General features: G+C 67.4%; 53 protein-coding genes and 1 pseudogene (1 of these 54 running past the window's edge). 14 read left to right on the top strand and 40 right to left on the bottom strand.

What is annotated here, in order from left to right; genetic code table 11:
• Both ACSHSS_RS15440 and ACSHSS_RS15435 read right to left on the bottom strand, forming a co-directional pair.
• Window positions 1-1097, bottom strand: the 5' portion of a protein-coding gene (locus tag ACSHSS_RS15440) for an aspartate aminotransferase family protein (protein ID WP_006416885.1). It extends 292 nt beyond the left edge of the window; 1097 of the gene's 1389 nt are visible here — the first part of the coding sequence; it begins with the start codon at window positions 1095-1097; its stop codon lies beyond the left edge, outside the window.
• Between the two features lie 43 nt (window positions 1098-1140).
• Complete coding sequence (locus ACSHSS_RS15435; protein WP_006416950.1) at window positions 1141-2532, bottom strand: APC family permease; 1392 nt, start codon at window positions 2530-2532, stop codon at window positions 1141-1143.
• A gap of 253 nt (window positions 2533-2785) precedes the next feature.
• On the opposite strand from ACSHSS_RS15435, the gene ACSHSS_RS15430 reads away from it, so the two are divergent.
• Window positions 2786-3880, top strand: coding sequence for an AraC family transcriptional regulator (locus tag ACSHSS_RS15430; RefSeq protein WP_006416906.1), 1095 nt, complete (start codon window positions 2786-2788; stop codon window positions 3878-3880).
• Window positions 3881-3970: 90 nt separating this feature from the next.
• Here the strand turns inward: ACSHSS_RS15430 and ACSHSS_RS15425 are convergent, their stop codons facing one another.
• Genes ACSHSS_RS15425 through ACSHSS_RS15415 form a run of 3 tightly spaced genes read right to left on the bottom strand, consistent with a single transcriptional unit; the run spans window position 3971 to window position 6572 of the window.
• Window positions 3971-4885: a LysR substrate-binding domain-containing protein gene (locus ACSHSS_RS15425; RefSeq protein WP_048994738.1), complete on the bottom strand. Its 915-nt coding sequence runs from the start codon at window positions 4883-4885 to the stop codon at window positions 3971-3973.
• Window positions 4882-5076 (bottom strand): hypothetical protein, encoded by a 195-nt coding sequence (locus ACSHSS_RS15420; RefSeq protein WP_233620035.1) that lies wholly within the window; start codon window positions 5074-5076, stop codon window positions 4882-4884. Before ACSHSS_RS15420 ends, ACSHSS_RS15425 begins: the two co-directional genes overlap by 4 nt.
• Window positions 5077-5129: 53 nt before the next feature.
• Complete coding sequence (locus ACSHSS_RS15415; protein ID WP_048994747.1) at window positions 5130-6572, bottom strand: purine-cytosine permease family protein; 1443 nt, start codon at window positions 6570-6572, stop codon at window positions 5130-5132.
• A 370-nt stretch (window positions 6573-6942) separates the two neighbouring features.
• Here ACSHSS_RS15415 and ACSHSS_RS15410 point away from each other — a divergent pair, with 370 nt between their 5' ends.
• From ACSHSS_RS15410 to ACSHSS_RS15395, 4 genes are all read left to right on the top strand, one after another.
• Entirely contained in the window at window positions 6943-8091 is a 1149-nt protein-coding gene (locus ACSHSS_RS15410; protein ID WP_006416918.1) for an aromatic ring-hydroxylating oxygenase subunit alpha, read from the top strand.
• A 22-nt stretch (window positions 8092-8113) separates the two neighbouring features.
• A complete protein-coding gene (locus ACSHSS_RS15405; RefSeq protein WP_048994740.1) occupies window positions 8114-9574 on the top strand; it encodes an NAD-dependent succinate-semialdehyde dehydrogenase in 1461 nt (486 codons plus the stop codon).
• Window positions 9575-9662: 88 nt separating this feature from the next.
• Complete coding sequence (locus ACSHSS_RS15400) at window positions 9663-10628, top strand: PDR/VanB family oxidoreductase (RefSeq protein WP_006416888.1); 966 nt, start codon at window positions 9663-9665, stop codon at window positions 10626-10628.
• A gap of 161 nt (window positions 10629-10789) precedes the next feature.
• A complete protein-coding gene (locus tag ACSHSS_RS15395; RefSeq protein ID WP_006416951.1) occupies window positions 10790-11860 on the top strand; it encodes a PAS domain-containing protein in 1071 nt (356 codons plus the stop codon).
• A 41-nt stretch (window positions 11861-11901) separates the two neighbouring features.
• Here the strand turns inward: ACSHSS_RS15395 and ACSHSS_RS15390 are convergent, their stop codons facing one another.
• Together ACSHSS_RS15390 and ACSHSS_RS15385 are read right to left on the bottom strand one after the other, a co-directional pair.
• Entirely contained in the window at window positions 11902-12981 is a 1080-nt protein-coding gene (locus ACSHSS_RS15390) for a tartrate dehydrogenase (RefSeq protein ID WP_012218351.1), read from the bottom strand.
• Between the two features lie 412 nt (window positions 12982-13393).
• Entirely contained in the window at window positions 13394-13984 is a 591-nt protein-coding gene (locus ACSHSS_RS15385) for a hypothetical protein (RefSeq protein ID WP_445545193.1), read from the bottom strand.
• On the opposite strand from ACSHSS_RS15385, the gene ACSHSS_RS15380 reads away from it, so the two are divergent.
• Complete coding sequence (locus ACSHSS_RS15380) at window positions 13983-14960, top strand: bifunctional helix-turn-helix transcriptional regulator/GNAT family N-acetyltransferase (RefSeq protein WP_006416943.1); 978 nt, start codon at window positions 13983-13985, stop codon at window positions 14958-14960. The genes ACSHSS_RS15385 and ACSHSS_RS15380 overlap by 2 nt on opposite strands.
• Before the next feature lie 49 nt (window positions 14961-15009).
• Here the strand turns inward: ACSHSS_RS15380 and ACSHSS_RS15375 are convergent, their stop codons facing one another.
• Window positions 15010-16179, bottom strand: a complete 1170-nt coding sequence (locus ACSHSS_RS15375) for a porin (protein WP_043282186.1) — start codon at window positions 16177-16179, stop codon at window positions 15010-15012.
• 158 nt (window positions 16180-16337) lie between these two features.
• Between ACSHSS_RS15375 and ACSHSS_RS15370 the strand changes: the two genes are divergently transcribed.
• From ACSHSS_RS15370 to ACSHSS_RS15355, 4 genes are all read left to right on the top strand, one after another.
• Window positions 16338-17240 carry a LysR family transcriptional regulator gene (locus ACSHSS_RS15370; RefSeq protein WP_006399179.1) on the top strand — a complete coding sequence of 301 codons (903 nt, stop codon included), beginning with the start codon at window positions 16338-16340 and terminating at the stop codon, window positions 17238-17240.
• Window positions 17241-17379: 139 nt separating this feature from the next.
• Window positions 17380-18855, top strand: a complete 1476-nt coding sequence (locus ACSHSS_RS15365) for an N-acyl-D-amino-acid deacylase family protein (RefSeq protein WP_048995382.1) — start codon at window positions 17380-17382, stop codon at window positions 18853-18855.
• A gap of 2 nt (window positions 18856-18857) precedes the next feature.
• Window positions 18858-20189 carry an MFS transporter gene (locus ACSHSS_RS15360; RefSeq protein ID WP_048995381.1) on the top strand — a complete coding sequence of 444 codons (1332 nt, stop codon included), beginning with the start codon at window positions 18858-18860 and terminating at the stop codon, window positions 20187-20189.
• Window positions 20190-20191: 2 nt separating this feature from the next.
• Window positions 20192-21541 (top strand): amidase family protein, encoded by a 1350-nt coding sequence (locus ACSHSS_RS15355; RefSeq protein ID WP_049017891.1) that lies wholly within the window; start codon window positions 20192-20194, stop codon window positions 21539-21541.
• Window positions 21542-21573: 32 nt separating this feature from the next.
• Here the strand turns inward: ACSHSS_RS15355 and ACSHSS_RS15350 are convergent, their stop codons facing one another.
• Together ACSHSS_RS15350 and ACSHSS_RS15345 are read right to left on the bottom strand one after the other, a co-directional pair.
• Window positions 21574-22413 (bottom strand): IclR family transcriptional regulator, encoded by an 840-nt coding sequence (locus tag ACSHSS_RS15350; RefSeq protein ID WP_006416929.1) that lies wholly within the window; start codon window positions 22411-22413, stop codon window positions 21574-21576.
• Window positions 22414-22427: 14 nt separating this feature from the next.
• Window positions 22428-23774, bottom strand: coding sequence for an MFS transporter (locus ACSHSS_RS15345; protein WP_239666525.1), 1347 nt, complete (start codon window positions 23772-23774; stop codon window positions 22428-22430).
• Window positions 23775-24011: 237 nt separating this feature from the next.
• Between ACSHSS_RS15345 and ACSHSS_RS15340 the strand changes: the two genes are divergently transcribed.
• The gene (locus ACSHSS_RS15340; protein WP_006416900.1) at window positions 24012-25100 is read left to right on the top strand and encodes a porin; all 1089 of its coding nucleotides are present in this window, start codon (window positions 24012-24014) and stop codon (window positions 25098-25100) included.
• Window positions 25101-25202: 102 nt separating this feature from the next.
• Here ACSHSS_RS15340 and ACSHSS_RS15335 read toward each other — a convergent pair whose 3' ends face one another.
• The 8 genes from ACSHSS_RS15335 to ACSHSS_RS15300 all read right to left on the bottom strand — a co-directional run bounded on the left by ACSHSS_RS15335 (window position 25203) and on the right by ACSHSS_RS15300 (window position 34342).
• A complete protein-coding gene (locus tag ACSHSS_RS15335) occupies window positions 25203-26420 on the bottom strand; it encodes a porin (RefSeq protein WP_043282188.1) in 1218 nt (405 codons plus the stop codon).
• A gap of 73 nt (window positions 26421-26493) precedes the next feature.
• On the bottom strand, window positions 26494-28314 hold the full coding sequence (locus ACSHSS_RS15330) for a tannase/feruloyl esterase family alpha/beta hydrolase (protein WP_048994638.1): 1821 nt from the start codon (window positions 28312-28314) through the stop codon (window positions 26494-26496).
• A 234-nt stretch (window positions 28315-28548) separates the two neighbouring features.
• Window positions 28549-29256, bottom strand: coding sequence for a substrate-binding domain-containing protein (locus ACSHSS_RS15325; protein WP_006416936.1), 708 nt, complete (start codon window positions 29254-29256; stop codon window positions 28549-28551).
• Between the two features lie 13 nt (window positions 29257-29269).
• The gene (locus ACSHSS_RS15320) at window positions 29270-29953 is read right to left on the bottom strand and encodes a 4-carboxy-4-hydroxy-2-oxoadipate aldolase/oxaloacetate decarboxylase (RefSeq protein ID WP_039223687.1); all 684 of its coding nucleotides are present in this window, start codon (window positions 29951-29953) and stop codon (window positions 29270-29272) included.
• 2 nt (window positions 29954-29955) lie between these two features.
• On the bottom strand, window positions 29956-30981 hold the full coding sequence (locus ACSHSS_RS15315) for an amidohydrolase family protein (RefSeq protein WP_006399197.1): 1026 nt from the start codon (window positions 30979-30981) through the stop codon (window positions 29956-29958).
• A gap of 86 nt (window positions 30982-31067) precedes the next feature.
• Complete coding sequence (locus ACSHSS_RS15310; protein ID WP_048996521.1) at window positions 31068-32417, bottom strand: MFS transporter; 1350 nt, start codon at window positions 32415-32417, stop codon at window positions 31068-31070.
• 124 nt (window positions 32418-32541) lie between these two features.
• Entirely contained in the window at window positions 32542-33846 is a 1305-nt protein-coding gene (locus ACSHSS_RS15305) for a gallate dioxygenase (protein ID WP_048996523.1), read from the bottom strand.
• A 208-nt stretch (window positions 33847-34054) separates the two neighbouring features.
• Complete coding sequence (locus ACSHSS_RS15300; protein ID WP_162137820.1) at window positions 34055-34342, bottom strand: hypothetical protein; 288 nt, start codon at window positions 34340-34342, stop codon at window positions 34055-34057.
• 54 nt (window positions 34343-34396) lie between these two features.
• Between ACSHSS_RS15300 and ACSHSS_RS15295 the strand changes: the two genes are divergently transcribed.
• A complete protein-coding gene (locus tag ACSHSS_RS15295) occupies window positions 34397-35656 on the top strand; it encodes a LysR family transcriptional regulator (RefSeq protein ID WP_006416898.1) in 1260 nt (419 codons plus the stop codon).
• A 10-nt stretch (window positions 35657-35666) separates the two neighbouring features.
• Here ACSHSS_RS15295 and ACSHSS_RS15290 read toward each other — a convergent pair whose 3' ends face one another.
• The 13 genes and pseudogenes from ACSHSS_RS15290 to ACSHSS_RS15230 all read right to left on the bottom strand — a co-directional run bounded on the left by ACSHSS_RS15290 (window position 35667) and on the right by ACSHSS_RS15230 (window position 49205).
• On the bottom strand, window positions 35667-36914 hold the full coding sequence (locus tag ACSHSS_RS15290) for an MFS transporter (RefSeq protein ID WP_006416932.1): 1248 nt from the start codon (window positions 36912-36914) through the stop codon (window positions 35667-35669).
• Window positions 36915-37116: 202 nt separating this feature from the next.
• Window positions 37117-37446 carry an H-NS histone family protein gene (locus tag ACSHSS_RS15285; RefSeq protein WP_006399203.1) on the bottom strand — a complete coding sequence of 110 codons (330 nt, stop codon included), beginning with the start codon at window positions 37444-37446 and terminating at the stop codon, window positions 37117-37119.
• Between the two features lie 271 nt (window positions 37447-37717).
• Entirely contained in the window at window positions 37718-38710 is a 993-nt protein-coding gene (locus ACSHSS_RS15280) for a dTDP-4-dehydrorhamnose reductase family protein (RefSeq protein ID WP_006416920.1), read from the bottom strand.
• 129 nt (window positions 38711-38839) lie between these two features.
• A complete protein-coding gene (locus ACSHSS_RS15275; protein WP_006416915.1) occupies window positions 38840-39253 on the bottom strand; it encodes a DoxX family protein in 414 nt (137 codons plus the stop codon).
• Window positions 39254-39689: 436 nt separating this feature from the next.
• A complete protein-coding gene (locus tag ACSHSS_RS15270) occupies window positions 39690-40568 on the bottom strand; it encodes an ABC transporter permease (RefSeq protein ID WP_006416921.1) in 879 nt (292 codons plus the stop codon).
• On the bottom strand, window positions 40568-41488 hold the full coding sequence (locus tag ACSHSS_RS15265) for an ABC transporter ATP-binding protein (RefSeq protein ID WP_006416902.1): 921 nt from the start codon (window positions 41486-41488) through the stop codon (window positions 40568-40570). Before ACSHSS_RS15265 ends, ACSHSS_RS15270 begins: the two co-directional genes overlap by 1 nt.
• Window positions 41489-41640: 152 nt before the next feature.
• Window positions 41641-42696: an ABC transporter substrate-binding protein gene (locus ACSHSS_RS15260; protein WP_048996524.1), complete on the bottom strand. Its 1056-nt coding sequence runs from the start codon at window positions 42694-42696 to the stop codon at window positions 41641-41643.
• A gap of 52 nt (window positions 42697-42748) precedes the next feature.
• Window positions 42749-43678, bottom strand: coding sequence for a TauD/TfdA dioxygenase family protein (locus ACSHSS_RS15255; protein ID WP_048996567.1), 930 nt, complete (start codon window positions 43676-43678; stop codon window positions 42749-42751).
• Window positions 43679-43815: 137 nt separating this feature from the next.
• A complete protein-coding gene (locus ACSHSS_RS15250) occupies window positions 43816-44808 on the bottom strand; it encodes a CobW family GTP-binding protein (protein WP_006416896.1) in 993 nt (330 codons plus the stop codon).
• On the bottom strand, window positions 44805-46472 hold the full coding sequence (locus tag ACSHSS_RS15245; RefSeq protein WP_048996531.1) for an amidohydrolase: 1668 nt from the start codon (window positions 46470-46472) through the stop codon (window positions 44805-44807). The genes ACSHSS_RS15250 and ACSHSS_RS15245 overlap by 4 nt, the downstream gene beginning before the upstream one ends.
• Window positions 46473-46508: 36 nt before the next feature.
• A pseudogene (locus tag ACSHSS_RS15240) lies at window positions 46509-47841 on the bottom strand (sodium:solute symporter family protein).
• A gap of 78 nt (window positions 47842-47919) precedes the next feature.
• A complete protein-coding gene (locus ACSHSS_RS15235; RefSeq protein ID WP_006416922.1) occupies window positions 47920-48114 on the bottom strand; it encodes a DUF3311 domain-containing protein in 195 nt (64 codons plus the stop codon).
• 206 nt (window positions 48115-48320) lie between these two features.
• Complete coding sequence (locus tag ACSHSS_RS15230; protein ID WP_006416914.1) at window positions 48321-49205, bottom strand: LysR family transcriptional regulator; 885 nt, start codon at window positions 49203-49205, stop codon at window positions 48321-48323.
• Window positions 49206-49332: 127 nt separating this feature from the next.
• Between ACSHSS_RS15230 and ACSHSS_RS15225 the strand changes: the two genes are divergently transcribed.
• Both ACSHSS_RS15225 and wrbA read left to right on the top strand, forming a co-directional pair.
• Complete coding sequence (locus ACSHSS_RS15225; RefSeq protein WP_006405401.1) at window positions 49333-50058, top strand: pirin family protein; 726 nt, start codon at window positions 49333-49335, stop codon at window positions 50056-50058.
• A 62-nt stretch (window positions 50059-50120) separates the two neighbouring features.
• On the top strand, window positions 50121-50723 hold the full coding sequence (gene wrbA, locus ACSHSS_RS15220) for an NAD(P)H:quinone oxidoreductase (protein ID WP_006416907.1): 603 nt from the start codon (window positions 50121-50123) through the stop codon (window positions 50721-50723).
• Between the two features lie 131 nt (window positions 50724-50854).
• Here the strand turns inward: wrbA and ACSHSS_RS15215 are convergent, their stop codons facing one another.
• The 9 genes from ACSHSS_RS15215 to ACSHSS_RS15175 all read right to left on the bottom strand — a co-directional run.
• On the bottom strand, window positions 50855-51163 hold the full coding sequence (locus ACSHSS_RS15215; RefSeq protein ID WP_006399218.1) for a hypothetical protein: 309 nt from the start codon (window positions 51161-51163) through the stop codon (window positions 50855-50857).
• Between the two features lie 215 nt (window positions 51164-51378).
• On the bottom strand, window positions 51379-52113 hold the full coding sequence (locus tag ACSHSS_RS15210) for an LrgB family protein (protein WP_006415993.1): 735 nt from the start codon (window positions 52111-52113) through the stop codon (window positions 51379-51381).
• A complete protein-coding gene (locus ACSHSS_RS15205) occupies window positions 52110-52481 on the bottom strand; it encodes a CidA/LrgA family protein (protein ID WP_006399220.1) in 372 nt (123 codons plus the stop codon). Before ACSHSS_RS15205 ends, ACSHSS_RS15210 begins: the two co-directional genes overlap by 4 nt.
• A 342-nt stretch (window positions 52482-52823) precedes the next feature.
• Window positions 52824-53882, bottom strand: a complete 1059-nt coding sequence (locus ACSHSS_RS15200; protein WP_006416011.1) for a maleylacetate reductase — start codon at window positions 53880-53882, stop codon at window positions 52824-52826.
• Window positions 53883-53905: 23 nt separating this feature from the next.
• The gene (locus ACSHSS_RS15195; protein ID WP_244142377.1) at window positions 53906-54142 is read right to left on the bottom strand and encodes a hypothetical protein; all 237 of its coding nucleotides are present in this window, start codon (window positions 54140-54142) and stop codon (window positions 53906-53908) included.
• Between the two features lie 163 nt (window positions 54143-54305).
• Complete coding sequence (locus ACSHSS_RS15190) at window positions 54306-55340, bottom strand: alpha/beta hydrolase (RefSeq protein WP_006416006.1); 1035 nt, start codon at window positions 55338-55340, stop codon at window positions 54306-54308.
• A gap of 58 nt (window positions 55341-55398) precedes the next feature.
• Complete coding sequence (locus tag ACSHSS_RS15185; protein WP_006399225.1) at window positions 55399-55824, bottom strand: organic hydroperoxide resistance protein; 426 nt, start codon at window positions 55822-55824, stop codon at window positions 55399-55401.
• 233 nt (window positions 55825-56057) lie between these two features.
• Window positions 56058-56624 carry a TetR/AcrR family transcriptional regulator gene (locus ACSHSS_RS15180; RefSeq protein WP_006399226.1) on the bottom strand — a complete coding sequence of 189 codons (567 nt, stop codon included), beginning with the start codon at window positions 56622-56624 and terminating at the stop codon, window positions 56058-56060.
• Between the two features lie 18 nt (window positions 56625-56642).
• A partial coding sequence (locus tag ACSHSS_RS15175; protein WP_445545192.1) for a hypothetical protein occupies window positions 56643-56828 on the bottom strand: 186 nt, incomplete at its 5' end.

Genomic DNA, 56828 nt, shown 5'->3' with positions numbered 1-56828 from the left:
AGCTCGAGCAGCGCATCGAGCGTCGCGCGGAAATACGCGGCGTTGTCGCGCACGTTGTCGAACACGCGCTCGCGCTCGATGATCGCGAGATTCGCGAGCGCGGCCGCGCAGGCAACCGGATGGCCGCCGTAGGTCGCGCCGTGCAGGAACATCTGCTGCGGACCTGCGAGTACCGCATCGACCACCGCGTCGCTCGCGATCACGCCGCCGAGCGGCACATAGCCCGATGCGATTCCTTTCGCGAACGTGATGATGTCCGGTTTCAACCCGTAGCGCGTCGAGCCGAAATACTCGCCGACGCGGCCGAACCCGCAGATCACTTCGTCCGCGACGAGCAGCACGCCGTGCCGGTCGCAGATCTCGCGCAGCCCGGCCGTGTAGCCGGCCGGCGGCGTCAGGCTGCCGCCCGCGTTCTGCAGCGGTTCGACGACGATCGCCGCGACCGTGTCCGGCCCTTCCTGCACGATCAGCGACTCGATCTCGTCGAGCAGATGACGCGTGAACTGCGCTTCCGTCTCGTCGACCGGCCGGCCGTAGCGCTTCGTGTTGCCGACGTGCCGCACGCCCGACATCAGCGGCTCGAAATGCTTGCGGAACGCCGTCATGCCGTTCAGCGCGAGCGCGCCGAACGACGTGCCGTGATACGCGACGCGCCGCGCGATGAACTTGCGCCGCTGCGGCTCGCCGCGCGCCTGGTGATACTGGCGCACGAGCTTGATCGCCGATTCGTTCGACTCCGATCCGCTCGACGTGAAGAACACGCGATTGAGCCCCTCCGGCGCCAGGGTCGCGAGCCGCTCTGCGAGCCGGATCGCCGGTTCGTGCGCGTAGCTCCAGTTCGTCGCGAACGGCAGCCGCGTCATCTGCTCGCGCACCGCGTCGCCGATCTCCGCGCCGTGGCTGTAGCCGACCTGCACGCAGTACAACCCGGCCAGCGCATCGAAGTAGCGCTTGCCGTCGCGATCGACGAGCCAGCATCCTTCGCCGCGGTCGAAGACGGTCAGCGCCGCGTCGCCGTATGCGTCGGCATGCGTGAAGTGCATCAGCAGATGACGCTTCGCGAGCGCCTGCAGATCGGTATCGGGATTGACGTTCATTGCCTCGTTCCTCCTTATCAGTGCCGGTGCGACGACCGGCCGTTCAATTCATCGTCAGCGTCGGCGCGGGGCGCGTGAAGCCGCGCGTGAGCCAGACGAGCTGCGCGAGTCCGAGCGCGAGCCACGCGATGCCGACGTAGAACGTCTGGCGCGACAGCCCCGACCACAGCCAGACGTTGAGCGCGAAGCCGATCGCGGGCATCGCGCCGAACCGGATCCAGCCTGCCGCCGTGCGATGTTCGGGCCGCGACAGATAGCTGCGCATCACGCAGAGGTTCACGACCGCGAACGCGACGAGCGCACCGAAGCTGATCATCGTCGACGCGAGATCGAGCGTGATGAACAACGCCGACAGCGACACGGCGCCGACCGCGAGCGTCGCGCGCACCGGCGTGCGCAGCCGTACATGCAGACGGCCGAATACGCATTCGGGCAGCACGCGGTCGCGTCCCATCGCGAACAGCACGCGCGTGACGCTTGCCTGCCCGGCCATCGCGCTCGCGAAGCAGCCGGCCACGTAGACCGCGACGAAAAACGCGGACAGCGGGCCGCCGCCGATATGCCGCATCAGCTCGAGACTCGCCGAATCGAGATCGCGAAACGCGTGCCAGTCCGGAAACGCGGCCTGCCCTGCATACGCGATCAGCATGAACAGCACGCCGCTCGCCAGCGTGCAGAGCAGGATCGCGCGCGGCACCGTGCGCCGCGGTTCGCGCGTTTCCTCGGACAGCGTCGACACCGCGTCGAAGCCGAGAAACGACAGGCACAGAATCGCGGCGCCGGAGAAGATCGCGTGTGCGTCCTCCGTGGCGGGCAGCGCGATCGTCGTCGACAGCGCGTCGCCGCCCGCCACGCGCGCGGCCGCAACGAGAAACACGGCGATGAACACGAGCTGGCTCGCGATCAGGATCAGGTTCACGCGATTGACGAGCCGGATGCCGATCACGTTCAGCGCCGTGATGAATGCGATGCTCGCGACGATCCAGACGGCGGGCGGCACCGCGGGGACGATCTGCTTCATGTAGATGCCGATCGCGAGATAGCTGATCATCGGGATGAACAGGTAGTCCATCAGCAGCGCCCAGCCGACCATGAAGCCGGCCGACGTGCCGAAATTGCGGCTCGCGAACGTGTACGCGGAGCCTGCGCTCGGCATCAGACGCGTCATATGTCCGTAGCTGCGCGCGGTGAACAGCATCGCGATCAGCGTGACCGCGTAGGCGGCGACGAGGTGGCCGTTCGTCTCGCGCGTGACGAGGCCGTACGTCGTGAACACCGTCATCGGCAGCATGTAGGCGAGACCGAAGATCACGAGCGTGAACAGGCCGAGCGGACGCGCGTGCCGCGACGCGAAGGCGTCGCGCGCGTCGGCGTCGGAGGCGGAATCGTCGAACGCGGCGTGCGGCGCGCGTCGAGCGGATGTGCTGTCTGTCATGCTGTCCTCACGTGTATGTCGTCCGTCGTGTCGTGTCGCGCCGCTCGCGGCCGTCGACGGCCCCAGCGCGATGTCGGACAGAGTGTGGTGCGCCAAAAACGCGAGGACGAATGACAAATGCGGACGTAATCGAGGGATATTTCCGGACAGGCAGACATGCGCGGCCGCGCCGGCGCGCGACGCGTGCGACGCCTCTGGCGCCGCGCGCACATTCCGGCTATGTTCTACGCGATCCCGTCGCCGCCTCACTGCCATGGACAGCCGGTCTCACCGACATCAAAGCAGCGCCGAACGCAGCCTGCGTTCGTTTCCCGATCTCGCGCGTCCGGCCGGACGCCAGGAAGACATTCCCGCCACCGTCCACGCGATCGCGGTCGCGCTCGACGAATGCCGCGTCAGACACATCGACAGCGCCGCGCTGCTGGAAGGCACGGGGCTCGGCGCCGACGAAGTCGCGTCGCCGAACCTGTACGTGAACCGCGCGCAGGAGCAACGCTGCTTCCGCAATCTGCTGCGATGCAGCGGCGTGCCGTCGATCGGGCTGTGGATCGGCGCGCGGCTGCACGTCTCGACGCTCGGTCTTGCCGGCTACGCGATGCTGATCAGCGACTCGGTGACGCAGGCGTTTCGCTGCATGAGCCAGTTTCCGCTGTTCATGGGGCTGTACTTCGACGTGCGCGTGCATGCGCATGCGGACGGCATGACGGTGACGATCGACCGCTACAACGGCGAGCCCGATCTCGAGGTGTTCCAGACCGACATGTGTCTGTCGAGCCTGCGGCTGATCGTGTCCGATCTCGTCGGCAAGCCGGTCTGGCCCGACCAGTTGCTGCTCGCGCGCCGCACGCCGCGCAATGCGGCCGACTACGTGCGGCATTTCGGCTGCAAGGCCGTTTTCAATGCGGGCGAGAACAGTCTCGTGTTTACTGCGGTGAACGGCACCGAAACGCCGCGGCTCGCGAACGAGGTCAGCTTCAACGCGCTGCACGGCCAGTGCGAGGCGCTCGAGCGGCAATGGGCCGCATCGATCGGCACGCGCTTCGCCGATCGTGCGAAGGCGCTGATGACGCGCGATCTATCGCGCTTCAAGTCGATGACGTCGCTCGCCGATGCGCTGCACATGACGGAGCGCACGCTGCGCAGACGGCTCGAGAAGGACGGTATCTCGTTTCAGATGCTGCTCGACGACGTGCGGCGCGACGAAGCCGCACGGCTGCTCGACGATCCCGCGCTGACGGTCGCCGCGATCGCCGAGCATCTCGGCTACAGCGAGCCGCGCGCGTTCCGTCATGCCTACCGGCGCTGGACCGGACGCGCGCCGCGCGAGGGCCGCGGCGGCGATGCGTGACGGTCGCCGCGGCTCGCTGTGCGCATTGCGGTGCCATCCGGGAGAAGCGGACCTGCACGAGGCCCGCGATCCAACCACGCGAAAGGGCGATCACCGGCAGCCCTGCGCGCCCAGCCTTTCCTTCAGAAACTCGACGCACGCGCGCACCTTCGCGGACTGCGCGAGCCGCGCCGGATAGACGGCCCAGACATTCGCCGGCTGCGTGACGCCCGGCAGCACACGCTGCAGCCGGCCCGCATCGAGCAACGGCTGTACGTCCCACACCGAGCGCAGCACGATCCCGCGCCCGGCGAGCGCCCACTGCACGGCGACTTCGCCGTGATTGCTCGACAGCGGGCCCGTGACTTGCACGGATACCGTCTCGCCGCGCGCGTCGAGCCGCCACACGCCGAACGGACGGTCGCGCTCCTTGATCGCGAGACAGGCGTGCGATGCGAGATCGTCGACCTGCTTCGGCGTGCCATGCCGCGCCAGGTAGTCGGGCGATGCGCAGAGCACGCGATGGTTCGTCGCAAGCTGCTTGGCGATCAGATGGCCGGCGATCTCGTCGCCGATACGAATGTCGACGTCGAAGCCCTCGGCCGCGACGTCGACGATCCGGTCGAACAGTTCCAGCCGGACGTTGAGCTGCGGATGGCGATCCGACAACTCGGCCAGCGCGGGCGCGACGACATTGCGGCCGAAGCCGAAGCTGCTCGACACGCGCAAGGTGCCGCGCGGCACGCGGCGCGTGCTCGACACATCCTCGACCAGATGCTCGACGTCGTCGAGGATCTTCTCGGCCCACGCGTATACGCGCTCGCCGGCGTCCGTCACCGAGACGCGGCGCGTCGAGCGGTGCAGCAGACGAATGCCGAGGCTCGTCTCGAGCATCCCGACGCGCTTGCTGACATACGACGACGACATCGCAAGCGCGTCGGCCGCCGCACTGAAGCTCGCCTTGCGCGCGACCATGCAGAACACGCGCAGGTCGCCGAGCTCCGGTATCGCGCTCGTCTCGTTCATTGCGCGGCTCCGTTCCGATCGCGTCGCACTTGCCGACGCATGCCTGCGTTTGCGTCCTCGTCGCCCCACTTTGCGACGCGCGCGCCGCCCGCGCCGAACGCGGGGGCGAATCCGCCGCATGGCGCGACACCGCCCTGCGCACGGCTGTCGGTGGCGGCGCACGCGAGGCTCAGCGCCACCAGCGACAGCATCTGCTTTAGCACGTGACTCATCGTTTCATCGCGAAGTCGACGATCCGTGCGGATCAGTTCAGGCCGCGATCGGCGGCCTCGACGAGCTTGCGCTCTGCTTCGGTATCGAGCGAGCGGCATGCCCACAGATAGACGAGTGCGGCAACCGGCAGGCCGACCAGCATCGCGATATCGGTGCCGCCGAGCGCACGTGCGACGGGGCCGCTGTACGTCTCGGTCTTGAAGAACGGAATCATCGCGACGAAGCCGACCGCATAGGCGGTAAGGCCGCGCCAGTTCCAGCGCCCGTAGATGCCGCGCGGGTTGAAGATTTCGCGCACCGAGTAATGCGTATGCCGCACGAAGAAGAAGTCGACGAGGTTGATCGCGGTCCACGGCGTGAACAGGTAACCGAGGATGCCGAGAAAGTCGCCGAACTTGCCCATGAAGTCGTCGGACGCCGCGAACGCGAGCGACGTCGCGACCACCGCGACGATCAGCAGGCTCGCGACGCGCTTGCCCGCGCTCGACTTGAGCGGCCGGAACGAATCGGTGATGCTGAGCAGCGTCAGCGATGCGCCATAGAAATTCAGGCCCGTGATCGCGAGCAGCCCGAGCAGCGACAGCAGCAGCGTGACGGAGCCGAAACCCGGATGGATGGCATCGCCCGCGCGCTGCACGGCGTCGGCGATCTCGATCTTTGCGTTCAGCGCGGCCGCAGCCGTGCCGACCAGCATCATCCATGCACCGCCGATCAGCGCGCCGGTGAAGGTCCACCAGAAGGTTGCGCGCACACCGGTCTTGGGCGGCAGATAGCGCGAGTAGTCCGACACGTAGATCGACCACGACAGTTGATAGGCCGCCGCCGCGAACAGCTGCACGAGGAACGGCGTCGCCTTGAAGCCCGCGAACGACAGCTGTTCGGCCGGGAACGGCACCTTCACGCAGATGCCGACGCTGAACACGCTCAATGCGATCAAAAGCGCGATCGCGAGCCAGCGCTGCGCCTTGTGAATCAGGTCGTAGCCGAAGATCGCGAGCGCCACCGCAATCGCGGTAAACACGATATAGCTGACGTGCAGCTCCGTGCCGAGCAGGTGATGCGCGGTCTGGCAGGCCATCAGCTGATTGAACGAGTTGTAGCCGACATACGTGACGAGCGCGACGATCCATACCAGCAGCGCGCCCATGTAGCCGAACTGCGGCCGCGACTGGATCATCTGAGGCAGCCCGAGCTGCGGGCCCTGGCTCGAATGGAACGCCATGAAGAACGTGCCGAGCAGATTGCCGATCAGCACCGCGATCGCGCTCCACAGCAGATTCCCCCCCATGCTCACGCCGATCGCGCCGCACGCGATCGTCGCGAGATTCGCGTCGCCGGTAAACCAGACGGGCCACAAGTGCCACGCCTTGCCGCGCCGCTCCGCGAGCGGCACATAGTCGATCGAACGCGCCTCGATGCGCGACTTGCCGCGACCTTCCATCGCGAGGCCGTCGGCCACTGCCTGCTGTCTCATGTCTCCTCCATTGCGTCTGTCGGCGGCGGTGACGCGCCGCGCCGCGGCCGAAGCGAAACCGGCAGCGGCGTGGCCGATCACCGAACACCGGTGACGTTACTTACAGTTAACGATTAACTATTAGTTAACGATAATACGCACTTCGCCGGGTCCACCGTACTAGCGCAACTTCCTATTGACGCAAGCTCTCCGCGCCGCGTTCCTGATTTGCAGCAAACGTCATACGAATTTTGCCCTTGGATGCCGGCAAATTCGTGGCGAATTTCGGGATAACCCTGATCCCAAATCGCTCGCGCATTTTCTATATTTCGTTAACTACCAGTTTTAACGTAACCACCAGTTAATAAAACACAACATCCGAGCCGACGCCATGACCTATCTGCCGATCGAATTCCACCAGAAAGCCAAGCTGCCGCAACTGCCGGCCGATTTCTGCTCGAACCCGGAACTCGCCTGGACGATTCCGAAAACCTATTACACGTCGCAGGAGGTCTTCAAGCTCGAGGAAGAGAAGATCTTCGCCGACACGTGGATCTGCGTCGCGCACCGCAGCGAACTGGCCGACGCGAACCAGTATGTCACGCGCGAAGTGATCGGCGAGAACGTGCTGATCGTGTGCGGCAAGGACAAGGTGCTGCGTGCGTTCTACAACGTCTGCCCGCACCGCGGCCATCAGCTGCTCGAAGGCAGCGGCAAGGCGAAGAACGTGATCACGTGCCCGTACCACGCATGGACGTTCAAGCTCGACGGCGCGCTCGCGCACGCGAACAACTGCGATCACGTGATGGCGTTCGACAAGGAGAACGCAAGCCTCGTGCCGGTCAAGGTCGAGGAATACGCGGGCTTCGTGTTCATCAACCTGAACCCGAACGCCGGCACGGTCGAGGAGCAGCTGCCCGGCATGGAGGCGCGCCTGCGCGCTGCGTGCCCGGTGATCGACGACCTGAAGCTCGCCGCGCGCTTCGTCAGCGAGACGCCCGCGAACTGGAAGTCGATCGTCGACAACTATCTCGAGTGCTACCACTGCGGCCCCGCGCACCCCGGCTTCTCCGACTCGGTGAAGATCGACCAGTACACGCACACGCTGCACGGCAACTGGACGCTGCAGTTCGGTCACGCGGAATCGTCGGAGCGTTCGTTCAAGCTCGACCCGTCGATCCAGGACGCGAGCTTCCAGGGCTTCTGGGCGTGGCCGTGCACGATGTTCAACGTGCCGCCGGGCGCCGATTTCATGACCGTGATCTATGAATTCCCGGTCAACGCCGAGGTGACGCTGCAGCACTACGACATCTACTTCCTGAACGAAGAGCTGACCGACTATCAGAAGAACCTGATCGAGTGGTATCGCAACGTGTTCCGCCCGGAAGACCTGCGCCTCGTCGAGAGCGTGCAGAAGGGGCTGAAGTCGCGCGGCTATCGCGGCCAGGGCCGAATCATGGTCGACCAGCGCCGCAGCGGCATCAGCGAACACGGCATCGCGCACTTCCATCATCTGCTCGCACAAAAGTATCAGGACTGACACCCACCAGGACGACATCGACATGACTTCCCTTCAACCACCGGGCCTGCTGCGCGAGCAGGCATACATTGCCGGCGCGTGGCGCGGCGCCGACGACGGCGCGGTGCTCGACGTCACCAATCCGTCGACCGGCGAGCTGATCGCACGCGTGCCGAACATGGGCGCCGCCGAGGCGCGCGCCGCGATCGAGGCCGCGCATACGGCGTTCGCGACGTGGCGCAAGACCACCGCGAAGGAGCGCGCGCGCCTGCTGCGCAACTGGTTCGAGCTCATCATGGCGCGCCAGGAAGACCTCGCGGTGCTGATGACGCGCGAACAGGGCAAGCCGCTCGCCGAAGCACGCGGCGAGATCGCCTATGCGGCGTCGTTCGTCGAATGGTTCGCCGAGCAGGCCAAGCGCATCGACGGCGACGTGATCCCGAGCCCGAACCCCGATCAGCGCCTCGTCGTGACGAAGGAGCCGGTCGGCGTGTGCGCGGCGATCACGCCGTGGAATTTCCCCGCGGCGATGATCACGCGCAAGGCCGCTCCCGCGCTCGCGGCCGGCTGCACGATCGTGATCAAGCCCGCGAACGAAACGCCGTTGTCGGCGTTCGCGGTCGCGGCGCTCGCCGAGGAAGCCGGCATTCCGGCGGGCGTCGTCAACGTCGTGACCGGCAAGTCGCGCGAGATCGGTGCGGAAATGACCTCGAGCCCGCTCGTGAAGAAGCTGACCTTCACCGGTTCGACCGAAGTCGGCCGGCTGCTGATGCGCCAGTGCTCGGACACCGTCAAGAAGATGTCGCTCGAGCTGGGCGGCAACGCGCCGTTCATCGTGTTCGACGATGCCGACCTCGACCGCGCGGTCGAAGGCGCGCTGCTGTCGAAGTACCGCAACGCGGGCCAGACCTGCGTGTGCGCGAACCGCTTCTTCGTGCACGACACCGTGTACGACGAATTCTGCCGCCGCTTCGCGGAGCGCGTCGCGGCGTTCCATGTCGGCGACGGTTTCGATGCCGGCGTCAACATCGGCCCGCTGATCAACGAAGCCGCGCGCGACAAGGTCGACGGCCTCGTGCGCGACGCGGTCGCGCAAGGTGCCCGTGTGCTCGTGGGCGGCGCACCGCACGCGCGCGGCGGCAACTTCTACGCGCCCACCGTGCTTGCGGACGCGAAGCCGGGGATGGCCGTGCTGAGCGAGGAAATCTTCGGGCCTGTCGCGCCGATCGTGCGCTTCACGAGCGACGACGAAGTCGTGCGTCTCGCGAACGACTCGATCTACGGCCTCGCCGCGTACTTCTACAGCCGCGACATCGGTCGCGTATGGCGCGTGGCCGAGCAGCTCGAATACGGGATCGTCGGCATCAACAGCGGGCTGATCTCGAACGAAGTGGCGCCGTTCGGCGGCGTCAAGCAGTCGGGCATCGGCCGCGAAGGCTCCAAGTACGGGATCGAGGATTTCCTGTCGATCAAATACCTGTGCATGGGCGGCGTGAGCGCCTGATCCCCGTGACGGGCGCGCGCGCTTCGGCCGCGCGTCTTTTTCAGCTGTACCGAATCCCCTGCTCTACCCGCCGGCAAAGGAATGCCTGATGAACGCCCGTGAATCGATCTTCGTCGACGTCGTCGCCGTCGATACCCTGACCCCGCTGATCAAGCGCTTCACGCTCGCGCTGCCCGACGGCGCACCGTTGCCGCCGTTCAGCGGCGGCGCCCACGTGCTCGTGTCGATGCAGAACGGCGAGCAGTGGCACCACAACGCGTACTCGCTGCTGAGCTCACCGCACGACACGCGCCAATACCAGATTGCGGTGCGCCGCGAGGAAGCGTCGCGCGGCGGTTCGGCGTTCATGCACGAGCATGTCGCGGCCGGCACGCGGCTCGCGATCGGCTCGCCCGCGAACCTGTTCGAACTCGCACGCAACGCGCGCCGCCATGTGTTCATCGCCGGCGGCATCGGCATCACGCCGTTCCTCGCGCAACTCGCCGAGCATGCGCCGGGCGGCGACGTCGAACTCGAACTGCACTACGCGTACCGAAGCCCCGAACACGGCGCGTTCGTCGACGAGCTGAAGGCCGGCCCGCATGCGGCGAACGTGCATACCTACGTCGACAGCCTCGGCCAGCGCCTCGATCTGATGCGCCTGTTCAAGACGCTGCCCGCCGATGCGCACGTCTACGTGTGCGGACCGCAAGGCCTGAACGACGCCGTCTACGCGAATGCCGCACTGCTCGGCTGGCCGAAGTCGCAGCTCCATTCCGAACAGTTCGCCGCGACCGATACGGCCGGCCGGGCGTTCACCGTCGTGCTCGCGCGCTCGGGCACCGAGCTCGAGGTGCCCGAGGATACGACGATCCTGCAGGCGATCGAGCGCGCCGGCGTAGAGATCGATTCGCTGTGCCGCGAAGGCGTGTGCGGTACCTGCGAGGTTGCGATCCTCGAAGGCGAGGCCGATCACCGCGACCAGTATCTCGACGACGACGAAAAGGCCGCGCAGAAGACGATCCTGCTGTGCGTCTCGCGGGCGCGTACGGCGCGCCTCGTGATCGACCTGTAAATTTTTCCGCGCGCCGTATCCGGTAAACTACGCCGGATACAGGAACCCCGGCGCGCCGTTCCTTTTCGACGCGGCGGCATCGCCCGCGGCCCGCCCCTCGCGCGCCGCGGGCGATGCCGCCTTGTCGTCTGGCCGCGCGCCGCCGTCAGAAAGAGGAATGGATGTCCGAGGATACGTTCGCGTTCCGTCTCAAGGTGCTCCTCGAGCACAAGAAGCTGAGCCTGCAGCAAGTGGCCGACGCGGTCGGCATTTCGCGGCCGGCCGTGCACAAGTGGACGCGCGGCGGCGAGATCGACTATTCCAACCTGCGCAAGCTCGCCGCGTTCCTCGACGTCAACTGGGTCTGGCTGCGCTACGGCGACGATGCGGTGAAGGATCTCGGCATCGGCGCGCAGCCCGAACTACCGATGACCGACCTGCGCCGCCGCTATACGGCCGAAATCGTGTCGAGCGAAGCGCGTATGAAGCACGCGCAAGAAGCGGCCGGCATCGTCACCTGGGAATGGAATCTCGTATCGGACGAGCTGATCTATTCCGACAACTGCGCGAAGCTGTACGGCCGCGAAATCCACAGCAACGAGGAGTTCTGGGACATCCTGCATCCCGACGAGCGCAGCTGGCTCAACAGCCGCGCGCTGCAGGAAGCGATCGACGCGCGCAAGCCGTACGTGTGGGAGTTCCGGATCGTGCTGCCGGACGGCACCGTGCGCTGGATCGAATCGCGCACCGCGACGCTCGTCGACGACGCGGGCCGGCCGACGCGGATGGTCGGCACGACGATCGACATCAGCGCGCGCAAGTCGCTGGAACAGCAGCTGCGTGCGCAGATCGCGCTGCTCGCCGACGCCGAGCGCCTGGCCGGGCGCGGCGCGTGGCAATGGCGGCAGGCGCCCGATGAAGTGATCGTCTCGGACGAATGGTGCCGGCTGTTCGGCGTCGAGCGTGACGATGCGCCGCATCGTCATGCGCAAGTGCAGGCACGCGTGCATCCGGACGATCGCGCCGCGCGCGATGCCGCGCTGCAGGAAGCGATGGCGAAGCACGGCGACTATCGCGCGTTGTATCGCGCACTGCTGCCCGACGGCACCGTGCGGCTGATGCTCGAGCAGGGCCACGCGCGGCCCGACGACGAAGGAGACGGCGTGCGTGTGACGGCCATGTGCCGCGCGGCGGAACCCGCCGACGCGATCGCGTTCGCCGCGCAACCGGCCGCGGCGACCACGCCGCACTGACGTCCGGCTGCCCGCGCATCTCGCGTCGCGTACGGCGAGCGTCAGAGTGCGGCTGCAACCGCCTTGCCGACCGCCGTCGTATCGGCCGTGCCGCCCATGTCGGGCGTGCGCGGCCCGCTCACGAGCACCGTCTCGATCGCGCGCATGATGGCGTCGTGCGCGTCCTTGAAGCGTGCGTCGCCATCGCCGAGGAAATCCAGCATCATCGCGCCGGACCAGATCATCGCGATCGGGTTGGCGATGTTCTTGCCGAAGATGTCCGGTGCCGAGCCGTGCACGGGCTCGAACAGCGACGGAAAGGTGCGCTCCGGATTCAGGTTCGCCGATGCGGCGAGACCGATCGTACCCGTGCATGCAGGACCGAGATCCGACAGGATGTCGCCGAACAGGTTCGAGGCGACGACCACGTCGAAGCGATCCGGCTGCAGCACGAAGCGCGCCGAGAGAATGTCGATGTGCTGCTTGTCCCAGGCGATGTCGGGATAGCCGGCCGCGATCGCCGCGACGCGCTCGTCCCAGTACGGCATGCTGACCGCGATGCCGTTCGACTTGGTCGCCGCCGTGAGCTTTTTGCGCGGACGCGTATTTGCGAGCTCGAACGCGTACTTGAGGATGCGGTCGACGCCGTGACGCGTGAACACCGACTCCTGCAGCACGAATTCACGCTCGGTGCCTTCGAACATCTTGCCGCCGACCGACGTGTATTCGCCTTCGGTGTTCTCGCGCACCACATAGAAGTCGATGTCGCCGGGCTTGCGATTCGCGAGCGGGCACGGCACGCCGGGCAGCAGGCGCACGGGACGCAGGTTCACGTACTGGTCGAATTCGCGGCGGAACTTCAGCAGCGAGCCCCACAGCGAAATATGGTCGGGCACCTTGTCGGGCCAGCCGACTGCGCCGAAGTAGATCGCATCGTAGCCGCGCAGCGTTTCGAACCAGTCGTCCGGCATCATCTTGCCGTGCTGCAGGTAGTAGTCGCAGCTTGCCCACTCGAAATGCGTGAACTCGAGGTTCAGGCCGAACTTCGCGCATGCCGCTTGCAGCACGCGCACGCCTTCGGGCATCACTTCCTGGCCGATGCCGTCGCCGGCGATCGCGGCGATCTTGAATGTCTGGGTCATTTCCGGTTCTCCGTGTGTGTCGTCGGTTGCGTCTTGCGTCTGCTCCGATGCGCCGGTGTGCGGTGCTCGGGCGGCGTGCGCGCGACATGCGCGGGTGCACGCAACGCATGGACGACAGGATGCCGGAAAGCGCGGCGCGGATAATCGGCTCAACCGGGGATTCGTCGTGCACGAATCGTGGACAATCGCGGGACGGCGAGCATCCCGCGCGCAGGAAGCGTTGCCGACCGATGCGATCCGGTCGAAAACGCGCGCCTCGTTGGGCTCGTCGGCGGTGTCGAGCAGTTGCCGCTTTCCGTTACGCGTGTCGGCATCGATTGGTCCGATCTACGGTCGGCGCGGGCAATCGACGACTACGCGTCAATCTTCAGGCCAGTCGATCGCCCTCAGTTGCACAACGAAGGCCCGCCCATCATCTCGCCGGCGTGCGCACTTCCCCATCCACCCTCAACGTGCGCTTCCCTCGCGCGACGTCGTATTCGACCGTTTGCGCGGGCGCCACGGCCCCGTACGAAATACCGTTCACGTACACCGCGCCCTGCTTCAATTCGACCTTGTCCCCGTCGACCGTCGCTGTTCCCCGCTCGCCCTTGAGCACGGCGCCGGCGCATCCCTGCGTCGAAAAGCTGCGAACCGTCGTCTCGGCGTTCATCGACGCGCCCTGTCGATCCGGCAACATCGGCTGCATACCGGGCGGCGCAGCGTTCGCCGCACGACATGACGACGCGTCCTCGCCGCCCGCGCCATACGCAACGCCGCAGACGATGCTGCACCCCACACACAGCATGGCAGCCGATGTTCGCAGTCCGTTCATGCCCACCTCCATTGCGTGCCCATCGATTCTTCGGATCGACGCGCGGCCGATCCTGAGCGCAAGTGTGCCTCGAATTGCGTCGAAGATCACGCGCTTCACCAGCGCGCATCGCGCCGAAAATTTCGCTTGATTGAGTTGCGCATCGCAACTATTATCGATTGCGACTCGCAACTTTCCAGGACCGATCATGGACCTCGTCGACCTTCCCGCACAGCCGCGCGATGCCACCATCCTCGAGCTGCGCGACTTCTCCCGCAAACTCGTGCGCGAACTGGGGTTCATGCGCGCGACGCTAGCCGACAGCGACTGGGCGCCCTCGGCCGTTCACGCGGTGCTCGAGATCGGCATGTCGCCGGGCATCAACGCGAAGGATCTGGCACAGATCCTCCGGCTCGACAAGTCGAACACCAGCCGACAGCTGGCGCGGCTCGAAGCGGCCGGCCTCGTGGAGCGCCGCGTCTCGAGCGGCGATGCGCGCACGGCTGCATTGTTTCTGACCGCGGAAGGCAAAAAGCTGCGCAAACGCATCGACCAGTTCGCGACCGACCAAGTGTCGAATGCGCTGCGCCGCCTGATGCCCGCCGATCAGCAGACGCTGCTGCGCTCGCTCGCGCTTTATGCGGACGCGCTCGCGCAGGACAATGCGGCGAGGACGACAGCTCGCAAACCCGACGCGCCGCCGATTCTCGAAGGCTATCAACCGGGCTGCATCGGCGACATCGCCAGCCTCCATGCCCGCTTCTATGCCGAACACTGGGGATTCGGCGCCTTTTTCGAGAAGCGGGTCGCGACCGAGCTCGCGGCGTTCGCGGCCACGCTGCCGGCCGAAGGCCGCGCGCTCTGGCTCTGCATGGACGACGGCCGCGCGGTGGCGTCTCTCGCGATCGACGGCGACGCGGCGACGGGCGTCGCGCACCTGCGCTGGTTCATCGTGAGCGATGCATTGCGCGGCACAGGCATCGGGCGTCAGCTGATGACGCGCGCGATGCGCTTCGTCGACGACTATCCGTTCCGCGAGACCTACCTGTGGACCTTCAAGGGTCTCGATTCGGCCCGCCATCTTTACGAGTCGTTCGGCTTTACGCTCGACAGCGAAGCTGAAGGCGCGCAATGGGGCACGACCGTCACCGAGCAGCGCTTCGTGCGGCAACGGCCGGAGCAATGACATCGAGCGTGCGTAGCCGCGCGTTCTGTCGCCACGCGTAGCAACGCAATCAAAACCGCTGCCGCATCCCGATCGCAACAATCGTCTGCGTATTCGCGCCCGCGTTCAACCCGTAGTCGCCGATCACGGCCTGCGCGGTCACGCGCGTGCCGGCCGCGCCGAGCGTCGTTCCCGACGCGCGCTGGAACGCCGCGATCGCATAGACGTCCGTGCGCTTCGACAGCAGATAGTCGATGCCCGCATTCAGCTGGTGATAATGCGCGGCGCTCGCGCCCGCGAGCCACGTGTAGTGATATCCGATGCCCGCATTCAGCGCCGCGCCGATCCGATAGTTGGCAAACGCCGATCCGTCGTTGAAACGCGTGCGTACCTGAAACGCCGATGCGCCGTCGGGCACATACTCCGTGCGCGAGTACCCCGCGCCGACGGTCCACGCGCCGGCCGCATACTGGCCCGCGATGCGCGTGATATTGACCGCATGCGTGCTCGCGAACCCGACGTTCGCGGCCGTGTTGAACGGACTGTCCGTGCTGGCGTTCCACGTGCGCACGCCTGCACCGTTCATCGTATTGCCGCCGTTCGCCGAGAAATAGCCGGCCGCGACCGAGAACGGTCCGTACGCGTAGCTGCCCGCCACGCTCCACGTCTGCCCCGCCGACGTCGCGCCGGCCACACCGCCGAAGCCGTACAGCGCCGCGACCCGCAAACCGCCGACGAGCGGGCTCGTGTACTTGATCGCGTTGTTCACGCGCATGCTGCCGTCGTAGTTGTCGACATCGCCCGGCGGCCCGAACGTCAGGCCGAAGTACGCGTCCTCGGTCAGCGCCGAAACGAGATCGACGAGCGGATCGTACTGACGCCCCATCCTCACCGTCCCCCAGCGCGTGCTCGACAAGCCGACGATCGCCGTGCGCCCGAACTCGCGCCCGCCTTGCGCCGCCATGCCTGTGCCGAGGCTGTAGCCGCTTTCGAGCTGGAACACCGCCGACAAGCCGCCGCCCAATTCCTCGCTGCCCTTCAAGCCCCAGCGATTGCCCGACATCGCATTGCCGAACCGGAACGCGGATCCGCTCGCGCCGTTCGCCGCAGCGGCATGGCTGACATAGGCCACGCCGCCATCGAGCAAGCCGTAGAGCGTGACGCTGCTCTGTGCGCATGCCGCGGCGCAGCACAGTGTCGACAACGTGATCGGGAATGCGAATCGATGGACTGGTCTCATGGTCGCGTGAGCTCGTTCGATGGTTGTGGAGGAAACGTTTTTCGCGTCGCTGCCGGCACGGCGCTGCACGGCCACGCGAATATTTTTCGGTGACAATGGTCGGCGTATCAAAATCCGTCGTCCAATGACGACCCGTTTGGAATTGATGCGGAAGCGCTATGAAAGTAGAAAACTCGGAACTGGAAGCGTTTGTCGCCGTCGCGGAACTGGGGACGTTCCATCGTGCGGCGGAGAAGCTGCACCTCACGCAGCCGGGGCTTTCCCGTCGCATCCAGAAACTGGAGCAGGCGCTCGGCGTCGAGTTGTTCCAGCGCACGACGCGCAGCGTGACGCTCACCGGCGTGGGCCGCCAGTTCCTGCCGATGGCGCGCGAGCAGATCGCGCAGTTGGGGATGATGCTGTCGTCGATCCAGGAAATCGCGGAGAAGCGCTACGGCAAGGTGCGCGTCTCGAGCATTCCGACCGTCGTCGCGCAGTTGCTGCCGAAGGTGCTGCTTCAGTACGCAGAGAAATATCCGCTGATCGGCGTGCAGATCCTCGACGGCAATCACGACTTCGTGCTGTCGCAGGTGCGCGCGGGCATCGCCGAGTTCGGCGTGAGCCTGCATCCCGGTGACGACGAGGATCTGCTGTTCGAGCCGCTGTTTCCCGATCGCTACGTGCTGGCCGTGCATCGCGACGATCCACTCGCGCAACTCGAGGGCGTGACGCTCGCCGAGCTGCGCCACGCGCGGCTCGTGATCGGCGGGCGCGACAGCGGCAACCGGCTGCTGCTCGAAATGCTGATGGGGCAGGAAGCCGTGCGCCTGCGCTGGTTCTACGAAGTCGAGCACATCTCGTGCGTCGCGGCGCTCGTCGCGGCCGGTGTGGGCTGCGCGATCCTGCCGCGCAGCGCGGTCGACGGCGTCGGCATGCTCGCGTCGCCCGACGTGCGTGCGGTGCCGATCACGAGCCCCGTCATCTCGCGCACGGTCGGCATCGTCCGGCATCGCGCGGTGTCGATGTCGAGCATGGCGAGCGACCTGTGCGCGCTGGTCAAGGCCGCCGCCGCGCGGGAATAAGCGATGCGCATGCCGGTTTGATAGCGTTCGCGCATGAATCGCGAGCAGACTCGCATTGGACGGCCGGAAATTGGCCGCAGACGATAAGTGGCAGACAGTACCGGCCCACCCCACGGCCCGGTTGCAGCAAGGAGCCACCATGCATTTCGACGTCATCCTGCGCCATGGCGAACTGATCGACGGCACCGGCGCCGCCCGCTTCAGCGCCGATCTCGGCGTGCGCGGCGCGCACATCGCCGCGATCGGCGACCTGTCGCACGCGTCGGCCGATCAGGTCATCGACGTCTCGGGCCGCATCGTCGCGCCCGGCTTCATCGACAGCCACACGCACGACGATGCGTTCGTGCTGACCGATCCCGACGTCGAGCCGAAGGTCGCGCAAGGCGTGACGACCGTCGTCGCCGGCAACTGCGGGATCAGCCTCGCGCCGCTGCTGGCCGAGCATGAAGTACCGCAGCCGCTCGACCTGCTCGGCGCATGGCAGCGGTTCCGCTTTCCGAGCTTCGCCGCCTATCTCGACGCGCTCGACGCGACGCCCGCCGCGGTCAACACGGCCGCGCTGGTCGGCCACTCGACCTTGCGCGTGCGACATGTCGCCGATCTGCAGCGCGAAGCCAATGCGGCGGAGATCGCCGCGATGCGCGCGAACGTGCGCGAGGCGATGGCCGCGGGCGCGTTCGGCGTATCGTCGGGCACGTTCTACCCGCCCGCCGCCGCCGCGACGCAGGCCGAGCTGATCGACGTGTGCGCGCCGCTGCGCGACACCGGCGGCGTGTTCGCGACGCACCTGCGCGACGAGACCGCGCAGATCCTCGCGTCGCTCGACGAGGCCTTCGCGATCGGCCGCGCGCTCGGCGTGCGTGTCGTGCTGTCGCACCACAAGGTCGCCGGCAAGGAAAACCATGGGCGCTCGGTCGAGACGCTCGCGCGCATCGACGCGCAGCGCGCGCTGCAGCCGCTGTGCCTCGACTGCCATCCGTACACGGCCACGTCGACGATGCTGCGTGCGGATCGCATCCGCCAATCGTCGCGCGTGATGCTCGCATGGTCGAAGCCGCATCCGGAACTGGCCGGCCGCGATTTCCACGAACTGCTGCCGCTGTTCGGCGATTCGGTCGACGCGGCGATCGACGCGCTGCGCCCCGCTGGCGCGATCTACTTCGTGATGGACGAAGGCGACGTCGAACGCATCTTCCGGCACGACCTGACGATGGTCGGCTCGGACGGACTGCCGAACGACACGCGTCCGCACCCGCGCCTGTGGGGTACCTTCCCGCGCGTGCTCGGCGAATTCTCGCGGCGGCGCGGACTCTTTCCGCTGGAGACGGCGGTGCACAAGATGACGGGGCTCACGGCCGCGCAGTTCGGTCTTGCCGGGCGCGGCGAGCTGAAGGTCGGTCATTGTGCCGACCTCGTCGTGTTCGATCGCGAACGCGTGCTGGACCGCGCGACCTTCGAGCATCCGACGCTGCGCCCCGAAGGCATCGACCATGTTTTCGTCAACGGCTGCGCGGTGCTCGCGCATGGGCAGCACACCGGCGCACGTCCGGGCCGCGCGCTGCGCCGTCAGGCCGGCACGCCGATTCGCCACAACGACCACCTCGCGGGGAACTGATCATGGCAAGCACCAACGACACGGCACGGATGCACGACATGCCGTCCGAACGCGATGCCGGCACCGCCGCCGATATCGACGCCCTTTACGGCAAGCTCACGCGACGCATCATTCCGCTGATTCTCGTGTGCTACTTCTTCGGCTATCTCGACCGCGTCAACGTCGGCTTCGCGAAGCTGCAGATGGCGGCGGACCTGCACCTGTCCGAAGCCGCATACGGCGTCGGCGCCGGCCTGTTCTTCGTCGGCTATCTGCTGCTGCAAGTGCCGGCCGGCTGGCTCGTGCAGCGCATCGGCGTGAAGAAATGCATCGCGGGGTCCATGCTCGCGTGGGGTGTCGTGTCGATCGGCACGCTCGCGACGACCGGCCAGACCAGCTTCCACGTGCTGCGCTTCCTGCTCGGCGTGACCGAAGCGAGCTTCTTCCCGGCGGTGATCGCCTACTTCAGCGTGTGGTTTCCGTCGCGACGCCTGTCGCGCGTGATGGCGCTGCTGTTCCTCGCGATGCCGCTCGGCGTCGTGATCGGCGGCCCGCTGTCGGGCTGGATCATGGACGCGACGCACGGCGGCTTCGGGCTGCGCGGCTGGCAATGGATGTTCCTGCTCGAAGGCCTGCCCGCCGTGCTGCTCGGCCTCTATCTGCTCGCCTCGGTCACCGAGCGCATCGATGACGCGCGCTGGCTGACCGACGCCGAGAAGCGGATGATCCACGCGGAGATGGCGCAGGAAACCGAAGGCAAGCGCGCCCACCTCGGCGCCGCGCTGCGCGAGCCGACGCTGTGGCTGCTGTTCGCGACGTCGTTCCTCTACAACGTCGGCAACTACGGGCTGATTTTCTGGATGCCGACGATGATCAAGGCGCTCGGCTCGCTCAGCAACTTCGCGGTCGGCGTGGTCAGCGCGGTCCCGTATCTCGTCGCCTCGGTCGCGATGGTGCTCAACGCGCAGCACTCGGTGCGCACCGGCGAGCGTCGCTGGCACACCGCCGCGCCCGTCATCGTCGGCGGCGTCGCGCTGCTCGCGAGCGTCGGCATGCGTGCGCATCCGCTGCTTGCGGTCGTGTGCCTGACCGTCGGCGTGGCCGGCATCATGAGCACGCTCGCGATGTTCTGGAGCCTGCCGTCGCGCATCCTCGCCGGCGAAGCCGCCGCGGGCGGCGCGGGGCTCGTCAACATCGGCGCGGCCGTGGCAGGCTTCGTCGGGCCGTCGATCATGGGCTATCTGAAGGCGATGACGGGCAGCACCGAGATCGGTGTCGCGCTGCTCGCGCTCACGCTGTTCGGTGCGGCTGCGCTGATCCTGTCGATCCCGCGCCGCTTCATCGGTCGCGCCTGATCATGCCGACCGATACGATCGACATGCGCGACGCGCTCGGCATCGCGCGCGCGGTTCGCGCGGGCCAGCTGAGCGCCGTCGAGGTCGCGCGGCAGGCGCTCGACGACATCGGCGCGCGCCATGCGCAGTTCAACGCGATCAGCACGTGCTTCGATACCCGTGCGCTCGAGGCGGCGGCGCGCACCGACGCGTGCGTGCGCGCGGGCCGCGACGCCGGGCTGCTCGCCGGTGTGCCGTTCGTCGTGAAGAGCAATTTCGACGTCGCCGGCTATGCGACCGTCGCAGGTTCGCCGACCCGGCTTCGCGCGCCGGCCGCGCGCTGCGACGCGGCCATGGTCGATCGTCTCGTGCAGGCCGGCGCGGTGCCGGTCGCCGCAACGCATATGGACGAATTCGCGTGCGGCGCGACCGGCGTCAATCCGCATTTCGGTGCGGTACGCCTGCCGGCCGACCCTTCGCGCATGACCGGCGGCTCGTCGAGCGGATCGGCGGCCGCCGTGGCCGCCGGCCACGTGCCGCTTGCGCTCGGCAGCGACACGAACGGCTCGATTCGGGCTCCGGCTGCGCTGTGCGGCGTATGGGCGATCAAGCCGACACACGGCCGGCTGTCGATGGACGGTTGCGTGCCGTATGCGCCTTCGCTCGACGTGGCCGGCGGGTTCGCCGCGAACCTCGACGATCTTTGCGCGCTTTACGACGCGCTGTCCGGTACGCGCCGCGACGGCTCACCCGCCGGGCACGTGCCGCTGCGCGTCGGCGTGCTGACCGGGGAATTCGAACGCCGTGCCGATGCGCAGGTGCGTCGTGCGGTCGAGCGAGCGAGCGCGTGCTTCGCGCAACACGACCATGTACAGGCCGAGCCGATCGATGAATCGGTGCTCGAACCGATCCGCGCGAGTGCGCGCCTCGTGTCGAACTTCGAGGTCGCGCGCCGTCATCGTGCGCTGCTCGATGCCGACGCGTCGCACGTGTCCGCGCATCTGCGCGAGCGTATTCGCACCGGGCTCGCCATCGACGATGCCGCGTACGTCGACGCGCTCGCCCATCGCGCCGAGTGGCAGGCACGCCTGGCTGCACTGTTCGAACGCTTCGACATCCTGATCGCACCGGCGACGCCCTATGTCGCGCCGCGCTTCTGCGATGCAACGGTCGACGTCAACGGCGAGGCGCTCGATCCGAAGACGACGCTCGGCATGTTCACTCAACCGATTTCGTTTGCCGGGTTACCTGTGGTCAGCGCGCCGTGCCACGCGAAGGGCGAGCTGCCGGCGGGCGTGCAGTTGATCGGGCGGCCCGGCGACGAGCGGCGATGCCTGGACGCCGCGCGGCGGCTCGTCAATCTGGACCGGTGAGTGCGGCGATTTCCTGCCGCGTGTGTCACGCGTCAGTCGCGCGTGGCCGCCGGATCCGGCGCGCGATAGTTCAACCGCTCGGACAGTTCGCCGGCCGCCTTCAGCACCTTGCCGACGAGCCCTTGGTCGAGCATCGACTTCTCGAGGAACGGCCGCGCGACCGTCAGCGTCACCGCGGCGACGATCAACCCGCTGCCGTCGCGCACGGGCGCGCTGATCACCGAAATGCCGGGCTCGAACGACGACTCGCTCAGCGCATAGCCTTCCGCCGCATATTTCTGCGCACGCGCATGGACTTCGGCGGCCGTGCGCGGCGTATGCGGCGTGTAAGTCGGCAGCATCGGTTCGGGAAACAGCGCTTCGAGCTCCGCCAGATCGAGATCGCCGAGCAGCACATGGCCGTGCACCGACGCATGCGCGGGAATCCGCGTGCCGATATTGACCTTGATCGCGCTCATCACGGAATCGTGCGTCCACGCCTTCGCGACGAACACGACGTCGCGTCCGTCGCGCACGACGAGATGACTGGCGAAACCGGTCTCGTCGCGCAGCCGCTCGATCACCGGCGTGCCGATATCGGTCAGCGCGAGCGAACTCAGATAGTCGAAGCCGAGCTTCATCACGCGCGCACCGAGCCGGTAGTCGCGGTCGCGATTCGCGCGTTCGAGGTAGCCGAGCGTATGCAGCGTCTGCACGAGACGCAGCGCGGTCGTACGCGGCAAGCCGAGCCGCTGCGCAATCGCGTTGGGCGTCAGCACCGGCTCGCGCGCATTGAACAGTTCGAGCACCCTGAGGCCGCGCTCCAGCGCGGGTACCAGGTAAGTCTCGTCGTCGGCAGGCGTGCCGGTCGTATCGGGTGTATCTGGATTCATCGTGGGCTGGCGTATCAGTCTTGCACGGTCGACTTCAGCGGTTCGGGGGAGCGGCCGCCGCGTTCGGGCGGATCGAGGTCGATGCGTTTGACCTCGCCGAGCAGGAACGTGTAGCACAGCGCGCCGATCACCGCGAACACGCTGATCAGCCCGAGCGCCCACCCGAACGAACCCGTCTCGCGGATGATGAAGCCGATGGCGATCGGCGTAACGATACCAGACAGGTTGCCGACGAAGTTCACCGCGCCGCCCGTGATGCCGAGCATGCTGCGCGGCGCGATGTCGCCGATCAGCGACCACGACGCGGACGCGACGCCCTGCGCGAAAAACGCGAACGACATGATCGCGATCACGATCCAGTTCGTGTCGGTCAGCACCGTCAGCGTCATCGTCGGCACCAGCAGCAGGCCGGTGATGATCGGCGTCTTGCGCGCGGTGCCGACGCTCGCGCCGCGTCGCAGCAGCCAGTCCGACAACGCGCCGCCGGCGAGTACGCCGATCGACGCGGCGACGAACGGCACCGAGGCGACGCCGCCGGCCTTGAGCACCGTCATGTGCCGCTCGCTGATCAGGTAGCTCGGGAACCAGGTGAGGAAAAAGTACAGCGACGACAGCGACGCGAACTTGCCCGCGCAGATCGCGACGATCTGCCGGTTGCTGAACACGATCGCGAGCTTGCGCCACGGAAACGGTTCGCCGCGCGCGGGCTTGCCGGTCTCGACGACGGCGCCGCCGCGCCGGATGTGATCGAGCTCGGCCTGGTTCATCCATCGGCATTGCTCGGGATCACGATACAGCAGATACCAGATGCCGGCCCACACGATGCCGACAAGCCCCGTCGCGAAGAAGATCGCGCGCCAGCCGAACGTGCCGGCGATCCAGAACAGCACCGGTGTCAGCGCCGCCATGCCGATGTACTGGCCGACCAGATAGACGCTGGTCGCCCTGCCGCGTTCGCGCTGCGCGAACCAGATCGACACGACGCGGTTGTTGATCGGGAAGGTCGGCGCCTCGGCGACGCCGACGCCGAGCCGCAGCCCGAACAGCGTCGCGAAGCGGCCGGCGAAGCCCTGCAGGAACGTGAAGCTCGACCAGATCAGCAGCGCCAGCGCATACATCGCGCGCGAGCCGAAGCGGTCGACGACCCAGCCGCCGGGCAGGTTCGCCAGCACGTAGGTCCACGAATACGCGGAGAACAGCACGCCGATCGCCACCGGGTCGAGCCCGAACTCGTGCTTGAGCAGCGGCGCGGCCACCGACAGATTCGCGCGGTCGACATAGTTGACGACGGTGCCGACGAACACGAGAAACAGCATCAGGAAGCGGACGCGTGTGGGTTTCCGGGCAGCGGTATCGGGCATTCGGTCGTCTCTCGTCGGTGGCGTCGGTTTGGTCGTTGAATGACCATGTATGGACATTTCGACCATTGGAGCCGCGATCATCGCGCGGTCAAAAGTGCTGGTCAAGCAGCACTTGATTATTTTTCTGCTTGCACGGCGTCGAACGGCAGACCTATGATTTTTCCACGCAATAACGAAATGACCACCTATGGTCATCTAAACAAAGATCGGCACTCACTCCCCTTCCGACTCCGACATATGAAAATCCTGCCTCGCACGCTCCTGATCGCCGGCTGCGGCGTCTCGCTGGTTTCGCTCGCCCATGCCCAAAGCAGCGCGTTGACGCTATGGGGGCAGGTCGATTCCGGCATCACGTACATCAGCAACAAGCGCGGCGGTTCGTCGTGGGGCACTGCATCGGGCATCGGCTCGCCGACGCGGTGGGGGTTGCGCGGCAACGAGGATCTCGGCGGCGGCTATCGCGCCGTGCTCGCGCTCGAGAGCGGCTTCAACGTCAACACGGGGGCGCTCATCAAGACCAATACGCTGTTCGACCGGCAGGCCTACGTCGGCCTCGACGGGCCGCTCGGCACGCTGACGCTCGGCCGCCAGTCCGATCTGATGGACGACGTCGCGATCCGCTATTCGAATGCGTTCTGGAATCGCAGCCTGTACTCGTTCCATGCGGGCAATCTGGACAGCCTGACCAACGGCTACCAGATCGAGAACGCCGTCAAATACCGCAGCCCGGACTGGTACGGCGTGCGGGTCGGCGCGTTATACGGCTTTGCAGGCTCGGATGCGAGCGGGCACAGCGCGGGCGCGTACGCGACGTACGATCGCGGGCCGCTGTCGGCCGGCGTCACCTACATGACGACCAAGCGGCGCGTGCTCGATCTCTACAACTATTTCGGCTGGACGCGCTTTCTCGGACAGACGCTGTCGGCGCAGCAGACGTTCCAGTCCAACGCGGTCGACAACCTCGGCATCGGGCTCACGTACCGGATCGTGCAGCCGTGGACGATCAACCTGCTGTACACGCGTACCGACATCAAGGGTGTGCGGTCGGCCACGCACATGCAGAACATCGATGCGGGCACGCTCTACCAGTTCACGGCGGCGGAGGCCGTCACGCTCGACTACACGTATTCGCGCATGGAGGGCATGCACTGGAACACGCTGGAAGCCGGCAATCTGTATTCGCTGTCGAAACGCACACAGGTGCAGGCGACGCTGACGTGGCAGCTCGCGTCGGGCAACGGCGCGACGGCTGCGACCTATCCGAACGGGCCGTCGTCGGGCAGGTCACAGCTGCTCGCGCATGTGGGGATCACGCATTCGTTCTGAAGGCGCGCTCCATACCGCCCGCAGCAGTTGCACGACGATAAAAAACGGGCCTATCGGCCCGTTCACGCTCCTTCATGAAATCCGCGTTGCTTCCCGTTCGGCTCAGAACCGGTGAATGATCCCGGCACCGAACGCGAACTGATTGCCGGTCGACGACGGCGCGGTGTTCAGCCCGTCGCCGAGCGTCGCGGTCGCATTGATGATATTGCCGGCGCCGTTCGTGCCGAGCGTCTTGCCCTTCGCATGCTGATACGCTTCGAGCAGATACAGCCCGGTGCGCTTCGACAGCGAGTAGTACTGCGACAGGTTGAACTGATGATATTGCGCGCTATCGGTGATGCCGTTCGATTCGGTCGCACGCGTGTATGCATAGCCCGCACCGAAATCCCACACCGCCGACGGCTTCCAGTGCAGCACCGCACCCGCCGTATTGAAAATCGCCGTATTGAAGAACTTCGATGCGGCACCCGGAATGTACTGCGTGTTCGTGTACGTCGCCGTTGCATCCCACGCGTCGCTGAACCGGTAGCTGAGGCCGACCGCGAAGCGCTGCTGCGCCTTCGCGGTCTGATAGCCGTTCGTGACCGCCGACACGCCGATCTGCGAGCCGCCGTTCGACGTCGTCGAATTCGCGCCCCACGTGCCGCCCGCGGTATTCGAGTTGTTGATGCGCTCGAACGCGACGCCGACACCGAGCGGGCCGGCCGCATACTGAATGCCGGTTGCCCACGTCGAGCCGGCGTTCGTGCTGCCCGCGACGCCGCCGAGCGAGTACGAGCCGCTCAGCGTCAGGCCGTACCATTTCGGCGACGTATATTCGATCGTGTTGTTCGCACGATAGATCGTGTCGAGCCCGTCGACGTCGCCCGGGTGCGCGCCGTAGTAGCCCGTGATCCACGTGATCGGGCTGAACGGCGCCATCGTCTGGTAGTACGACGCGTACTGTCGCCCGGCGGTCAGCGTGCCGTACGTCGCGTTGGTGAGCCCGACCCACGCCTGCCGGCCGAACATCGCGTCGGCGTATTGCGCGGCGCCGGTGCCCGAATTGAATCCGGATTCGAGCGTGAAGATCGCCTTCGTGCCGCCGCCGAGATCCTCCGTGCCCTTCAGGCCGAACCGGCTGCCGGCCCACACGCCCTGATTCAACTTGACGAGCGACTTGCCGCCGGACGTCGAGCCGACCGTCGTCGCGCTGTTCTGGTAGCCGATGCCGTTGTCGACGATCCCGTACAGCGTGACGCTGCTTTGCGCGAATGCCGGTGCAGCGACCGCGAACGCGACGCCGGACGTCAGCGCCGTCCGCCATGCCTGCTTCTTCATCGATATGTCTCCTTCGTTGGTTTTGTCTGACAGGATTGAAATGGCGAGCGGCGCATCGACGCCGCTCGTTCGATCAGGGGCGGTACGCACGCCAGCCGTTGCCGCCCGTGCACGCGAGTTGCGAACCGCTCACACGGCACGTCGCTTCGTAGCCCGGCGAGTACAGCCATTCGCCGGCCCAGTGCAGGTCGACGAACGGGTCGGCCTTCGGCGTGTCGGCGACGAAGTTCGCCGCGTCGTCGGTGCTGCCGCTGCCCGTGTAGCGCGCGGTGGCCGGATACGGAAACACCGGCCGCGTGCGCGTCGTGTTGCCGCTCGCGTCGACGATCGACGCGACGATCCGGCCCGGCGTCGCGCCCGTCTCGGTCCACGCCATCAGCGGCGTCAGCACGTCGAACACGTTCGGTCCTTGGCCGCCGCCGCAGTGCGCGACGCCGGGGAACAGGTAGAAGCGCGCGAAGCGGTCGACGGTCGCATCGCCCATGTAGCGCTTCATCGCTTCGTAGTATTCGATGCTCGAACGCGGCGAGATATGCTGGTCCTCGAGGCCGTGCCAGAGCAGCAGCTTGCCGTTGCGGCCGGCGAAGCGGCTCAGGTCGGGATCGGTCGCGGCCAGATAGTTCGACACGGGGACGACCGTCTTCAGGAAGCCCGCGAGCGTGAACTTCAGATCGCCGATCGTCGCGGACGGATACGATGCGTTGTAGTAGTCGAGGTAGCGCAGGAACGGCAGCACGAAGCCGATCGTGCCGCTTTGCGCGGTGGCCGTCGCCGGCACGAACAGCGTCCAGTTCAGCTCCGAGCCCCACTCGCGCGATACGAACGGTTCGAGCCGCAGCCCGTCGGCCGTCGTCGCGCCGTCGTGGAGCCGGCGTACGACAGCGGCTTCCTGCGACGTCAGGCAGGTGGCATCCGCCTGGCCGGTCGCGCAGACGAGCGTCGCGGGATCGAAGCGGCACGCGCGCGGATTGTCGATCACGCCGTCGACGACACCATCCAGTGCATCGCATGCTTTCAGCACGGCGGCATGCAGCATCGGCAGCTTGCCGGCGAGCAGGATCGCGTTGCCGGTCTTCGGATCGGTGTTCACGGCGGCGGGCCACGCGTGATGAAACGTGTTCTGCACGATCAGATCGTTCGCGGGCGCACCGGCGGCGATCCCGTCGAAATCGTCGGGGTAGCGCTGCGCTTCCATCAACGCCTCGCGGCCGCCGTCCGAACAGCCGTCGAAGTACGCATAGCGTGCGGGTCGCGCATAGAAGCGCTGGATGATCGCCTTCGCGACCTGCGCGGTCGCATGCTCGGCGCGATACGCGAAGTCGAGCTTCGCGCGCGGGTCCAGCGCCCAGGCACCGTCGTTGCCGCCTTCGTGTCCCATGTCGGTCGCGGCCATCGCGATCGTGCCGTTCGTCACCGGCACGCAGGTCGATGCCATCGGTGCGTTGACCGACAGATTGCCGCACAGGCCGCCGCATCCGGTCTGCAGATAGCGTTGCGTCCAGCCCTGCGTCGGCAGCTGGAGTTCGAACAGCGAGGCGCCGGGGCCGATCGTCCCCTTCACGTCGCACATCGGCGCGGGCAGCGTGTTGTTGCCGACGACCGTGCCCGCGGGCAGCACGGTCGCGGACGTGATCGTCACGGGGCCATCGATCACGCCGCTCAGGTCGAGCGACGCGATCGCCTGACACGACATCGCCGGCATCACGGCCGGCAGATTCGCGAGACCGCCGCTGCTCGCTGCATTGGCTGCACTTGCTACCAGCGGCCAGCCGAGCATCACCGCGCAGAGCCACCCGATCGCGATCGCCAGCCGCCGCAGCAGCCGCTCCGTTCCGCTGCCCGTCTCGCGTCCAGTCGTGCGCCGCGCGCACGCTGCGTTGCCGTTCGTCTCCATGTCCGTCTCCTGTCGTTTTGATTGGCGGCCGGCTCGCGCTTGTCGCGCGACGGCCGTTCGTGAAAGCGTCGACACGCGGTTGAACGCCGTGCATCGACAGGCGCGACGTTCGTTGGTCAGCATAACGAGCGACGTCGTATCGCTGCGTTGCGAACCGCGCGCCGCGCCATCCGATCTGTTTATCGCTCGGATGCAGCCGACGCGCGCGCCGACATCCGGTCGCGTATTACGACGTCACGCCGGCTCCATCCCGCATGCACGCTTTGCCGCGTCGTTGTGCGGCGAAGCCAGATAGGCGAGAAACTGCGCGGCCGAAGCCGGTTCGCGCGCCGCCGTGCAGACGGCCGCCGCGAACACCGTGATCGACTGAATCGTGTCGGGAAGCAGGCCCGCGACGTCGATCCGGTCGACGTTCGTCAGCTCGCTCAATTGCTGAAAGCCGAGCTCGACGTCGCCGGATGCGATCAGCGAGCCGACCGGCACGCCGGGTGGCGCCTGCACGATGCGCGACGCGAGCGCATCGGCGATGCCCCAGCGCGCGAACAAGCGATTCAGATGCACGCCGCTCGGACCGGTGGAATAGCCGATCCGGCGTGCGCGCAGCACCGCGTCGCGCACCGCGGATTCGGTGCCGAGATCGGGGCGCGGCGTGCCGGCCGGCACCGCCACCGCGATGGCCGAGCGCGCGACGTCGACGCGGCCTTCCATGTCGACCCGGCCCTCGGCCGCGAGCCGCTCGATCGCGTCGGCTGCGAGCACGACGAAGTCGAACGGCTCGCCGGCCTGCACGCGACGCGCGGCATCGACACCGCCGATCGACGTGACGTCGACGCGGCCGCCCGTGTCGTGCGCATAGCACTCGACGAGCCGGGCGAGCAGCGATCGCGTCGCCATCGACGAGATGCCGGCGATCGCGGCCGGTGTGCAGGGCGCGTGTGCCATCGTCGCCTCCGCGTCAGTCGATATAGCGCAGGCCGGCCTGCCGCAGCGGCTCGCGCATGTCGTACATGTCGAGGCCGAGCACGCCGGACGCGAGCGTCTCGCGCTTTTTCGCCTCGTTCGCTTCGCGCGCCAGCGCCTTGTCGAGCACGTCGGCCGCCTGCGCGGCCGGCACGGCGACGACGCCGTCGTCGTCCGCGACGATCACGTCGCCAGGATGCACGAGCGCGCCCGCGCAGACGACCGGCACGTTCACCGAGCCGAGCGTCGCCTTGATCGTGCCTTTCGCGGAGATGGCCTTGCTCCATACCGGAAACTGCATCGCCTCGAGCACCGCGACGTCGCGCACGCCTGCGTCGATGATCAGTGCATGCGCGCCGCGCGCCTTGAAGCTCGTCGCGAGCAGATCGCCGAAATAGCCGTCCGTGCAGTCCGCGGTGATCGCCGCGACGACGACGTCGCCCGGCCGGATCTGTTCGGCCGCGACATGCATCATCCAGTTGTCGCCCGGATGCAGCAGCACGGTCACGGCCGTGCCCGACGCATGCGCGCGCGGATAGATCGGACGCATGTACGGCTTCATCAGCCCCGTGCGCCCCATCGCCTCGTGCACCGTCGCGGCACCGAGTTCGCCGAGCCGTGCGGCGACCTGCGCGTCCGCGCGATGGATCGTGCGGTAAACCACGCCGAGTTCGTTCATCTTCACTTCCCCTTCGCTTTCAGTTGCGCATCCAGGCGCGGATACACGCGGCGCGCATTGCCTTCGTAAATCTTGTAGCGCGCCTGCGCGTCGAGTGCCGACGCTTCGATGTAGCGCTTCGTGTCGTCGTAGTAGTGCCCGGTCTCCGGATCGATGCCGCGAACCGCGCCGATCATCTCGCTCGCGAACAGGATGTTGTCGACCGGAATCACGCCGGTCAGCAGATCGATGCCCGGCTGGTGATAGACGCACGTATCGAAGAACACGTTGTTGAGTAGATGCTCGGTCAGGAGCGGCTTCTTCAGCTCCTGTGCGAGGCCGCGAAAGCGCCCCCAGTGATACGGCACCGCGCCGCCGCCGTGCGGAATCACGAAGCGCAGCGTCGGAAAGTCCTTGAACAGATCCGACGTCAGGCACTGCATGAACGCGGTCGTGTCCGCGTTCAGGTAGTGCGCGCCGGTCGTGTGAAAGCACGCGTTGCAGCTCGTGCTCACGTGGATCATCGCGGGGATGTCGTACTCGACCATCTTCTCGTACAGCGGATACCAGTAGCGGTCCGACAGCGGCGGGCTCGTCCAGTGGCCGCCGGACGGATCGGGATTCAGGTTGACCGCGACGTTGCCGTACGCTTCGACGCACCGGACGAGCTCCGGAATGCACGTCGCCACGTCGACGCCGGGGCTTTGCGGCAGCATCGCCGCCGGCACGAAGCGGTCGGGATACAGCCGGTGCACGCGGTAGCACAGCTCGTTGCAGACGGCGGCCCAGGTGCTCGACACGTCGAAGTCGCCGATGTGGTGTGCCATGAAGCTCGCGCGCGGGCTGAAGATCGTCAGGTCGAGGCCGCGCTCGCGCATCAGCCGCAGCTGGTTCGGCTCGAGCGACTCGCGCAGCTCGTCGTCGCTGATGTTCAGTTCCGCGACCTTCGGCCGCTCGGACGGGCTGTGAATCGCCGCGATCTGGCGATTGCGCCAGGTCTCGAGCGCCTTCGGCGCGGTCGTGTAGTGGCCGTGAATATCGATGATCATTGACACTCCTGTTGCATGACGTGCTGGCCGGATGCCGCCTGTCCGCGCCGTCCCGCGACGCGGGATGCGCGATCGTGCGGACGCGGTCAGTGCGCCGGTTTTTCCATTTCCTTCGGTTCAGGTGCGGCCGCGCGCTGCGTCGTGACGATCGCGATCGCCGCGAGCGTCGCGGGCACCGCGAGCATCGACAGGATCGCGTCGAACTTCCAGCCGAGGCCGAGCAGCGCGCCGCCGATCGCCGAACCGGAAATGCTGCCGAAGCGGCCCATGCCGAGCATCCAGCTCACGCCGGTTGCGCGCGCAACGGTCGGGTAGCGGCCCGGCGCATACGCGTTCAGCCCCGTCTGCGCGCCGCTCATGCAGAAGCCCGCCGCAAACACGAGCAGCGCGAGCGACGACGACAGCGCGCCGGCCCACGCGAGCACGGCCACGCACAGCGCGCCGCCGAGATACGCTGCGCCGATCACGGGTGCCGGCCGCACCTTGTCCATCAGCCAGCCGACGCCGATCGCGCCGATCGTCCCGCCGATCTGGAACATCGCGGTCACGTTCGCGGCCGTGCTGACCGACAGGCCCGCATCCTTGATCAGCGTCGGCAGCCAGCCGGTCAGCAGATAGATCACGAGCAGTCCCATGAAGTACGTGATCCACAGCGATATCGTGACGACGCCGTAGCCTTGCGAGAACAGCACGCCGATCGGCTTGCGCGTCGGCAGCGGCGGCTCGTTCGAGACGAACGTCTCGTTGCCGTCGAAGCGTGCGCCGCACACGCGATTCAGCAACGCGCCGATGCGCTGCGACGGCGCACCGCGCACGGCGAGCAGCCGCGCCGATTCGGGCAGCAGCCACAGTTGCAGCGGAATCAGCAGCAGCGGCAGCGCGCCGCCGAACAGCAGCACCGCGCGCCAGCCGTGCAGCGGAATCAGCCAGCCGGCGACGAAGCCGATCAGCGCCGAGCCGAGATTGAAGCCCGTAAACATGATCGTGATCATCAGCGACCGCATCCGCTGCGGCGCATACTCCGACAGCAGCGTCGTCGTGTTCGGCATCGCCGCGCCGAGCCCGATGCCGGTCAGCAGCCGCAGCACGGCCATCTGAACCGGCGAGCCCGCATACGCGGTCGCGATCGTGAAAAGGCCGAACAGAAGCACCGACGCGATCAGCACGCGCTTGCGCCCGAACCGGTCCGCGCTCGGGCCGGCGACGAGCGCACCGATCACGAGACCGATCGGCGCCGCGCTCATCACGAGCCCGAATTCCGGCCGCGAGATCGCCCAGTCGCGAATCACCGACGGCGCGACGAACCCCATGATCGCGACGTCCATCCCGTCCGCGATCACGACGAGGCAGCACAGCGCGACCAGCAGCCACTGGTAGCGCGACACCGGCCGGTCGTCGATGAACGACTTGATGTCGATTGTCTTTCCACTTGCCATCCTGTTTCTCCTGTCTCCTTGGCGGCGACCCGCGCTTCGCTTCGCCATCCTATTTATCTGAGCCGGTCTCCTGCGGAGGCCGGCGACGCACGCGGCAACGTTGCCGCGTGCGCATGCGCATTCGCTAGCTTTCGTTGCCCTCCGTGCCGGCGTCCCAGCCGAGCGGCCCCGCGCTCTTGCCGGCGACCGAATACAGCGCGCCGGGCGCATTGCGCGTGCGCTGAAAATCCTCGAGCGATTCGCCGCGCATCGCCGCATAGATGTGCAGGTTCGACACGCCCGTCACCGCGCCGAGCTTCTCCAGCAGGAAAAAGATCACGCCGTAGCGCAGCAGGCCGGACCAGTCGCGCCGGCGGATCAGGTCGCGCTCTTCGTCGCTGAGGCCCGCCGCCGCGAAGCTCGCTTCGGGGTCGGCGAGGAACCGCGCGCGATGGGCGGGCTCGATCATCCGGTGCAGATAGTCGTTGATCCGGTACGCACGCACCGCACGCGCGATCGTGAACGGATACGTGCCGGGCAGGCGCTCGACGCCGTCGAGTTCGGCCGCGATGCGCCGACGGTGCCGTTCGACGGCGGCCGTGTCGACGTCCGGGTCCGCACTTTCGTAGATCGCGGTCGCGATCCCCGTCATCGACGGCAGGTAGTAGCTGCGATGCCGGCACACGACGCCGGCCGGCAGCGCGCCGCGCATCGTGAGCCACATCACGACCTCGGCGCCTTCGAAGCCGCCGAGCGTCGCGTATTCGGCCAGCGTCATGCCGGCAAGACGTTCGGGATCGCGCTCGAACAGATCGAGAAAGCGCCGGTCCCATTCCGGATCGTTGAAGCCCGCGCGTTCGCCGTGCACCTGGTGCGACAGCCCGCCCGTCGCGACGATTGCGACGCGCAGGTCCTCCGGATAGCTTTCGATCGCGCGGCGCAGCGCCTGCCCGAGCCGGTAGAAGCGGCGCGCGGACGGCACCGGCAACTGCAGCACGCCCATCTGCAGTGGCACGAGGCGCACCGGCCAGTCCGGGCGATGCGGACACAGCACCGACAACGGCGAGAAACAGCCGTGATCGAGCGGCTTGTTCTGGAAGAACGACATGTCGAACTCGTCGGCCATCAGCGACTGGCCGATATGCGCGGCAAACGCCGGATCGCCGGCGATCGGCGGCAGGTCGCGCGCGCCGCCGCCTTCGTCGGCCGGATGCCATTGCGGCCCGACGCCGAGCGCGAATGCCGAGTAGTGGTCGAAGAAGAACGACGTCACATGGTCGTTGTAGATGAACAGCAGCACGTCCGGGCGCTGCGCGTCGAGCCATGCGGCGAGCGGCGCGAAGTTCTCGAAGATCGGCGCCCAGACCGGATCGTCGCGCTTGTTCTTGTCGAACGCGAACCCGATCGTGGGCGTGTGGGAGGCCGCGATGCCTCCGATAATCCGTGCCATGGCCTGTGTGCTCCTTCGCGATGTTCGAATGCGGATCGTCGGCTCGACGGTCCGGCAGAATGGATGCGCGTGTGCGGCGTGCGCGTCGTCACCGTCGCGGTGCACGGTGCGCGGAGCGCGTGTGGCCGCTCGCCGTTGCCGCGCGATGTCCGGTTTCGATCGGACGAACAACGGATCAGATGGCCCGCCCGGTCGCCGGCAACGGCACTCACGCTGCTGACCAGGCCGAAATTACCCATTGCGCATCGTCGCCACCCAGTCGGGGTAAACCCTTGGTTTTGAGCGGAAAGTCGCGTGCGGTACACGTTCGGCGAGCGCGCCGCAGCCGTGCCGCACACGCCGCAGCCCCACGGGACAGGGCTTCCACGCGCAGCCGTCGCACGCCGCGCGGCACGCGTGGCAGCGTCGCCCGATTCATCCCCGATAAATAAAACAGATACGTCGATAAGCACGACGCAAGCTCGGGCGGCGCCGTTCCGGTAAAGTCGATCGTCATTGGCGACCTCCGCCGCGACGACGCTCGCGTGCCTTCCATCGAACTTCCGCGACCATGGATTCCAACGATCTGCCGAACCTTGCGTGTCTGTATGCCGTCCAGCGCGTTGCCGAAACGGGCAGCGTCAGCCGCGCGGCCGCCGCCCTGTTTCGTGCGCAATCGGCCGTCACGCGTGCCGTGCAGGAAGTGGAAGCGGCGCTCGGCGAACCGCTGTTCGATCGCAAGCCGTCCGGCATGCTGGCGACGCCGGTCGGACGCGCGGTGCTGAAACGCAGCGAGCGCGTCTTCGCCGAGCTCGGCGAACTCGCGAACTGGTGTGCGTTGCGGCAGTCGCGCCGGCGCGCGCCCGGCGAAGGCGGGCTGCCGGCGTATCTGCTGAACACGCGGCGGCTGCAGCTCTTCTCGACGCTCGCGCGGCACCGTCACATGCCGAGCGCGGCGCGCGCGCTCGGTGTGACGCAGCCGGCCGTCAGCAGCGCGATCCGGATTCTCGAAAGCGGCGCCGGCTTCGCGCTGTTTCATCGCCATCCGCGCGGCCTGCTGCTGACGGCCGACGGCGAAACGTTCCTGCTGCACGTGCGGCGCGCGCTGAACGAGTTGCGGCATGTCGCCGACGACGTCGCCGCATTGCACGGCAGCATCCAGGGCGTGGTGACCGTCGGCGCGCTGCCGCTCGGCCGCACGCTGATCCTGCCGGAAGCGGTCGCGCGCGTCGTCACGCGTTTCCCGAAAGTGCGCGTGATCACCGACGAAAGCGCGTACGAAGCGCTCGTCGCGGGCGTGCGCGCGGGCGACATCGACTTCATTCTCGGCGCGTTGCGCGCGAACGATGCGGCCGGCGACCTCGAGAACGAACGATTGATGTCGGAGAATCTCGTCGTGCTGGCGCGCCGCGACCATCCGCTCGCGCGTGTGCGCAATCTCGGGCTGCGCAGCCTCGCGGCCGCGCAATGGATCCTGCCGCGCAGCCATGCGCCCGCGCGCGGCCTGTTCGATGCGCTGTTCCGGCGCATGAAGCTCAAGCCGCCGATGCCGACCGTCGAAAGCGCCGATCTCGCGGTGATCCGCGGGCTGCTGCTACATAGCGACATGCTGGCCGTGCTGTCCGCGCAGCAATTGCATTACGAATGCGAGTCGGGGTTGCTCGCGGTACTCGACGTGCCGATGCACGACACGACGCGCGACATCGGGCTGATCACGCGCAGCGGCAGCCCGCCGTCGCCGGCAGCGCGCGCGCTGATCGATGCGATACGCGTCGTCGCGACCGACATCGCGCGCGGACCGCGCATCGCCGCGCGAGAGGCCGCGCATTAGCGCGCGTGCGCTACTCGAGTTCGACGCCCTTCAGTTCGGGAATCAGGAATACCGTCGCGACCATGTCGAGCACGTACAGGCCCGCAAGCAGCGCAATCGCCGTCTGGAACGAGTAGCGCGCGGCGAGCGCGCCGACCGTCATCGGCCCGAGGCCGCCGATCGCGCGGCCGATATTCCACAGCACGTTCTGCGCGGTCGCGCGCGCCGCGGTCGGATAGCCTTCGGACATCAGCGTGCCGTATCCGCCGACCATCCCGTTCACGAACATGCCCATCAACGCGCCGGCCCACAGCATCGCGGTCGGATTCGACAGCTGCGCATAGGCGATGACGGTCGCGACCGAGCCGAGCTGGTAGATCAGGAAGGTCGGCTTGCGGCCGATGCGGTCCGCGAGCTGGCCGAACACCCAGACGCCGAGCATCATTCCGACGACGGTCGCCGCGGTCCACAGCCCCGACTTCGTCAGCGAGAAGCCCAGCTGCTTCGACAGGAACGTCGGCAGCCAGATCATGATGCCGTAGTAGCCGAAGTTCTGAACCGCGCAGAGGATCACGATGCCGGCACTGGTGCGCGCGGTGCGGCCGTCGGCGACGAGCATCCGGAACGCATTGGACGCCGGCTGCGCGGCGCGTTGCACGAACACCTCGGGCTCGTGCAGCCGGTTGCGCAGCACCCAGGCGAGCAGCGCCGGCACCACGCCGACGACGAACATCCCGCGCCAGCCGATATGCACGAGCAGCCAGGGCGTGAGCAGCGCCGCGAGCAGCACGCCGACCTGCCAGCCGAGCGCGACGTAGCACGACACGCGCGCTCGCCGGTTCGCGGGCCACGCTTCGGCCGCAAGCGCCATGCCGATGCCGAACTCGCCGCCGAGGCCGATCCCGGCGACGGTCCGGTAGACGAGCAAATCCCAGAAGCCGCGCGCGAACGCGCACAGGCCCGTGAAGATCGCGAACAGCATGATCGTCCAGGTGAGCACGCGCACGCGTCCGTAGCGATCGCTCAGTGCGCCGAACAGAATGCCGCCCGCGACCGCGCCGATCAGCGTCCACGTGACGAGCGCGCCGCCCTCGCCCGGCGTCAACTGGAGCGCCGCCGTGATCGCGGGCAGCATGAAGCCGAGAATCAGCAGGTCGAAGCCGTCCATCGCATAGCCGATCGCCGAGCCGGCGAGCGCCTTCCATGCGTAGGGACCGACCTGCTGCACAGGCGGCGTCGACGAATCGCCGAGCGTCGAAGAAGGGAGGTCTGCTGCCATCGTGTTCTGCCGAAAAATATTCGCGACATTCTAGGCGAATCGGCGGACGCAGAAAAAAGGAAAGCCGGCCGTCGAACGATCGACGACCGGCTGAACGGGATGCCGCAATGAAACCGCAGAAGAACGGCGACGCCACGCATCGCCGGAAAAACCTGCTCGCGCCAGGCGAGCTACGCCGACCTGCCGTCCGGCGCGACCTGCCTCAACCCTGATCGTCGCCGGGCCACCACGTCTTCGCTTCGCGATCGACGAGCAGCGAATCGAGATCCTTGCCTTCAAGCCATTTCGGCTTCGGACCGCGGCCGGACCACGAGCGGCCGGTCGTCGGATCGTAATACTTGGCCGGCGCCTTGCGCTTGCGCTGGACGATATAACCGAGCGCGCTCAGCACTTCCTGTTGCGTGATGCCGTACAGCTCGACTTGCTGCTTGAATGCCGCGAGTGCGGCCTGCTTCTCCTTCTGCTTGGCTTCCGACAGCTTGATGTTCAGGTCTCGAAGCTGCGCTTCGAGATCCCGCAGGGCCTGGGTCATTGATTCATCCTCTTTGGGCATGTTTTCTGAAAAACTCCGATGGCCGAACCTAACACGAAGTTCCGCCGATCCGTGTTGCAATGTGTGACGCGGCCGACCGAGCGGCGTCCGAACTTCGTCGAACGCCGGCGCGCCGTCCACACCACACCGTCGAACCGCAACACGCGCACGCGCACGACGCACGCGGCCGGCGACGACCTCCTCGCCGCCGGCTCCGCCCCCTGGCACAGGCGGCATGGCGCGAATGATAGCAGTGCGCGGCCCGCGCGTTTCAGGACTTGTGCGGCGCAGCCGATGGCGACGGAACCGGCGGTGCATCGCGCAGCACCTCGCGCAACGCGGTGTCGAACGGCGTCGCATGATGAATGCCGACCGCGTGCAACTGCGCCGCGTCGAGATGGCAGTCGTACGGACGCGGCGTCGCATCGGCCGGCGTGTCGATCGGTGCGAGCGATGCGCGCAGGCCCAGCGCGTCGGCGATACGCTGCGCGATCTCGTACTTCGTCATCGCTTCGTCGCCCGACCAATGGCGGATGCCGAGGACCGACGCACCGGCCAGATGCCGATGCAGGAGATCGCGGATCACGGCCGCGACATCGGGCGTGTAGGTCGGATAGCGGATCGCCCATGCGTCCATCCCGACCGCGTCGGCGCCCGCGCGCGCGGACGCGACGATCGCCGGCACGAGGCTCGTCACCGCCGACTCGCTCCAGTCGGCGATCGGTCCGTACAGCAGCGGCAAGCGCAGCACGCACGACAGCGGCGACGCGGCGAGCAGCGCCGCTTCGCCTTCCAGTTTCGTGCGGCCGTAGACGTTCAGCGGATTCGGCGTCGCGTCCTCGCGATAAGGTGCCGCGCGCCCGTCGAAGACATAGTCGGTCGAGATGCCGAGCGTCCATGCGCCGTAGTGTGCAGCGAGCGCGCCGATGCGGGCCGGCGCGTCGACGTTGATGGCGCGCGCGCCGGCCGGGTCGCGCTCGCAGACGTCCGGGCGCCGCTCGGCCGCGCAGACCACGACCGCCGCCGGCCGATAGAGGTCGAATGCGCGTTCGAGCGCCGGCCGATCGAGTACGTCGAGTATCGCGATCTTGTCGGGCGGCAGCGCGAGCAGGCGTGCGCCGCGCGTATCGCGGTTGCGGATCGTGGCAATCGCCGCGAACGCCGGATCGCGCGCCAGCGACGCGACGACCGCGCGGCCGAGCAGGCCGGACGCGCCGATCACGAGAACGGTGGCGGGACGGGAAGACGGGGAAGTGACGGTCATGGGTGCAGTGCAGGCGCAGGCCGTGGCGGATTCCGGTCGCCCATCTTAGCGAAGCGCGGGCGTCCCATCAAAAAAGCCCGGCGCACGCGTCGCGCGCCGGGCTGCCGCATCCGCCGATGCGCCGCTTCGTCACTGCCGGTCGACCGAATACCGGCCGGGGCCCGTGAGCGCGAGCAGCAGGAACGCGCCGACGATGCTGATGTTCTTGTAGAAGTTGATCATCGCGAGGTACTGGTCCATCCCTTGCAGCGACCAGTAGCGATGGCCGATGAACGCGGTCGCGAGCGTATAGACGGCGAACGCGAGCGCGAGCGGACGCGTGTAGAACCCGATCGCGATCAGCACGCCGCCGACCAGCTCGACGCCCACCGCGATCGCCGCCGACAGCTCCGGCGACGGCGAACCGGTCGACGCCATATAGGCGACGGTGCCCGCAAAGCCGGTCAGCTTTTGCCAGCCGAACAGCACGAACAGGATCATCAACAGTACGCGAGCGGCCAGCAGCAGCTCGTCCTTCTTCGATTCCAGCGACAGGTAACGCATGGCAGTCATCCTTCAATTGACGTTCGTTGCATCCGCAGCGAGCGGCCGCCATACAGGGCGGCGACGTCGACGACGGACCCTTTCCTCGCACGATCGATCCGCGCGCCGGTCGGCGCGCGTCACGTAGAACCGCACCGGCCGCACCTTCACGGCGCGGCTTCGAAGCGGTTTCGGCGAAGCACGCGTGCAGTCTACTGTCCCGCCGAAATTCATCAATTGGCTTGATTCGGATTGGCTGTCACGATTTGGTGGACAATCGAACGGATTGCCGGCACGGAAAATGGAGACGCCGCACGACGCGGCACCCTGCGCTGCCCTCGCAGAACCGGCCTCACACGGCCACGCCCCAAGCTATCCACAGTTTTCGTGCATAACCCTGTGGACAACCTCGGTCCGAGCGGCACGCCGTCGGGCGCGCGTTGGTGCCGCTACCGAGTCAGTGCTGGACGCCCCAACGGCGCACGGTCACGCGCTCGAGCGTGTCGAACACGAGATGCTCGACGAGCAGCCCGATCACGATGACGGCCGCCAGGCCGGCGAACACGCGGTCCGTATAGAGCTCGTTGCGGTTCTGAAAGATGTACCAGCCGAGCCCGCCCTGCCCGGCGCTCGCGCCGAACACGAGTTCCGCGGCGATCAGCGTACGCCACGCGAACGCCCAGCCGACGCGCAGCCCGGACAGAATCGACGGCAGCGCGGCCGGCACGAGGATCAGCAGCACCTGCCGCAGGCCGGTGAGGCCGTAGTTGCGGCCCGCCATCTTCAGCGTCGCCGGCACGCCGACGAAGCCGGTATACATGTTCAGCGCGAGCGGCCACAGCACCGCATGCACGAGGACGAACAGCAGGCTGCCGGTGCCGAGCCCGAACCACAGCAACGCGATCGGCAGCAGCGCGATCGACGGCAACGGATTGAACATCGAGGTGAGCATCGTCAGCAGATCGCGGCCGAAGCGCGTCGACACCGCCACCGACGTCAGCACGAACGCGAGTAGCACGCCGAGCGCATAGCCGCGCAGCAGCACCGACATCGAGATGCCGGTCTTCACGAGCAGCTCGCCCGACACGATGCCGTCGACGAACGCGGCCAGCGTCGCGCTGAAGGTCGGCACGAGCAGATCGTTCGCGACGAAGCGCGCGACGAGCTCCCATGCGGCGATCAGCACGAACGCGATCGCCGCGCGGCGAAACCACGCCGCGTCGGCGACACGCCGCACCAACGGCAACGGCGCCGCGCGCTCGGCGTCGCGCGGCGGTTCGAGCTCGCGCTCGTATTCCGCGCGCACGGGCGGCAGGACGGGATCGAACGGTCGCATCAGGCGGCCTCCTCCGTCTGCGGTGTATCGGTGTCGAACAGCAGCCGATGAATGCGCGCGACGCTCGCGCGGAAATCGCCGCTGCCGGCGCTGTCGAGCCCATACGCATGACTGTTGAGCTCCGCGCGCACGCGGCCCGGATGCGGCGACAGCAGCAGGATGCGGTTGCCGACGACGAGCGCTTCTTCGATCGAGTGCGTGACGAACAGCAGCGTGAAGCGCGCGTCGTCCCACAGCCGCAGTAACTCTTCCTGCATCTTGCGGCGCGTCAGCGCATCGAGCGCGGCGAACGGCTCGTCCATCAGCAGCACGCGCGGCTGCATCGCAAGCGCGCGCGCAATGGCGACGCGCTGCTTCATGCCGCCCGACAACGTATGCGGATACGCATCGGCGAACGTGCTGAGCCCGACCTTGTCGAGATAGTGCAGCGCACGTTCGCGCGCCTCCGCACGCGTCAGCTTCGCGGCGACGCGCAGCGGAAACGCGACGTTTTCCACGACGGTCTTCCACGGCGGCAGCTGATCGAACTCCTGGAACACGACCACGCGATCCGGGCCCGGCCCGTGCACCGGCGCGCCGTCGAGCGAGATCGTGCCGGCGACCGGTTCGACGAAGCCGGCGATCGCCTTCAGCAGCGTCGATTTCCCGCAGCCGGACGGGCCGAGCAGCACGAAACGATCGCCGCCGTACACGTCGAAGCTGACCTGCTGCGTCGCACGCACGATGCGCGTGCCGGTGCGGTACTCGAGCGTCACGCGGTCGACCGCGAGCAGACGTGCGCTATGCGCGGCGGACGGTGCGGCCTGCGGCGCCGCGCGATGGGCGTCACGCGACGCGGACGCAGCCGTGCCCGTGTCGGACGACGCGCGATCGCGCGCCGCGAACGGCGGCAGCCAGGTGCGGGAAGAAGGGGCGTTCACGATCGAAGCTCTCGCGGAAAAAACGTCGATAACGCATCACGATACGGCTGCCCGATGCGCGCACCAACCAACGATTGCGCATAACCTAATCCGGGCGATGCATAAGCGTGCATGCCGCCGCTGCAGCAGCGGCGACGCGTGCCTCGGCGCACTCAACTGCCGCCGGCCGTCGCCGGATCGTCGAAGAAATAGTCGCGCCACGAGGTCGGCTCGTGGCGAATCGCGCCCGTGCGATACATGAACTGCGCGAGCCGCAGCGTGTTCTCCGGCGCGATCTTGAACTGCACCTGCGGATTGCGCAGGATCTTCAGCAGCAACGCGCGATCGATCTTCGACCCGTTCGCACGAATGTAGACGTCCGCCGCGCGCTCGGGGTCCGCCGCGATCTGCTGCGCGGCATCCGCGAGCGCGGCGACGAACGCGCGGTACGTTTTCGGGTTGTCGCGGCGAAACGCCTCGGTCGCGTACAGCACGGTCGCAGAGCTCGGACCGCCGAGCACGTCGTACGAATTCAGCACGACATGCGCGTTCGGATTGCCGGCCAGTTCCTGCTCCTGAAACGGCGGATTGCCGAAGTGGCCCGTGATCACGTTGCTGTTCGCGACGATCGCCGCCGTCGCATCCGGGTGCGGAATCGCCTGCGTCAGCGCGTCGAGCCGGTCGAACTGACGGTCGCCCCATTGCTTGGCGGCCGCATACTGCAGCACGCGCGACTGCACGGGGACGCCGACGGCTGGCACCGCGATCCGGTCTTTCGCGCTCAGGTCCGCGATCGTCCTGACGTTCGGATTGGTGCTGACGAGGTAGTACGGAAAATTGCCGAGCGACGCGACGCCCTTTACGTTCTGCCGGCCGCGCGTGCGGTCCCACACGGTCAGCAGTGGGCCGACACCCGCGCCGGCGATGTCGACCGCCCCGGACAGCAGCGCATCGTTGACGGCCGCGCCGCCCGACAACCGCACCCAGTCGACCTTGATGTCGAGCCCCGCCTTGCGCCCTTCCTTCTCGATCAGTTGCTGGTCGCGCGCGACGTTCAGCATCAGATAGACGACGCCGAACTGCTCGGCGATGCGAATCCGGCCTTCGGCATGCGCGGCCTGCGGCGCGGCCACACCCGCGAATGCGAACGCGGCGGCCAGCGTCGCGGCGAGCGCGCGACGCGGGCGCGATGCAGCGCCGCTCAGCGCGGACAGAAAGGAAAACGACATCGGACCTCCGGTCGAAAATGAATGGCGGAAACGGGTGCGGCGCGGCGTGCGATCAGAACGGTTCGTCGCCTTCGATCGTCGTGCGGTACAGCTTGCGGCGCAGATGGTCGGACGTGCCGGCCGCCAGATGCAGCAGCGACCGGTTGTCCCAGAACACGAGGTCGTGGTCGCGCCAGCGATGCCGATACTGATGCTCGGCGCGCACGCTGTGCGCGAACAATTCGTCGAGCAGCGCACGGCTTTCGTCGTCGGGCAGCCCGACGATGCGCGTCGTGAAATGCTCGCTGACGAACAGCGCGCGGCGGCCCGTCTCCGGATGCGTGCGCACGACCGGATGCACGACCGGCTCGACCTGCGCGATCTGCTCGGCGGACAGGTTCGGCCGCCACGGGCTGCGCGCCTGCAGCTCCGCATAGCGCGCGAGATAGGTGTGCTCCGCGCGGCGCCCTTGGACGGCGCGCCGCAGTGCCTCCGGCAGCGTGTCCCACGCGAGGTGCATGTTCGCGAACAACGTATCGCCGCCTTCGGCCGGCAGTTCCTGCGCGTGCAGCAGCGAGCCGAGGCTCGGGCGGCGCTTGTACGACAGGTCGGAATGCCAGAAGTAGCCGGCGTCGCCAAGGCCGATCGGCTTGCCGTTCTCGACGATGTTCGACACGATCAGCACTTCCGGATGGCCGGGCAGCGCGAACTGATGCAGCACGTGGGTCTGCAGCGGGCCGAAGCGGCGGCTGAATGCGACGTGTTCGTCCGGCGTGATGCGCTGGTCGCGAAACACGAGCACATGATGGTCGAGATGGGCGCGCCGGATCCGCGCGAACGCGTCGGCGTCGAGCGGCTGCGACAGGTCGATGCCGACGACTTCGGCACCGAGCGGCGCATCGAACGGCACGATCTCGAACCGCTGCGGCGCGGCCGACGCGGGCGACACGGGCGGTCGCACGACGGCATCCGGTGCCGCGTCGCGGGTGGCAGTGGTCGTCACGGTGCAGCCCTCCGATTCGGTCAAAAACGCGAATCTACGAGCGCCGCAACGCAAGCGTCAACGAAGCGATTTCGATACGTTTATCTGCTTTGACGATAAAGACCGACGCTCGGGCGTCGGCCTGCCATCGTTCGCCGTCAATCCACGGGCGACGGCGACGCCGCCACGCCCGGCGCGCGGCATTGCGCGAGCCCGTCGTGCAGCGCGGTCACGGTGTCGGCGTCGAGAATGCCGATGAATACCATCGCGCAGCGCCGGTCGGCTTCGGCTTGCGCTTCGTGCGGCGTGAAGCGCACGCGCCGTGCCGCGACCTGACATACGCGCAGCGCGACGTCGTCGCCGTCCGCGACGCGCACGATGCCTTTCGCGCGCAGGATCGTGCGCGGCAGCGCCTTCAGCCACGCGCGCACCCGCGCCTTGTCGAGCACCTGTGGCGGCACGACCGTCACGCTCGCGAGCGCCGGCATCGCGTCGCTGCCGAGCGGCCGGTGCCCACGCGCGATACGCAGCGTCGCGCGCCGATCGGGCACCGCGGCATCGAACAGCAGCGCGAGCGGAATCGCGCCGTGCGACGCGGCAACGACGATGTCGGTCGATGCGCACGCACGCACACGCGCGAGCGCCGCGTCGCGCTGCGGCGGCGCAAGCAGGTCGAGCTTCGTGACGACGAGCGCGCTCGCGCCGTCGAGCTGCCGTTGCGCGATCGCGCCGACGTGCGGATCGGCGAGCGTATCGTCGAGCGCCAGCGCGTCGGCGACGACGAGCACCGACGTCAGTCGGAACGCGCCGTTGAGCATGCCGATCTGCGCGATCTTCGCGGGATCGGCGACGCCGCTGGCTTCGACGAGCAGCAGTTCGGGACGCGCATCGCGCGCGGCGACGCGCGTGAGCGCATCGACGAGCGCGCCGCCGATCGTGCAGCAAATGCAGCCGTTGTCGAGTTCGATCACGTCGTCGCCGCGCGCACGCACGAGCCGCGCGTCGATGTTGACGGCACCGAAGTCGTTGACGAGCACCGCGATGCGGCGCCCGTGCGGCGCCTGCAGGATCGCGTTCACGACGGTCGTCTTGCCCGCGCCGAGATAGCCGCCGACGACCGCGAGATCGATCGGCGCGGCGGCCGCGTTCATTGCGGTGCGCGGAACACGCGTCCGCCCAGCACGGTGCCCCACACACGCACGTCCTTGAGCCGCGCCGGCGCAACGCGCGACGGATCGTCGTCGAGCACGGCGAAATCCGCGAATTTGCCGACCTCGATGCTGCCAACGAGATGATCCATCTTCAGCGTATATGCGGCACCGAGCGTGATCGCGCGAAGCGCGTCGTCGACCGAGATTCGCTCGTGCTCGCCGAGCACGCGCCCCGACGCGGTTTCGCGCTGCACCGCGCACCATGCGGTAAACAGCGGATTCAGCGGCGTGATCGGCGCATCCGAATGCAGCGCGTACGGAATGCCGAGCCGCTGCGCGGAGCCGGCCGCGTCCATCCGGTTCGCACGGTCGGGGCCGATCGTCTGCGCGTAATGCGCGTCGCCCCAGTAGTACAGATGGTTCGCGAAGAAGTTCACGCACATCCCGAGCGCGCGGATGCGCGCGAGCTGCGCGGCGTCCGCCATCTGGCAGTGCTGCAGCGTGTGGCGATGATCGGGGCGCGGATCGCGCGCGAGCAGCGTCGTCATCGCGTCGAGCACGACCTCGGTCGCCTCGTCGCCGTTCGTATGGATATGCAGCTGCAGTCCCGCGCGGTGAAACGGCGCGAACACGTCGACGAGCTGCGCGGGCGGAATCAGCCACAGCCCGTTCGGCTGGCCGCCCGCGTAGCCGGGCCAGCGCACGCGCGCCGTGAAGCCCTGGATCGAGCCGTCGACGATGAACTTCACCGCGCCGAAGCGCAGCTTGTCGGTATTGCGCGCCACTTCGGCAAGCACGCTGTCGGCCGAGCGCGCGGGGCTGCGCTGCGGCGCGAACGCCGGCACGATGCGCACCGGATAATCGACGTCGCCCGTCACGTCGCGCAGCGTGCGATTGCCTGCCGGCGAAAGATCGTTCACGAGGTCGGTCGCCGTCGTCACGCCCGCGAGCTGCGCGACACGACCGAAATTGCGGATCGCATGCGGCTGCTCGCCGGCCGAAATCGCGAGCTTGCTGCCGATCGCCTGATAGACCGGGAACATCGCCGCGAACTCCTGCAATTCGCCGGTTGGACGCCCGTCGGCGTCGCGCGAGATGCCGTCGATGTCGGTGTCCTCGTCGATGCCTGCCTGCGCGAGCATCGCGCCGTTCACGTTCATCAGGTGCACGCTCGCATGCAGGATCACGATCGGCCGGCGCGCGGATACGCGATCGAGCTCGCGCACCGTCAGCCGCGACGTGCCGAAGAAGATCGGATCGAAGCCCCAGGCGAGCAGCGGCCCGTCGTCGGTCATCGCGCGCTCGGCCTGTGCGAGCCGGTCGAGCACCGCGTCGAGCGAGCGCAGGCCCGGCCATGACGTGCCGTCCGGCCCGCGGCGATCGTAGTAGCCGACGTACACGGCATCCCACATCGCGCCTTCCATCAGATGGCAATGCCCTTCGACGAAACCCGGCATCAGCACCCGGTCGCGCAGCGTGTCGTCGGTCGCGCATGCGCCGAAGCGCGTGTGCCACGCGGCCGCGTCGTCGGCGTCGCCGACCGCGAGAATGCGGCCGTCGCGCACCGCGACGTGCGTGGCCGCCGGCTGCGCCGGATTCATCGTCAGGATGCGGCGCGCGGCGAAGATCGTCACGCGCGCGTCGGGGCTCGCGAGGGCTTGCATCGATGGTTTTCCTCCATGAGACGCGCGACACGCGCGTCAGGACACCGCATAGTGCTTGACCGGTCGCCCGCGCAGCGTCGCGTGCACGGCCGCGACGACCAGCATGTTGATGACGAGGCACACCAGGCCGAGATTGATGCCGCCGAAATCGACGTGCAACAGGTAAAACAGCATCGCGAGCGCCTGCCCGCACAGCATGCCCGACGCCACGGCGACGGGCCGCACGCGACGCCCGGCGAGCAGGATCAGCACGCCGGGCAGAAACTGCGCGATGCCGTAGAACGTCGTGTTGATCAGCGTGAGCATCAGGTTCGGCGTCAGCATTGTCGTCGCGATCGACAGCAGCAGATAGCCGACGATCACGTATTTCGCCGCGCGCTTCTGGCGCGTCTCGGGCAGATTCGGCATCAGGTTGCGCGTGACGATCGGCCCGATCGCGAGACAGATGCCGGCGAGCACGAGCAGCCCCGACAGCGCGGCACCGGCCGCGACGAGCCCGATCAGCCAGCCCGGCAGCAGATGGACGACGGCCGCGAAGAATGCATCGTTCGGCGACGCGAGCTTCAGGTTCGCACTGATCGCGTAATACGACGCGACGACGAGGAACGGATACATCAACATGTACAGCGGCATCGCGACCTGCGTGCGGCGAATCGTGTTCGGCCCGCGCGCCGTGAAAAAGCCCTGCACCGCGAACGGCATGATGTAGAAGCCGAGCGACTGATAGAGCATCGTGCCCATCGAGAAGCGCAGCTGCGGTGCGGTCATCGTGTTGCTCACGTGCCGGCTCGCGGCTTCGAACACGGGATGCACGCTGCCGACCTTCAATGCGACGGCCGTGCCCGTGACGACGATCGCGAGCAGCATCAGGATGTCCTTCAGGATCGCGATATACGCGGACGCGCGCACGCCCGACATCGCGATATACGTGAACGCGAGCGCTGCGCAGACGAGGATCAGATACAGCGGATCGACGTGCCAGCCGAGTCCTTTCAATGCGGCGGCGAGCCCCGAGCGCGCGGCTGCCGTAATGGCCTTTGAACAGATCGGCGAGCGTGATCGCATGATGCCGGCGCCCGGCTTCCCAGATCTTCGGGCCGATGAAATACCCGATCGGATAGGCGAGCAGGATATAACCGAGAAACCATGCGCCGTAGGTCGGCCCTTTCGCGTAGATCCCGCCGGGAAAGCCGACCATCGTGCCGATGCTGTAGATCTCGCCGGCGGTCAGGAAGAACAGCAGCGCCGTGCCGAACTGGCCGGACGCGACGAAGAAGTCATGCACGCTCTGCTTGCCGTGCCCGCGTCGCGAGCGGTAGGCCAGGTAAAGCGACAGCGCGATCAGCGCGGCGAAGACGACCGTGGACATGCGCACCTCGGCGAAAGGACGGGAACGAAGGGTTCGCCGGAAAGCGCAGGCGGCCGGCGGTCCGCGCGAACGAACCGGCTACGCGCCGGGCGTGTGGCGGTCGAACAGCATCCAGCACGCGAACAGGCAGCCGGACGTCAGCACGAACCACGCGAAGATCCACATGAACAGGAACGGCACGCCGAACACGTAGCGGTCCTGCGACGCGACCCACGGCAGCACGCCCATCACACCGAGATACGGAATACCGATGCCGATCAGATATCGGAGCATGCACGCCTCCTCGCTAACGGGTTCGTCGGGAACAGCGATGCGAGCGCGCGGCGGCACGTCGCGCGCAATCGTCGAACCCAGTATTCGAAGCCAAAATGCGCGGCGATAGTGCCAGACGCGGGGAATCGTTTGGGCCAGCGGGCGTGCAGGCGAACGCGAACGCGACGCGCGACGCACTGCGCCGCGCCGCACCGCACCGCACCGCGTCACGCGCGCGGACCGAGGCGTTCGGCGAGAAATCCAATGAACGTACGCAGCGTGACGAAGCCTTCGCGATGCTGCGGAAACACCGCGTTCAGCGTGATCGGTGCGGGCGCATACGCGTCGAGCACCGGCACGAGCGCGCCGCCGTCGAGCGCCGCGCCGACGATGAAGGACGGCAGCAGCGCGATGCCGAGCCCCGCGATCGCCGCATCGCGCACGACTTCGCCGTTGTTCGCGACGAGCGGCCCCTGCACGTCGAACGTGCGCGGCGCACCGTCGACGCGGAATTCCCAGCCGACGCGCCGCTCGCGCCCGTACAGCAGGCACGTGTGATGCGCGAGCTCGGCCGGCGTCGCCGGCGTGCCGTGCCGCTTCAGATAGGCGGGGCTCGCGCACGCGATCATCTTCCATGCGCCGAGCGCCCGCGCGATCAGCGTCGAATCCTCGAGCGCGCCGATCCGCAGCACCAGATCGAAGCCCTCGCCGATCACGTCGACGCGCCGATCGGTCAGATCGAGATTGAGCCGCACGGCCGGATGCGCGGACAGGAACTCGGCGATCAGCGGCGAGACGTGCGTGATCCCGAACGACAGCGGCGCGCTGATCTTCAGCGAACCGTGCAGTTCGGTGCTGCGCACCGACATCGCCTGCTCGGCATCGGCGACTTCCGCGAGGATCCGCTGCGCGCGCGCATAGAACTCCTGGCCCGATTCCGTCACGGCGAGATTGCGCGTGTTCCGGTGCAGCAGGCGCACGCCGAGCGACGCCTCGAGCGCCATCGTGCGCCGGCTGACGAACTGCTTCGACAGCATCAGTTGATCGGCCGCCGCGGTGAAACTGCCCGCATCGACGGTCGCGACGAAGATCCGGAGGTCGTTGAGTTCCATATTGTCCACTTGAATGTGACAGCGATTATCGCCTCAGCGATTTATTTGTCAAATCGATTGACCTACGATGGATGTCAACACAACGCGACTGCCCACTTCCGAGGCGACGCGTCACCAAGGACCCATCATGATCGACATCCGTGCAGCAAACCAACGCGGCCGTGCGGAGCACGGCTGGCTCAGCTCCCGTCACACGTTCTCGTTCGCGAACTACTTCGATCCGCAGCAGGTCGGCTTCTCCGATCTGCTGGTGATCAACGACGATCGCGTCGCGCCGGCGCGCGGCTTCGGCACGCACCCGCACCGCGACATGGAAATCCTGTCGTACGTGCTCGAAGGCGCGCTGGAGCACAAGGACTCGATGGGCACCGGCTCGGTGATCGTGCCGGGCGACGTGCAGCTGATGAGCGCCGGCACCGGCGTGCGCCACAGCGAGTTCAACCACTCGCCGGACGCGCCCGTCCACTTCCTGCAGATCTGGGTCGGACCGGCCGAGAAAGGCGCCGCGCCGCGCTATCAGCAGACGCACGTCGCGGCCGACGACAAGCGCGGCAAGCTCGCGCTCGTCGTGTCGCCGGACGGCGCCGCCGGTTCGCTGAAGATTCGCCAGGACACGCGGATCTACGCGGGTCTGTTCGACGGCGACGAACGCGCGACGCTCGAGCTCGCACCGGATCGCTTCGCCTACGTGCACGTCGCGCGCGGCAGCGTCACGGTCAACGGCGTGACGCTCGGCGAAGGCGATGGCGCACGGATTCGCGGCGAACAGGCGCTGACGTTCGCCGATGGCCACGATGCCGAAGTGCTGGTCTTCGACCTGCGTCCGATCGAAGTGACGGCCGAGTGGGCATGACGCCTGCTCGGACAACCGGGCCCCGCCGCGCGCGGGGCCTTTTTTAAGCGGAGATTCGCAACATGGCCAAGGTACTCGTTCTTTACTACTCGTCCTACGGACACGTCGAAACGATGGCGCAGCACGTCGCGGAAGGCGCGAAATCGGTGCCCGGCGTCGAAGTCACGCTCAAGCGCGTGCCGGAGACGATTCCCGCCGATCAGGCGAAGGCGATTGGCATCAAGGTCGATCAGGCCGCACCGGTCGCGACCGTGGACGAGCTCGCGAACTACGATGCGATCCTGTTCGGCACGCCGACGCGCTTCGGCAACATGGCCGGCCAGATGCGCACGTTCCTCGACCAGACGGGCGGCCTGTGGATGAAGGGCGCGCTGGTCGGCAAGATCGGCAGCGTGTTCGCGTCGACGGGCACGCAGCACGGCGGCCAGGAAACGACGATCACGTCGTTCCATACGACGCTGCTGCACCACGGGATGGTGATCGTCGGCGTGCCGTATGCTTGCAGCGGGCTCGTGAAGATGAACGAGATCACGGGCGGCACGCCGTACGGCGCGACGACGCTCGCGGGCGCGGACGGCAGCCGTCAGCCGAGCGCAAACGAGCTCGACATCGCGCGCTATCAGGGCAAGCACGTCGCGGAACTCGCGGTGAAACTCGCTTCGTAAGCCTGTCGTCAGGTCGCGCGCGTAGCGCGACCGTGTGCGTCGCGGGCGTGGTGCCGCGACGCCGCGTGCGGGCGGCGGGCGCCGTGCCGGCCGCCCGCGCGTCGCGCGTCCTGCGTCGTGCGCCGCCGGCGTTACTGCCCGGAAGCCGGCGCGGCCGGCGCCGCGTTGGCCGGCGCCTTCTGCACCGCGTTCTGCGGATAGTTGCTCTGATCGTTGGTCAGCCGATAGCCGCTGCCCGTGCCGATCGCCTTCAGGTCCTTCGCGTGCCGCTCGCGTGCCGCCTTGCGCGCCGCTTTCTTCTTCGCCTTGTCGAGCTGCTTCTGCGTCGGCGCGGATGCCGCCGTCGTGTCCTGCGCCCATGCCGCCGGCGCGGCGGTCAACAGCAGACCGAACGACGCCGTGACTGCCACTGCCACCGAAACCACGCGAGACTGCTTCATGCCGGATCTCCTTGTCGATTGTTGATGGTGAATCGAGCGGCGCCGGCGCGCTCGCGACGGATCTCGGTTGCGCACGACGGCGCCGATGCAACGTTAGCCGATCGCCGCGGAATTGTCCTTGTGCATTCGTGAATTCCGGCGATAACGGCCCGCATACGTGCCGGCCGCGATCGAGACACGCAACGCGGTCTTGCCGTACGACCGCAGCGCGCCGCTCAGAGCCAGCGCGACACGATCGGCAGCAGGATCGGCACGACGAACGCGGTCAGCACGCCATTGAGTCCCATCCCGAGCCCGGCGAACGCACCGGCTTCCTCGCTGACCTGAAACGCGCGCGCGGTACCGATGCCATGCGAGGCGACGCCGAGCGCGAAGCCGCGCACCGCAGGCTCGTCGATGCGCAGCGCGTTCAGGATGCTGCGCGCACAGACGGCGCCGAAGATGCCGGTCGAAATGACGAGCACGGCCGTCAGCGACGGAATGCCGCCAATCTCCGCGGCAACCGCCATCGCGATCGGCGTCGTCGCGGACTTCGGCGCGAGCGACGCAATCGTCTGATGAGACGCGCCGAGCAACGCGGCGATGCCGACCGCCGACACGATCGCCGTCAGCGAACCGGCGACGAGCCCGATCAGCAGCGGCACCGCCGCGCGGCGCAGCTTCGCCCATTGGCGATACAGCGGCAGTGCGAGCGCGACGGTCGCGGGGCCGAGCAGGAAGTGGACGAACTGCGCCCCTTCGAAATACGTCGGGTACGGCGTGCGCGTCAGCGTCAGCAGCGCGACGATCAGCGCGACCGCGATCAGCACCGGGTTCGCGAGCGGATTGAAGCGGGCGCGCGCATAGACGGCCTGCGCGACGAGATACGCGATCAGCGTGATCGTCAGGCCCAGCAGCGGACTCGCGGCGAGGTAGACCCAGATCGCGCCGAGTTTCGGGAAGGCCGTCATCGCGTGCCCTCCGCGGTGCCGGCCGCACGTTGCTGGCGCCGCAGCAACGCGCGCGTGACGAGTGCGGTAACCGCGATCGCGAGCGTCGTGCTGACGACGAGCGCGACGACGACCGCGACCGCGTCGCCGCGCACGCGGCCCGCCGACACCATGATCCCGACGCCGGCCGGCACGAACAGCAGCGACAGATGGCGCAGCAGTTCGAGCGCGGTCGGCTCGATCGCGTCGGCGACCTGCGGCCGCAGCATCGCGAAACCGAACAACAGCAGCATGCCGATCACCGGGCCGGGCACCGGCAAACCGAACAGATAGGACACGCCTTCCCCGAGACACTGGAAGGTCAGCAATACCGCGAAAGCCTGCAACATGAAGCAATTCTCCTGACGACGGCGCGCGCCGCGGCGGCCGGCACGCGCCGGCCGCTACCGGCCTCGGCGCGCGCGGTAAGCGCGATCGTACCAAGTTCGCGAAGCCTGCAGCGTCATTCGGCCGGCGTCAGTCCATGCTCGCGCGAAGCGGTGCAGGTAGCGGCACGAGTGCGCTTATGATCGTTTTGAGCCGCAGATCGTCGCAGGCATCGAATGTCGCGCGCACCGTGTCGAGGATCGCGCTCGGCGCTTCATCGGCGTGTGCGTCGGAACTCGGCTCCGTCTCGCCTCTTCGTCGGTGTAACCTGCACGCCGTGACGGGCTCGCCGCCCGTCGCGCCGCTCACGCCGGCCGGCGGCCCGCATAGGCGTCTTCGAGCAGCGCGCGCAGCGACGCGCGCTCGGGCGGACGCGGGTTCCAGTACGGGTTGCGCAACGCGAGATCGAGCACGCGTTCGATGTCGGCCTCGTCCATGCCGATGTCCTTCAGCGCGACCGGCACGCCGCTCGCACGCGCGAGATCGAAGACGCCGCGTGCCGCGTCGTCGGCGCCGAGCGCGGCGGCGATGCGGCGCATCGCGGCCGGCGCGGCGTCGCGGTTGTAAGCGAGCGCATGCGGCAGCACGATCGTATGGGTTTCCGCGTGCGGCAGGTTCAGCGTGCCGCCGAGCGTATGGCACAGCTTGTGATGCAGCGCCATCCCGACGCTGCCGAGCACGGCGCCGCACAGCCAGGCACCGTACAGACAGTCGGCGCGCGCGTCGGCGTCGTGCGCGTCGTGCACGATGCGCGGCAGGCCGCCGGCCAGTGCACGGATGCCTTGCTCCGCCATCAGGCTCACGACCGGGTTCGCGTCGGGCGCGTACAGCCCTTCGGCCGCGTGCGCGATCGCGTTGATCCCGCTCGTCACCGAGAGCGCCACCGGCAGCGACAGCGTCAGGTCCGGATCGTAGATCACCGCCTTCGGCAGCACGCGCAGGTCGCGGCCCGTCTTCTTCACGCCGCCTTCGGTGAGCCCGTAGATCGGCGTCATTTCGGAGCCGGCATAGGTCGTCGGCACCGCGACGATAGGCAGCCCCGAATCGAGCGCGATCGCCTTGCCGAGGCCCGTCGTCGAGCCGCCGCCGATCGCGATCGCGCAGTCCGCATCGACCTGCGCGGCGAATGCGCGGGCCGCGCGCGCCGTCTCGTTCGGCACGTGCATCACCGCTTCGGCAAACACGCCGGCGGCGCGCGCGCCAAGCCGATGCGCGAGCGCTTCGGCCTGCGCGCGCTGCGGCGGCGTCGACAGCACGATCGCGCGCGTCGCGCCAAGGCGCTCGATTTCCTGCGGCAACTGCGCGAGACTGCCCGCGCCGAATATGACGCGCGACGGCAGGCCGTTGTAGACGAACGAATGCATCGCGATGCGCTCCGTGTAAAGGTTCAACGCGGATAGTACGGCGGAATCTGCGCGTCGACGTCGAGCCGGAGCGATTTCGCATGCGCGTACTCGTGCATCGCGTCGTAGCCGCTTCTCGCGCCGGTCGTCCGCTCGGACCGACGCCGTCGAACCGCGAGCCGGCGCTGCCGCGCTTGTCGCAGTCGATCTGCACTGCGCCGCTTTTCAAATCGCGCGCGAAGTCCGGCGCCGAGCCTGCATGCGGTGCCGTCCGCGATCACGAGCGCCTCTTCGCCGGTGCGAAACGTCGTGACCGTCACGAACGGGCCGAGCACCGCGTCCTGCGCGACGCTTTCGGTTGGCCTGGCCTACACGCAAAAGCGGCGGGCATAGGCCCGCCGCGTCGATCTCCGCGCGCACCTTACGGCGCGCGCGAATGCGCCCTTACTTCAAACGCGTCGCGATTTCGTTCGCCATCGCCTTCAGCGCCGCCTGCGTAGGCGCATCGGTGGCCAATGCGTTGAGCAGCCCGAAATCGTGGATCGTGCCGTCGTAACGCGTCGTCGTCGCTTCGACGCCGGCCGCGTCGAGCTTGCGGCCGTATGCCTCGCCTTCGTCGCGCAGCACGTCGAACTGCGCGACCTGGATCAGCGCGGGCGGCAGCCCCTTCAGTTGCGCGACGCTCGCGCGCAGCGGCGACGCATAGATCTCGTTGCGCTGCGCGTCGTTCTTCGTGTACGCGTCCCAGAACCACTTCATCATCGGGCGCGTCAGGAAGTGGCCCTGCTGATACGCGCGATACGAACCCGTGTCGAAGTCGTGATCGGTGACGGGCCACAGCAAACCCTGGAAGCGAATCGCCGGGCCGCCCTTGTCCTTCGCCATCAGCGCGACGACCGCCGCCATGTTGCCGCCGACGCTATTGCCAACCACCGCGAGACGGCTGCCGTCGACGCCGATCTCGGCACCGTGCGCGGCCACCCACTTCGTCGCCGCATAGGCCTGATTGATCGCGACCGGGTAACGCGCTTCCGGCGACGGCGTGTAGTTGACGAACACGGCCACCGCACCCGATTGCACGACGAGGTCGCGCACGAGCCGCTCGTGCGTCGGGAAATCGCCGAGCACCCAGCCGCCGCCGTGGAAGAACATGAACACGGGCGGCGTGCCCGTCGCGTGTTGCGGACGCACGATCGTGATCGGCACGGACAGCCCGTCCTGCTCGATCGTGCGGTTCGACACGTCGATCCCCGACAGGTCGACCTTTACGCCGTTCTGTGCGTCGACGAGCACCTGCCGCGCCTTCGCGGGGCTCAGCGTTTCGAGGCCCGGGCCCTTCTGCGCGTTCAACGCGGCGAGAAACGCGCTCGTCGTCGCGTCGGGGCGCACGGTGTCGGGACCTGCCGCGAACGCGGCCGGAACGGCGGAAGACAATGCCGCGACGGCGGCGGCGATCAGCAGCGGCTTGACGATCTTCATGATGAGACTCCTGAATCGGGTAAGGGATGGCGATGAACGGATCGGTTGCGATGGACGGTCAGACGAGCGTCAGCGTGACGTCGATGTTGCCGCGCGTCGCATTCGAGTACGGGCAGACGACATGCGCGCGCTCGATCAGCGTCTGCGCGACCTCGCGCTCGAGGCCCGGCAGCGAGATCTTCAGTTCGACTTCGATACCGAAGCCGTTCGGGATCGCGCCGATGCCGACGCTGCCTTCGATCGACGCATCGGCGGGCATCGCGATCTTGTCGCGCGCCGCGACGAACTTCATCGCGCCGATGAAGCACGCGCTGTAGCCGGCCGCGAACAACTGCTCGGGATTCGCGCCTGCACCGCCCGCGCCGCCGAGTTCGCGCGGCGTCGTGAGCTTCAGATCCAGATTGCTTTCGGGCACCGTCGCACGGCCGTCGCGGCCGCCGGTGGCTTTGGCGTGAGCGCGGTACAGCACTTTTTCGATGGACATGACAGACTCCTTTTCAACGAGTGAGTGGAACAACCTTCCAACCGGGATCGCTCGCAGGCGGCATCGTCGTCGCCGGCTTCGCGTTTGTTTATCTACTCATAGATAGATAAACATCCCCAAAAAATGCAGACGCTCAGGCATCTGCGCAACTTAGTCTATCTACCAACAGATAGATAACCAAATCCAATAAAAGGGCGGCGAACCGCCCTCCTTCTTGCTCACGCGCCCCGTCGTCAGGCCCGCGTCTTCCAGACCGCCTCGACATCCTCGAGGCGCGCCCGTGTATGAAACAGCCGGCTCGCGAGCACGCTGCCCTGGAACGCCGCGTACAGCGCGCGCGCCGCCGCGTCGGGCTTGCCGCTGAAGCTCAGCGTGCCTTCCTTCGCGCCTTGCGCGAGCAGCTCTGCGAGCCAGCGCTCGTTCGCCTGGAAGAACGCCTGCACCGCCTGCCGCACGTTGTCGGGCAGCGACTCGATATCGGCCGCGAGCATGCCGCACAGGCAGATCCGGTCGCCGTCGCCGAGCGTGCGCCCGAACAGCTTCGTGTACAGGCTCAGCTTCACGTCGGCCGGCAACGACGGATCGATCGCGCGCATCGCGGCCAGCACTTCGTCGCTGTATGCCGCTACCGCTTCCAGCACGAGATCGTCCTTCGACGGGAAGTAGTAATGGATGCTCGACGTCTTCACGCCCACCAGATCGGACAGGTCGCGATAGCTGAAGCCGTTGTAGCCGCGCAGCATCATCAGCGTGATCGCGTGATCGAGAATCTGTTCGCGGACGGTCGGTTTCGTTTCCATGGATCGAACTTTATCTACTCATAGATAGAGAGTCAAGGATTTTTTTCGGCTCGACGAAAAAAAGATGGCGCCCGCCAGCAAGCCGCGATTCCGGCATGGTTTACAACCGCCCTGCAACGCAAGCGAAACGATGCGACACTCGCAGCCGGGCGTCGCGGCCGCGACGCGATCCGCGCTGCAACGGCCGCGCGCCGGTGCGGTCAC

This window comes from Burkholderia sp. BC1, assembly GCF_052683555.1.
The sequence above is the reverse complement of the archived record's forward strand: the minus strand, read 5'-3'. Positions and strand labels throughout refer to the sequence as shown.

Coding starts and splice junctions, on each gene's coding strand:
- ACSHSS_RS15435 (WP_006416950.1), bottom strand. CDS start 2,532: ATGACAGACAGCACATCCGCTCGACGCGCGCCGCACGCCGCGTTCGAC.
- ACSHSS_RS15430 (WP_006416906.1), top strand. CDS start 2,786: ATGGACAGCCGGTCTCACCGACATCAAAGCAGCGCCGAACGCAGCCTG.
- ACSHSS_RS15425 (WP_048994738.1), bottom strand. CDS start 4,885: ATGAACGAGACGAGCGCGATACCGGAGCTCGGCGACCTGCGCGTGTTC.
- ACSHSS_RS15420 (WP_233620035.1), bottom strand. CDS start 5,076: ATGCTGTCGCTGGTGGCGCTGAGCCTCGCGTGCGCCGCCACCGACAGC.
- ACSHSS_RS15415 (WP_048994747.1), bottom strand. CDS start 6,572: ATGAGACAGCAGGCAGTGGCCGACGGCCTCGCGATGGAAGGTCGCGGC.
- ACSHSS_RS15410 (WP_006416918.1), top strand. CDS start 6,943: ATGACCTATCTGCCGATCGAATTCCACCAGAAAGCCAAGCTGCCGCAA.
- ACSHSS_RS15405 (WP_048994740.1), top strand. CDS start 8,114: ATGACTTCCCTTCAACCACCGGGCCTGCTGCGCGAGCAGGCATACATT.
- ACSHSS_RS15400 (WP_006416888.1), top strand. CDS start 9,663: ATGAACGCCCGTGAATCGATCTTCGTCGACGTCGTCGCCGTCGATACC.
- ACSHSS_RS15395 (WP_006416951.1), top strand. CDS start 10,790: ATGTCCGAGGATACGTTCGCGTTCCGTCTCAAGGTGCTCCTCGAGCAC.
- ACSHSS_RS15390 (WP_012218351.1), bottom strand. CDS start 12,981: ATGACCCAGACATTCAAGATCGCCGCGATCGCCGGCGACGGCATCGGC.
- ACSHSS_RS15380 (WP_006416943.1), top strand. CDS start 13,983: ATGGACCTCGTCGACCTTCCCGCACAGCCGCGCGATGCCACCATCCTC.
- ACSHSS_RS15385 (WP_445545193.1), bottom strand. CDS start 13,984: ATGATCGGTCCTGGAAAGTTGCGAGTCGCAATCGATAATAGTTGCGAT.
- ACSHSS_RS15375 (WP_043282186.1), bottom strand. CDS start 16,179: ATGAGACCAGTCCATCGATTCGCATTCCCGATCACGTTGTCGACACTG.
- ACSHSS_RS15370 (WP_006399179.1), top strand. CDS start 16,338: ATGAAAGTAGAAAACTCGGAACTGGAAGCGTTTGTCGCCGTCGCGGAA.
- ACSHSS_RS15365 (WP_048995382.1), top strand. CDS start 17,380: ATGCATTTCGACGTCATCCTGCGCCATGGCGAACTGATCGACGGCACC.
- ACSHSS_RS15360 (WP_048995381.1), top strand. CDS start 18,858: ATGGCAAGCACCAACGACACGGCACGGATGCACGACATGCCGTCCGAA.
- ACSHSS_RS15355 (WP_049017891.1), top strand. CDS start 20,192: ATGCCGACCGATACGATCGACATGCGCGACGCGCTCGGCATCGCGCGC.
- ACSHSS_RS15350 (WP_006416929.1), bottom strand. CDS start 22,413: ATGAATCCAGATACACCCGATACGACCGGCACGCCTGCCGACGACGAG.
- ACSHSS_RS15345 (WP_239666525.1), bottom strand. CDS start 23,774: ATGCCCGATACCGCTGCCCGGAAACCCACACGCGTCCGCTTCCTGATG.
- ACSHSS_RS15340 (WP_006416900.1), top strand. CDS start 24,012: ATGAAAATCCTGCCTCGCACGCTCCTGATCGCCGGCTGCGGCGTCTCG.
- ACSHSS_RS15335 (WP_043282188.1), bottom strand. CDS start 26,420: ATGAAGAAGCAGGCATGGCGGACGGCGCTGACGTCCGGCGTCGCGTTC.
- ACSHSS_RS15330 (WP_048994638.1), bottom strand. CDS start 28,314: ATGGAGACGAACGGCAACGCAGCGTGCGCGCGGCGCACGACTGGACGC.
- ACSHSS_RS15325 (WP_006416936.1), bottom strand. CDS start 29,256: ATGGCACACGCGCCCTGCACACCGGCCGCGATCGCCGGCATCTCGTCG.
- ACSHSS_RS15320 (WP_039223687.1), bottom strand. CDS start 29,953: ATGAACGAACTCGGCGTGGTTTACCGCACGATCCATCGCGCGGACGCG.
- ACSHSS_RS15315 (WP_006399197.1), bottom strand. CDS start 30,981: ATGATCATCGATATTCACGGCCACTACACGACCGCGCCGAAGGCGCTC.
- ACSHSS_RS15310 (WP_048996521.1), bottom strand. CDS start 32,417: ATGGCAAGTGGAAAGACAATCGACATCAAGTCGTTCATCGACGACCGG.
- ACSHSS_RS15305 (WP_048996523.1), bottom strand. CDS start 33,846: ATGGCACGGATTATCGGAGGCATCGCGGCCTCCCACACGCCCACGATC.
- ACSHSS_RS15300 (WP_162137820.1), bottom strand. CDS start 34,342: ATGACGATCGACTTTACCGGAACGGCGCCGCCCGAGCTTGCGTCGTGC.
- ACSHSS_RS15295 (WP_006416898.1), top strand. CDS start 34,397: ATGGATTCCAACGATCTGCCGAACCTTGCGTGTCTGTATGCCGTCCAG.
- ACSHSS_RS15290 (WP_006416932.1), bottom strand. CDS start 36,914: ATGGCAGCAGACCTCCCTTCTTCGACGCTCGGCGATTCGTCGACGCCG.
- ACSHSS_RS15285 (WP_006399203.1), bottom strand. CDS start 37,446: ATGACCCAGGCCCTGCGGGATCTCGAAGCGCAGCTTCGAGACCTGAAC.
- ACSHSS_RS15280 (WP_006416920.1), bottom strand. CDS start 38,710: ATGACCGTCACTTCCCCGTCTTCCCGTCCCGCCACCGTTCTCGTGATC.
- ACSHSS_RS15275 (WP_006416915.1), bottom strand. CDS start 39,253: ATGCGTTACCTGTCGCTGGAATCGAAGAAGGACGAGCTGCTGCTGGCC.
- ACSHSS_RS15270 (WP_006416921.1), bottom strand. CDS start 40,568: ATGCGACCGTTCGATCCCGTCCTGCCGCCCGTGCGCGCGGAATACGAG.
- ACSHSS_RS15260 (WP_048996524.1), bottom strand. CDS start 42,696: ATGTCGTTTTCCTTTCTGTCCGCGCTGAGCGGCGCTGCATCGCGCCCG.
- ACSHSS_RS15250 (WP_006416896.1), bottom strand. CDS start 44,808: ATGAACGCGGCCGCCGCGCCGATCGATCTCGCGGTCGTCGGCGGCTAT.
- ACSHSS_RS15245 (WP_048996531.1), bottom strand. CDS start 46,472: ATGCAAGCCCTCGCGAGCCCCGACGCGCGCGTGACGATCTTCGCCGCG.
- ACSHSS_RS15235 (WP_006416922.1), bottom strand. CDS start 48,114: ATGCTCCGATATCTGATCGGCATCGGTATTCCGTATCTCGGTGTGATG.
- ACSHSS_RS15230 (WP_006416914.1), bottom strand. CDS start 49,205: ATGGAACTCAACGACCTCCGGATCTTCGTCGCGACCGTCGATGCGGGC.
- ACSHSS_RS15225 (WP_006405401.1), top strand. CDS start 49,333: ATGATCGACATCCGTGCAGCAAACCAACGCGGCCGTGCGGAGCACGGC.
- wrbA (WP_006416907.1), top strand. CDS start 50,121: ATGGCCAAGGTACTCGTTCTTTACTACTCGTCCTACGGACACGTCGAA.
- ACSHSS_RS15215 (WP_006399218.1), bottom strand. CDS start 51,163: ATGAAGCAGTCTCGCGTGGTTTCGGTGGCAGTGGCAGTCACGGCGTCG.
- ACSHSS_RS15210 (WP_006415993.1), bottom strand. CDS start 52,113: ATGACGGCCTTCCCGAAACTCGGCGCGATCTGGGTCTACCTCGCCGCG.
- ACSHSS_RS15205 (WP_006399220.1), bottom strand. CDS start 52,481: ATGTTGCAGGCTTTCGCGGTATTGCTGACCTTCCAGTGTCTCGGGGAA.
- ACSHSS_RS15200 (WP_006416011.1), bottom strand. CDS start 53,882: ATGCATTCGTTCGTCTACAACGGCCTGCCGTCGCGCGTCATATTCGGC.
- ACSHSS_RS15190 (WP_006416006.1), bottom strand. CDS start 55,340: ATGAAGATCGTCAAGCCGCTGCTGATCGCCGCCGCCGTCGCGGCATTG.
- ACSHSS_RS15185 (WP_006399225.1), bottom strand. CDS start 55,824: ATGTCCATCGAAAAAGTGCTGTACCGCGCTCACGCCAAAGCCACCGGC.
- ACSHSS_RS15180 (WP_006399226.1), bottom strand. CDS start 56,624: ATGGAAACGAAACCGACCGTCCGCGAACAGATTCTCGATCACGCGATC.